At 45.4% G+C, this 55,349-nt stretch carries 74 protein-coding genes (2 of these 74 only partly in view); 14 read left to right on the top strand and 60 right to left on the bottom strand.

The annotated features are described in order from the left end of the window. Positions 1-117, top strand: partial view of a DUF3021 family protein gene (locus GQ671_RS11070; RefSeq protein ID WP_160657032.1) — the 3' portion only. It extends 246 nt beyond the left edge of the window; the window shows 117 of its 363 coding nt (coding positions 247-363); its start codon lies off the left edge, out of view; it ends in the stop codon at positions 115-117. A 97-nt stretch (positions 118-214) separates the two neighbouring features. Here the strand turns inward: GQ671_RS11070 and GQ671_RS11065 are convergent, their stop codons facing one another. The 41 genes from GQ671_RS11065 to GQ671_RS10865 all read right to left on the bottom strand — a co-directional run bounded on the left by GQ671_RS11065 (position 215) and on the right by GQ671_RS10865 (position 24,253). Further along, positions 215-985 (bottom strand): DUF817 domain-containing protein, encoded by a 771-nt coding sequence (locus GQ671_RS11065; RefSeq protein ID WP_160657030.1) that lies wholly within the window; start codon positions 983-985, stop codon positions 215-217. Positions 986-1,006: 21 nt separating this feature from the next. Further along, a complete protein-coding gene (locus GQ671_RS11060) occupies positions 1,007-1,759 on the bottom strand; it encodes an isoprenyl transferase (RefSeq protein ID WP_380645462.1) in 753 nt (250 codons plus the stop codon). Positions 1,760-1,942: 183 nt separating this feature from the next. Beyond that, a complete protein-coding gene (locus GQ671_RS11055) occupies positions 1,943-2,389 on the bottom strand; it encodes a DUF4385 domain-containing protein (RefSeq protein ID WP_160657024.1) in 447 nt (148 codons plus the stop codon). A gap of 148 nt (positions 2,390-2,537) precedes the next feature. Beyond that, complete coding sequence (locus GQ671_RS11050; RefSeq protein WP_322789477.1) at positions 2,538-3,344, bottom strand: SDR family NAD(P)-dependent oxidoreductase; 807 nt, start codon at positions 3,342-3,344, stop codon at positions 2,538-2,540. A gap of 229 nt (positions 3,345-3,573) precedes the next feature. Beyond that, the gene (gene rpsI, locus GQ671_RS11045; protein ID WP_160657022.1) at positions 3,574-3,966 is read right to left on the bottom strand and encodes a 30S ribosomal protein S9; all 393 of its coding nucleotides are present in this window, start codon (positions 3,964-3,966) and stop codon (positions 3,574-3,576) included. A gap of 18 nt (positions 3,967-3,984) precedes the next feature. Next, the gene (gene rplM, locus GQ671_RS11040; RefSeq protein ID WP_160657019.1) at positions 3,985-4,422 is read right to left on the bottom strand and encodes a 50S ribosomal protein L13; all 438 of its coding nucleotides are present in this window, start codon (positions 4,420-4,422) and stop codon (positions 3,985-3,987) included. 170 nt (positions 4,423-4,592) lie between these two features. Then, positions 4,593-5,372: a tRNA pseudouridine(38-40) synthase TruA gene (gene truA, locus GQ671_RS11035; protein WP_160657014.1), complete on the bottom strand. Its 780-nt coding sequence runs from the start codon at positions 5,370-5,372 to the stop codon at positions 4,593-4,595. A gap of 10 nt (positions 5,373-5,382) precedes the next feature. Then, positions 5,383-6,180, bottom strand: a complete 798-nt coding sequence (locus GQ671_RS11030; protein ID WP_160657011.1) for an energy-coupling factor transporter transmembrane component T family protein — start codon at positions 6,178-6,180, stop codon at positions 5,383-5,385. Continuing rightward, positions 6,170-7,033 carry an energy-coupling factor transporter ATPase gene (locus tag GQ671_RS11025; RefSeq protein ID WP_160657008.1) on the bottom strand — a complete coding sequence of 288 codons (864 nt, stop codon included), beginning with the start codon at positions 7,031-7,033 and terminating at the stop codon, positions 6,170-6,172. Before GQ671_RS11025 ends, GQ671_RS11030 begins: the two co-directional genes overlap by 11 nt. Beyond that, positions 7,030-7,818, bottom strand: coding sequence for an energy-coupling factor transporter ATPase (locus GQ671_RS11020; RefSeq protein WP_160657005.1), 789 nt, complete (start codon positions 7,816-7,818; stop codon positions 7,030-7,032). Before GQ671_RS11020 ends, GQ671_RS11025 begins: the two co-directional genes overlap by 4 nt. Before the next feature lie 149 nt (positions 7,819-7,967). Continuing rightward, positions 7,968-8,363: a 50S ribosomal protein L17 gene (gene rplQ / locus GQ671_RS11015; RefSeq protein ID WP_160657000.1), complete on the bottom strand. Its 396-nt coding sequence runs from the start codon at positions 8,361-8,363 to the stop codon at positions 7,968-7,970. Positions 8,364-8,381: 18 nt separating this feature from the next. Next, positions 8,382-9,326: a DNA-directed RNA polymerase subunit alpha gene (locus GQ671_RS11010; RefSeq protein WP_160656997.1), complete on the bottom strand. Its 945-nt coding sequence runs from the start codon at positions 9,324-9,326 to the stop codon at positions 8,382-8,384. Between the two features lie 87 nt (positions 9,327-9,413). Then, a complete protein-coding gene (gene rpsK, locus GQ671_RS11005; protein ID WP_160656995.1) occupies positions 9,414-9,803 on the bottom strand; it encodes a 30S ribosomal protein S11 in 390 nt (129 codons plus the stop codon). Between the two features lie 22 nt (positions 9,804-9,825). Further along, positions 9,826-10,191 (bottom strand): 30S ribosomal protein S13, encoded by a 366-nt coding sequence (rpsM, locus tag GQ671_RS11000; protein WP_145288012.1) that lies wholly within the window; start codon positions 10,189-10,191, stop codon positions 9,826-9,828. A gap of 25 nt (positions 10,192-10,216) precedes the next feature. Further along, positions 10,217-10,330 carry a 50S ribosomal protein L36 gene (gene rpmJ / locus GQ671_RS10995; protein ID WP_003156543.1) on the bottom strand — a complete coding sequence of 38 codons (114 nt, stop codon included), beginning with the start codon at positions 10,328-10,330 and terminating at the stop codon, positions 10,217-10,219. Positions 10,331-10,360: 30 nt separating this feature from the next. Then, positions 10,361-10,579: a translation initiation factor IF-1 gene (gene infA / locus GQ671_RS10990; RefSeq protein WP_017547668.1), complete on the bottom strand. Its 219-nt coding sequence runs from the start codon at positions 10,577-10,579 to the stop codon at positions 10,361-10,363. Positions 10,580-10,731: 152 nt separating this feature from the next. Next, positions 10,732-11,379 carry an adenylate kinase gene (locus tag GQ671_RS10985; protein ID WP_160656992.1) on the bottom strand — a complete coding sequence of 216 codons (648 nt, stop codon included), beginning with the start codon at positions 11,377-11,379 and terminating at the stop codon, positions 10,732-10,734. A 12-nt stretch (positions 11,380-11,391) separates the two neighbouring features. Beyond that, on the bottom strand, positions 11,392-12,690 hold the full coding sequence (secY, locus tag GQ671_RS10980; RefSeq protein ID WP_160656989.1) for a preprotein translocase subunit SecY: 1,299 nt from the start codon (positions 12,688-12,690) through the stop codon (positions 11,392-11,394). Further along, positions 12,690-13,130 (bottom strand): 50S ribosomal protein L15, encoded by a 441-nt coding sequence (gene rplO / locus GQ671_RS10975; RefSeq protein ID WP_160656986.1) that lies wholly within the window; start codon positions 13,128-13,130, stop codon positions 12,690-12,692. The genes secY and rplO overlap by 1 nt, the downstream gene beginning before the upstream one ends. Before the next feature lie 27 nt (positions 13,131-13,157). Further along, the gene (rpmD, locus tag GQ671_RS10970; protein WP_160656983.1) at positions 13,158-13,337 is read right to left on the bottom strand and encodes a 50S ribosomal protein L30; all 180 of its coding nucleotides are present in this window, start codon (positions 13,335-13,337) and stop codon (positions 13,158-13,160) included. Between the two features lie 16 nt (positions 13,338-13,353). Then, on the bottom strand, positions 13,354-13,854 hold the full coding sequence (gene rpsE / locus GQ671_RS10965; protein WP_031547067.1) for a 30S ribosomal protein S5: 501 nt from the start codon (positions 13,852-13,854) through the stop codon (positions 13,354-13,356). Between the two features lie 21 nt (positions 13,855-13,875). Next, positions 13,876-14,238, bottom strand: coding sequence for a 50S ribosomal protein L18 (gene rplR / locus GQ671_RS10960; RefSeq protein ID WP_160656980.1), 363 nt, complete (start codon positions 14,236-14,238; stop codon positions 13,876-13,878). Between the two features lie 25 nt (positions 14,239-14,263). Beyond that, the gene (gene rplF, locus GQ671_RS10955) at positions 14,264-14,800 is read right to left on the bottom strand and encodes a 50S ribosomal protein L6 (RefSeq protein WP_160656978.1); all 537 of its coding nucleotides are present in this window, start codon (positions 14,798-14,800) and stop codon (positions 14,264-14,266) included. Between the two features lie 24 nt (positions 14,801-14,824). After that, positions 14,825-15,223 (bottom strand): 30S ribosomal protein S8, encoded by a 399-nt coding sequence (gene rpsH, locus GQ671_RS10950; protein WP_160656976.1) that lies wholly within the window; start codon positions 15,221-15,223, stop codon positions 14,825-14,827. 30 nt (positions 15,224-15,253) lie between these two features. Further along, entirely contained in the window at positions 15,254-15,439 is a 186-nt protein-coding gene (locus GQ671_RS10945) for a type Z 30S ribosomal protein S14 (RefSeq protein WP_160656973.1), read from the bottom strand. Positions 15,440-15,458: 19 nt separating this feature from the next. Then, positions 15,459-15,998, bottom strand: a complete 540-nt coding sequence (gene rplE, locus GQ671_RS10940; RefSeq protein WP_160656970.1) for a 50S ribosomal protein L5 — start codon at positions 15,996-15,998, stop codon at positions 15,459-15,461. Positions 15,999-16,023: 25 nt separating this feature from the next. Then, a complete protein-coding gene (rplX, locus tag GQ671_RS10935) occupies positions 16,024-16,356 on the bottom strand; it encodes a 50S ribosomal protein L24 (RefSeq protein ID WP_160656967.1) in 333 nt (110 codons plus the stop codon). A gap of 30 nt (positions 16,357-16,386) precedes the next feature. Further along, on the bottom strand, positions 16,387-16,755 hold the full coding sequence (gene rplN / locus GQ671_RS10930) for a 50S ribosomal protein L14 (protein WP_145287975.1): 369 nt from the start codon (positions 16,753-16,755) through the stop codon (positions 16,387-16,389). Positions 16,756-16,784: 29 nt separating this feature from the next. After that, the gene (rpsQ, locus tag GQ671_RS10925; protein WP_160656964.1) at positions 16,785-17,048 is read right to left on the bottom strand and encodes a 30S ribosomal protein S17; all 264 of its coding nucleotides are present in this window, start codon (positions 17,046-17,048) and stop codon (positions 16,785-16,787) included. Between the two features lie 21 nt (positions 17,049-17,069). Then, complete coding sequence (rpmC, locus tag GQ671_RS10920; protein WP_145287970.1) at positions 17,070-17,279, bottom strand: 50S ribosomal protein L29; 210 nt, start codon at positions 17,277-17,279, stop codon at positions 17,070-17,072. After that, a complete protein-coding gene (gene rplP / locus GQ671_RS10915; RefSeq protein ID WP_160656961.1) occupies positions 17,269-17,703 on the bottom strand; it encodes a 50S ribosomal protein L16 in 435 nt (144 codons plus the stop codon). The genes rpmC and rplP overlap by 11 nt, the downstream gene beginning before the upstream one ends. 15 nt (positions 17,704-17,718) lie before the next feature. Next, positions 17,719-18,363, bottom strand: coding sequence for a 30S ribosomal protein S3 (gene rpsC / locus GQ671_RS10910; RefSeq protein ID WP_160656958.1), 645 nt, complete (start codon positions 18,361-18,363; stop codon positions 17,719-17,721). Positions 18,364-18,385: 22 nt separating this feature from the next. Continuing rightward, a complete protein-coding gene (gene rplV, locus GQ671_RS10905) occupies positions 18,386-18,769 on the bottom strand; it encodes a 50S ribosomal protein L22 (protein WP_160656955.1) in 384 nt (127 codons plus the stop codon). A 31-nt stretch (positions 18,770-18,800) separates the two neighbouring features. Beyond that, positions 18,801-19,079, bottom strand: coding sequence for a 30S ribosomal protein S19 (rpsS, locus tag GQ671_RS10900; RefSeq protein ID WP_040105344.1), 279 nt, complete (start codon positions 19,077-19,079; stop codon positions 18,801-18,803). Between the two features lie 60 nt (positions 19,080-19,139). After that, positions 19,140-19,979 (bottom strand): 50S ribosomal protein L2, encoded by an 840-nt coding sequence (rplB, locus tag GQ671_RS10895; protein ID WP_160656952.1) that lies wholly within the window; start codon positions 19,977-19,979, stop codon positions 19,140-19,142. A gap of 31 nt (positions 19,980-20,010) precedes the next feature. Further along, complete coding sequence (gene rplW / locus GQ671_RS10890; protein WP_160656949.1) at positions 20,011-20,283, bottom strand: 50S ribosomal protein L23; 273 nt, start codon at positions 20,281-20,283, stop codon at positions 20,011-20,013. After that, a complete protein-coding gene (gene rplD, locus GQ671_RS10885) occupies positions 20,283-20,906 on the bottom strand; it encodes a 50S ribosomal protein L4 (RefSeq protein ID WP_160656946.1) in 624 nt (207 codons plus the stop codon). Before rplD ends, rplW begins: the two co-directional genes overlap by 1 nt. A gap of 30 nt (positions 20,907-20,936) precedes the next feature. Continuing rightward, positions 20,937-21,599, bottom strand: a complete 663-nt coding sequence (gene rplC / locus GQ671_RS10880; RefSeq protein WP_160656943.1) for a 50S ribosomal protein L3 — start codon at positions 21,597-21,599, stop codon at positions 20,937-20,939. Between the two features lie 25 nt (positions 21,600-21,624). Beyond that, complete coding sequence (rpsJ, locus tag GQ671_RS10875; protein ID WP_145287947.1) at positions 21,625-21,933, bottom strand: 30S ribosomal protein S10; 309 nt, start codon at positions 21,931-21,933, stop codon at positions 21,625-21,627. Between the two features lie 312 nt (positions 21,934-22,245). Then, on the bottom strand, positions 22,246-23,580 hold the full coding sequence (locus GQ671_RS10870) for an NCS2 family permease (RefSeq protein WP_160656940.1): 1,335 nt from the start codon (positions 23,578-23,580) through the stop codon (positions 22,246-22,248). A 34-nt stretch (positions 23,581-23,614) separates the two neighbouring features. Continuing rightward, a complete protein-coding gene (locus GQ671_RS10865) occupies positions 23,615-24,253 on the bottom strand; it encodes a YczE/YyaS/YitT family protein (RefSeq protein ID WP_160656937.1) in 639 nt (212 codons plus the stop codon). A 149-nt stretch (positions 24,254-24,402) separates the two neighbouring features. Between GQ671_RS10865 and GQ671_RS10860 the strand changes: the two genes are divergently transcribed. Then, positions 24,403-25,203, top strand: coding sequence for a PepSY domain-containing protein (locus GQ671_RS10860; RefSeq protein ID WP_160656934.1), 801 nt, complete (start codon positions 24,403-24,405; stop codon positions 25,201-25,203). Between the two features lie 38 nt (positions 25,204-25,241). Here GQ671_RS10860 and GQ671_RS10855 read toward each other — a convergent pair whose 3' ends face one another. Next, on the bottom strand, positions 25,242-25,919 hold the full coding sequence (locus tag GQ671_RS10855) for a phosphotransferase (RefSeq protein ID WP_160656931.1): 678 nt from the start codon (positions 25,917-25,919) through the stop codon (positions 25,242-25,244). A 119-nt stretch (positions 25,920-26,038) separates the two neighbouring features. Between GQ671_RS10855 and GQ671_RS12905 the strand changes: the two genes are divergently transcribed. From GQ671_RS12905 to GQ671_RS10840, 4 genes are read left to right on the top strand one after another with little or no spacing between them, the layout of a single operon-like run. After that, the gene (locus tag GQ671_RS12905; RefSeq protein ID WP_170288695.1) at positions 26,039-26,209 is read left to right on the top strand and encodes an SE1832 family protein; all 171 of its coding nucleotides are present in this window, start codon (positions 26,039-26,041) and stop codon (positions 26,207-26,209) included. 12 nt (positions 26,210-26,221) lie between these two features. Beyond that, positions 26,222-27,373, top strand: coding sequence for an MFS transporter (locus tag GQ671_RS10850; protein ID WP_160656928.1), 1,152 nt, complete (start codon positions 26,222-26,224; stop codon positions 27,371-27,373). After that, on the top strand, positions 27,370-27,684 hold the full coding sequence (mspA, locus tag GQ671_RS10845; protein ID WP_160656925.1) for a membrane stabilizing protein MspA: 315 nt from the start codon (positions 27,370-27,372) through the stop codon (positions 27,682-27,684). Before GQ671_RS10850 ends, mspA begins: the two co-directional genes overlap by 4 nt. Before the next feature lie 19 nt (positions 27,685-27,703). Further along, positions 27,704-27,979 (top strand): hypothetical protein, encoded by a 276-nt coding sequence (locus GQ671_RS10840; RefSeq protein WP_160656922.1) that lies wholly within the window; start codon positions 27,704-27,706, stop codon positions 27,977-27,979. A gap of 55 nt (positions 27,980-28,034) precedes the next feature. Here the strand turns inward: GQ671_RS10840 and GQ671_RS10835 are convergent, their stop codons facing one another. Further along, the gene (locus GQ671_RS10835) at positions 28,035-29,303 is read right to left on the bottom strand and encodes a lipid II:glycine glycyltransferase FemX (RefSeq protein ID WP_160656919.1); all 1,269 of its coding nucleotides are present in this window, start codon (positions 29,301-29,303) and stop codon (positions 28,035-28,037) included. Between the two features lie 57 nt (positions 29,304-29,360). Between GQ671_RS10835 and GQ671_RS10830 the strand changes: the two genes are divergently transcribed. Next, positions 29,361-29,606: a hypothetical protein gene (locus tag GQ671_RS10830; RefSeq protein WP_160656915.1), complete on the top strand. Its 246-nt coding sequence runs from the start codon at positions 29,361-29,363 to the stop codon at positions 29,604-29,606. Here GQ671_RS10830 and GQ671_RS10825 read toward each other — a convergent pair. From GQ671_RS10825 to GQ671_RS10770, 12 genes are all read right to left on the bottom strand, one after another. Next, complete coding sequence (locus GQ671_RS10825; RefSeq protein ID WP_160656913.1) at positions 29,591-30,277, bottom strand: VOC family protein; 687 nt, start codon at positions 30,275-30,277, stop codon at positions 29,591-29,593. The two genes, GQ671_RS10830 and GQ671_RS10825, sit on opposite strands and share 16 nt — an antisense overlap. Before the next feature lie 96 nt (positions 30,278-30,373). Continuing rightward, the gene (locus GQ671_RS10820; RefSeq protein WP_160656910.1) at positions 30,374-31,537 is read right to left on the bottom strand and encodes an ABC transporter ATP-binding protein; all 1,164 of its coding nucleotides are present in this window, start codon (positions 31,535-31,537) and stop codon (positions 30,374-30,376) included. Positions 31,538-31,551: 14 nt separating this feature from the next. Further along, on the bottom strand, positions 31,552-32,520 hold the full coding sequence (locus GQ671_RS10815; RefSeq protein WP_160656907.1) for a sugar phosphate isomerase/epimerase family protein: 969 nt from the start codon (positions 32,518-32,520) through the stop codon (positions 31,552-31,554). An 11-nt stretch (positions 32,521-32,531) separates the two neighbouring features. After that, positions 32,532-33,563 carry a Gfo/Idh/MocA family protein gene (locus GQ671_RS10810; protein WP_160656904.1) on the bottom strand — a complete coding sequence of 344 codons (1,032 nt, stop codon included), beginning with the start codon at positions 33,561-33,563 and terminating at the stop codon, positions 32,532-32,534. 9 nt (positions 33,564-33,572) lie between these two features. Next, positions 33,573-34,604 carry a Gfo/Idh/MocA family protein gene (locus GQ671_RS10805; RefSeq protein WP_160657269.1) on the bottom strand — a complete coding sequence of 344 codons (1,032 nt, stop codon included), beginning with the start codon at positions 34,602-34,604 and terminating at the stop codon, positions 33,573-33,575. After that, positions 34,598-35,314: a ThuA domain-containing protein gene (locus GQ671_RS10800; RefSeq protein ID WP_160656900.1), complete on the bottom strand. Its 717-nt coding sequence runs from the start codon at positions 35,312-35,314 to the stop codon at positions 34,598-34,600. The genes GQ671_RS10805 and GQ671_RS10800 overlap by 7 nt, the downstream gene beginning before the upstream one ends. After that, positions 35,311-36,330, bottom strand: coding sequence for a LacI family DNA-binding transcriptional regulator (locus tag GQ671_RS10795; protein WP_160656897.1), 1,020 nt, complete (start codon positions 36,328-36,330; stop codon positions 35,311-35,313). The genes GQ671_RS10800 and GQ671_RS10795 overlap by 4 nt, the downstream gene beginning before the upstream one ends. 19 nt (positions 36,331-36,349) lie before the next feature. After that, on the bottom strand, positions 36,350-37,171 hold the full coding sequence (locus tag GQ671_RS10790) for a carbohydrate ABC transporter permease (RefSeq protein ID WP_160656893.1): 822 nt from the start codon (positions 37,169-37,171) through the stop codon (positions 36,350-36,352). Next, the gene (locus tag GQ671_RS10785; RefSeq protein ID WP_160656888.1) at positions 37,171-38,037 is read right to left on the bottom strand and encodes a carbohydrate ABC transporter permease; all 867 of its coding nucleotides are present in this window, start codon (positions 38,035-38,037) and stop codon (positions 37,171-37,173) included. Before GQ671_RS10785 ends, GQ671_RS10790 begins: the two co-directional genes overlap by 1 nt. A 57-nt stretch (positions 38,038-38,094) precedes the next feature. Beyond that, positions 38,095-39,399: an ABC transporter substrate-binding protein gene (locus tag GQ671_RS10780; RefSeq protein ID WP_160656885.1), complete on the bottom strand. Its 1,305-nt coding sequence runs from the start codon at positions 39,397-39,399 to the stop codon at positions 38,095-38,097. A 212-nt stretch (positions 39,400-39,611) separates the two neighbouring features. Continuing rightward, complete coding sequence (locus tag GQ671_RS10775) at positions 39,612-40,643, bottom strand: GTPase domain-containing protein (RefSeq protein WP_160656882.1); 1,032 nt, start codon at positions 40,641-40,643, stop codon at positions 39,612-39,614. Between the two features lie 14 nt (positions 40,644-40,657). Continuing rightward, complete coding sequence (locus tag GQ671_RS10770) at positions 40,658-41,500, bottom strand: DUF368 domain-containing protein (protein ID WP_246153243.1); 843 nt, start codon at positions 41,498-41,500, stop codon at positions 40,658-40,660. A gap of 149 nt (positions 41,501-41,649) precedes the next feature. On the opposite strand from GQ671_RS10770, the gene GQ671_RS13125 reads away from it, so the two are divergent. The 3 genes from GQ671_RS13125 to serA all read left to right on the top strand — a co-directional run bounded on the left by GQ671_RS13125 (position 41,650) and on the right by serA (position 45,571). Continuing rightward, a complete protein-coding gene (locus tag GQ671_RS13125) occupies positions 41,650-42,726 on the top strand; it encodes an AAA family ATPase (RefSeq protein ID WP_160656879.1) in 1,077 nt (358 codons plus the stop codon). A gap of 117 nt (positions 42,727-42,843) precedes the next feature. Continuing rightward, positions 42,844-43,986: a pyridoxal-phosphate-dependent aminotransferase family protein gene (locus tag GQ671_RS10760; RefSeq protein ID WP_160656876.1), complete on the top strand. Its 1,143-nt coding sequence runs from the start codon at positions 42,844-42,846 to the stop codon at positions 43,984-43,986. Beyond that, the gene (serA, locus tag GQ671_RS10755) at positions 43,979-45,571 is read left to right on the top strand and encodes a phosphoglycerate dehydrogenase (RefSeq protein ID WP_160656873.1); all 1,593 of its coding nucleotides are present in this window, start codon (positions 43,979-43,981) and stop codon (positions 45,569-45,571) included. The genes GQ671_RS10760 and serA overlap by 8 nt, the downstream gene beginning before the upstream one ends. Positions 45,572-45,592: 21 nt before the next feature. On the opposite strand, the gene GQ671_RS10750 is transcribed toward serA, so the two are convergent. Further along, positions 45,593-46,702: an HAD family hydrolase gene (locus GQ671_RS10750; protein ID WP_160656868.1), complete on the bottom strand. Its 1,110-nt coding sequence runs from the start codon at positions 46,700-46,702 to the stop codon at positions 45,593-45,595. Between the two features lie 359 nt (positions 46,703-47,061). Here GQ671_RS10750 and GQ671_RS10745 point away from each other — a divergent pair, with 359 nt between their 5' ends. Then, a complete protein-coding gene (locus tag GQ671_RS10745; RefSeq protein ID WP_160656865.1) occupies positions 47,062-48,729 on the top strand; it encodes a Na/Pi cotransporter family protein in 1,668 nt (555 codons plus the stop codon). Between the two features lie 30 nt (positions 48,730-48,759). On the opposite strand, the gene GQ671_RS10740 is transcribed toward GQ671_RS10745, so the two are convergent. Next, positions 48,760-49,944: an NAD(P)/FAD-dependent oxidoreductase gene (locus GQ671_RS10740; protein ID WP_160656862.1), complete on the bottom strand. Its 1,185-nt coding sequence runs from the start codon at positions 49,942-49,944 to the stop codon at positions 48,760-48,762. Between the two features lie 138 nt (positions 49,945-50,082). Here GQ671_RS10740 and GQ671_RS10735 point away from each other — a divergent pair, with 138 nt between their 5' ends. From GQ671_RS10735 to GQ671_RS10725, 3 genes are all read left to right on the top strand, one after another. Beyond that, the gene (locus GQ671_RS10735) at positions 50,083-51,024 is read left to right on the top strand and encodes an AAA family ATPase (RefSeq protein ID WP_246153242.1); all 942 of its coding nucleotides are present in this window, start codon (positions 50,083-50,085) and stop codon (positions 51,022-51,024) included. A 64-nt stretch (positions 51,025-51,088) separates the two neighbouring features. Continuing rightward, positions 51,089-52,222 carry a DUF58 domain-containing protein gene (locus GQ671_RS10730; protein WP_160656856.1) on the top strand — a complete coding sequence of 378 codons (1,134 nt, stop codon included), beginning with the start codon at positions 51,089-51,091 and terminating at the stop codon, positions 52,220-52,222. Beyond that, a complete protein-coding gene (locus tag GQ671_RS10725) occupies positions 52,209-53,405 on the top strand; it encodes a hypothetical protein (RefSeq protein ID WP_211364916.1) in 1,197 nt (398 codons plus the stop codon). Before GQ671_RS10730 ends, GQ671_RS10725 begins: the two co-directional genes overlap by 14 nt. 31 nt (positions 53,406-53,436) lie before the next feature. Here GQ671_RS10725 and glnA read toward each other — a convergent pair whose 3' ends face one another. The 3 genes from glnA to GQ671_RS10710 form a co-directional block, all read right to left on the bottom strand. After that, positions 53,437-54,771, bottom strand: a complete 1,335-nt coding sequence (gene glnA / locus GQ671_RS10720; protein WP_160656851.1) for a type I glutamate--ammonia ligase — start codon at positions 54,769-54,771, stop codon at positions 53,437-53,439. A gap of 18 nt (positions 54,772-54,789) precedes the next feature. After that, the gene (locus GQ671_RS10715) at positions 54,790-55,107 is read right to left on the bottom strand and encodes a MerR family transcriptional regulator (protein ID WP_170288691.1); all 318 of its coding nucleotides are present in this window, start codon (positions 55,105-55,107) and stop codon (positions 54,790-54,792) included. A gap of 239 nt (positions 55,108-55,346) precedes the next feature. Next, positions 55,347-55,349, bottom strand: the final stretch of a protein-coding gene (locus tag GQ671_RS10710; protein WP_160656848.1) for a sodium-dependent transporter. Its footprint extends 1,338 nt past the window's final position; 3 of the gene's 1,341 nt are visible here — the last part of the coding sequence; its start codon lies beyond the right edge, outside the window — the gene reads right to left on this strand; it ends in the stop codon at positions 55,347-55,349.

The raw sequence follows: 55,349 nt of genomic DNA, 5'->3' as shown, positions 1-55,349 counted from the left end.
GGCTGGTTTAGTGTCTCATCTATGTCCGATGCTTTATGGATATTGCTTCTCGTGCTGTTGGTTGGTGCTGTTTTATGGTCGATTTTCATGGTACTGGCGAAAATATTTTCGTGGTAACCATTGAAGCGGTATAGAGACGTATGTGTTAAAGACAAAAGGCCCTTTCTACCGACTTATATAGAAAAGAGAGTCATATATATGGAGAAGGGCACCACTACTTTCCTGGTCCATTTTTCTTCATCTGTTTCAATGTTGCCACAATAAGAAAACTGACAATCACCAGCAGCATCCAGGAACTCACCTTCCCCAGATGGATGACACTCCATGCATCCGCCTGGTTCGGGTATTCCCACGCGCTGAAGTAGGTCGCAATATTTTCAGCAATCCAGATAAAGAAACCGATGAGCATAAAAGAGAATACAAGAGGCATCCTATAGCGCGTGTTGCCAACTTCGTAGGCAACTCCGGAACGCCAGAAGACGACGATGACAGCACCACAAAGCCACCAGCGAATGTCCACCCAGTAGTGATGGGTGAAGAAGTTCAGATAGATCGCAGCAGCTATCGGTACAACGACCACAAACGGCGGCCACCGGATCAGCTCGACTCCGAGACGTCTCCAAGCCTGACAGAGATAGCTCGCAACACTTGCATACATGAACCCACTATAGAGCGGCACTCCAAAAAGCTTGAAGTACCCCGTCTCCGGATAGGACCAGGATCCCATATGTACTTTGAAAATTTCTAAAGCGAGGCCGATAATATGGAACACGCTGATCACTTTCAATTCATCCATCGTTTCAAGTCCTGAACGTATCATCCACCCCTGCATCAGCAGACAGATGATGAGCAGCCAGTCGTAGCGTGGCAGAAAGGGAAGCGGTATGAACTCCGTCAATGCCAGGGAGGCGAAGATGACGACGGGAAATATACAAGATAGCGCCTGCGCCCAGCCAAAACGTACGAGCTGTTCCAGTGCTCTCATGATCCATCGCCTCCTTGACCATCAGACCCCTCCGTACCTTCTCTTTCTTTGACCGTAAGCCTCCAATGCATCCAGAAAGTTCTGCTCTGTAAAATCCGGCCATAGTACATCGCTGAACCAGAATTCCGTATAGGCAAGCTGCCAGAGCAGGAAGTTGCTGAGCCGCTTCTCACCACCCGTACGAATAAGCAGGTCCGGTTCTGTCGTATCCGCTGTATACAGGTATTTGGAAAACTGCTGTTCATCCAGGTCGTCTAATGATAGTTTCTGCTGATTCAGATCTTCAAATACCGCCTTCATGGCCACCAGCATCTCCTGCCTGCTGCCATAGTTGAGCGCAAAATTCAGCTGAAGCCCGTTATTATGACGTGTGCGATCCATCGCGTATTGTATGGCTTTACGTGTTGCAACCGGCAGTTTCCCCATATCACCGATCACCTCGATGCGTACGTTGTTGGCCATGAGTTCAGGCAGATGCACACCGAGAAATTCCTTCGGCAGCTTCAAAATAAATTCGATCTCAGCCTTCGGACGTTTCCAATTCTCTGTAGAAAACGTGTAGAGCGTCAGAACCTCCACGCTACGGTCGACTGCCGCCTTCACCACTTTAACGACAGTCGCAACACCTTCCTTATGGCCTGCAAATCTCGGCATACCACGTTCCTTCGCCCAACGTCCACTCCCGTCCATAATGACCGCAACATGCTTTGAAACGTCTGCTTCAGGACCACCAGTCAATACTGTACGTTCCTCCTCATACAAAGGATCTCTCATTGACATCCACTCGCCACCAATCTTATATGATCATCTCTTCTTTATTATAAGACTATATTAGCATATATTTATTGATAATCAATAAATATATATTAATTATCAACATTTTATTATTGTATGCGAGTCTTATTCCTACAAAAAACACCTCCCATCAAGTGCGGGAGGTGTCTATATACCATTCAGTTATCCATATGCCTTCTGGTGCGCTTTCTTCAACTTCAGGTAGTCTTCATCTTCCCGGACGGTTTTCCACTTCTCTTCGAAAATGGAAGCCGATTCCGCCTTTTCCGGATCGATGTCTCTCTCATTCACTTCCCCGTTCTTGTCGTACTTCTTTCCGCCTTTATAATTTGCATAGCGACGGGACCTTGTATATCCCATCTGGAGAAACTTCCTCGCCATATCCATGCCGACAAAATCGTCATCTTTCTTATAGTCCAGATACATTTGATATATCTTATCGGAGGATTCTTTTGCGATCTCAGGGGTCTTGAACCGCCAGTGCTGGAGAATTTCGCTCTTATAGGGCTCTACCATCAGCACACCCTGTTCGCCTCTCCCTACTCTATATAGCTCAGGCTGTTCGCGGAAATTGATGTTGTCGAAATCCAAGTCGTAATCAAAAGCCATTCGTTTGCCTCCTCGTTTACTTTTCTATTTCTGTACCCACTATTAATGGCTAATATGTTAATGACATAGTTATTGAAGATTCATTTATCCATGGGGTAGATTCATTTAGAATAAAAACTAAGAAGGCTTTTCGAATAAAGTAAATTCGTTATTTGAATTTTGAAGGTCGAGTCACTCTCTCTGCTACAACAGCCATCGCTTTTCTCGTCATGAAGCGGCTCGCCTGGGCAACCCAATAATTATTGGCACCATCTACAATATAACTCTTATTTTTTGCGATACCTTTAAAGCCCGATTTAACGACGGACTCCGGTGTGCCTTTGATCCCCCCTGGCATGTCGGTTGTTCCCATAACATCAAAAAATGATGTTTTCGTAGTTCCAGGACAAAGTGCCAGAATCCTTACTCCAAGGTGTCGGTTCTCTGCATAGAGCGCCTCAGAGAACGATAGAACAAATGCTTTCGTGGCTGCATATGTCGCCATGTAGGCAAGCGGCTGAAATGAAGCGACGGAGGCTAAATTCACAATAACCCCATCTCTCTGTTGCTGCATGTACGGCAAGAATTGGTGTGCCAGCCCTACAAGTGTAGATATATTGAGCCGGATCATTTCCTGTTCCCGGTCAATCGAAATCGTTTCAAAACGACCATGGGTGCCAAAACCTGCATTGTTGATCAGGATATCTACGTTCAGTCCGAGTTTTTTGATCCGTTCCGCCAGCTCATCTACTGAACCCGCTTCAGACAAATCCAGCGGAATGATATATGTGTCTACTTTGTGCTTCAACGATAGTTCGTCTGCCAATGCATTAAGTTTCCCATCAGAGCGTGCAACCAGAATAACATGGCTTCCTCTGGAAGCCAGTTCCTTCGCATATGCCTTCCCTATGCCGCCTGAAGCTCCTGTTACAAGTGCTGTCTTACCTTTGTAGTTCACCATCTTTATAACCTCCACTTTACTTGTATAATAAATGGGCTCCCAAACTTTTAGAACCTCTATTTATACTTGCTTTCGTAACTTTCTGCAGGTAGATTCACTTCAATTAAATCTATAAGTAACTTTCCCTAATATATTAAATATAATATGTACTATTTATGAATAAACTTAAGAATTTTTCCAAGTAAAATAAAAAAAGCACTTCCCAAGTAAGTTTGGGAAGTGCTTTGAAACGATAATACCTCGATTAACGTTTTGAGAACTGTGGAGAACGACGGGCTTTCTTGAGTCCGTATTTCTTACGTTCTTTCATACGTGGGTCACGTGTAAGGAGTCCTGCTCTCTTAAGCACGCCACGGTTCTCTGGATCTGCTTCAAGAAGTGCTCTAGCAATACCATGACGGATTGCTTGTGCTTGTCCTGTGAAGCCACCACCATGAACGTTTACCAGTACATCATAGTTACCTTGTGTTTCTGTAACTGAGAATGGCTGATTCAAGTCAAGAATGAGACTTTCGAATGGAAGGTATTCTCTCATGTCACGTCCGTTCACTGTGACGTTACCTTCACCTGGTACGAGACGTACTCTAGCAACTGCGTTTTTACGACGACCTGTTCCTTTGTATTCTACTTTAGCCAATGAATTAACCTCCTATTCCTAACCGCGAAGTTCGTAGTTTTCTGGTTTTTGTGCTTCATGTGGATGCTCGCTTGCAGCGTATACATGAAGTTTCTTGCTTTGTGCGCGTCCAAGTCTGTTTTTCGGCAGCATGCCTTTGATGGAGTTTTCCAGCAGGCGTACAGGATTCTTTTCTCTCAGTTCACCAGCAGAGATGGATCTGATTCCACCTGGATGTCCAGTGTGTCTGTAATAGATTTTATCCTTAGCTTTGTTACCAGTCATTTCGATCTTTCCAGCATTGATGATGATGACGTTGTCACCTGTATCAACATGCGGCGTGTATGTCGGTTTGTTCTTACCGCGCAGTATGGATGCAACTTCAGAAGATAGACGACCAAGTGTCTGTCCTTCTGCATCGATAACATACCATTTACGTTCAATGTTGGCTTCGTTTGCCATAAATGTTTGACGCATTTCCAGTCCTCCTAAATATATCAGTGGTTCTCTCGTTTATGCTCTCTAAAATAAAAAAAAGCTTCGTTTGCTTTATATCTTATTCACAATAAGTTTCCGGGGCTCATCGTGGGTGATATAAAATTATACCGTTGTCTATGATAACCTTAATAGGGTATTTTGTCAATGTCTCAGCAGGTTCTTTTTAATTTTTCCAGTGCAGCTTCACGTTCTTCATCGTTGAGGAACACACGCTCGAGGTATAGGCCTTCGGGTGGAGCTGTTTTCGGTACCATCGTTCTGTCTTTGGCAGCGATCACCTCTGGTGTTCTTGCACCGTCCCAGCGTCCCTGGCCCACTTCAAGTACGTAGGCGACCAGAATGCGCACCATGTTGTATAGGAAGCCTGAGCCGATGATCAAAAAGTCATAGCCATTCTCTGTTCTGATCAGATCGAAACGGTAGATGTGCCGCACTTTATTTTCTATCGGTGACTTGGCACTGGTAAAGCTCGTGAAATCATGGGTGCCGACAAAGTGCTGCATCGCCTCACGCATCTTCGTCTCATCCAGGTCATACGTGTAGTGGACTTTGAGTCCCTTCTCGAAAGGATCACGCACGCTGCCCTGATAGATGCGGTAGCGGTATGCCTTTCCTTTCGAGTGATGACGGATGTGATAGTCGGGGCTGATGCTGGTCACTTCGTGGATGGCGATATCATCCGGCATTGCACTGTTCAGGGCATGCTGCCACCTGGAGACCGGGATGCTCAGTTCGGAATCGAAATGGAAGTACTGTTCAATCGCATGTACGCCGCTGTCTGTGCGGCCGGCAGGCTGTATTCTGACAAATGCCTTATGCATACGCTGGAGAATCTTTTCTATCTCTCCTTGCACAGTGCGACCTTCCATCTGATATTGGAAGCCGTTGAATCCGGCCCCATTGTAACTAATTTTAACTAGATAGCGCATATGCTGCTCCTTACTGTCTGATCATCCACAGGATGATACCGAATATGATCATCATAATCAAAGCTGCCGTGTCCCGAAACTGCCAATTGAGCACCCGGTAATATGTCCGTCCTTCTTCCCCCTGATAGCCTCTGACTTCCATGGCGATGGCGAGCTCCTCAGCACGCTTGAAAGAAGAGATGAACAGCGGAATGAAGATCGGAGTCAGTGCCTGCAACCTCGATTTCAGACTGCCTGTCATGAATGTGGATCCACGGGCGCTCTGTGCTTTGATGATCTTCTCCGTCTCATCCATCAGTGTAGGGATGAAACGAAGGCTGATGGACATCATCAGAGCAATCTCGTGCACAGGCACCCTTATGGCCTTCAGCGGCCTACAGATGCGTTCTATGGCGTCTGTCAGCTGCAATGGACTCGTTGTCAGGGTCATGATTGTCGTGATCAGAACAAGCATTGCAAGACGTATGGTGATGTATATACCATTGATGACACCTTCAGATTCGATGGTGAAGAAGCCGCCGTCTATAAGCACCGTCCCGCCTTTTGTGAAAAAGAGGTGCATGAAGAAAGTGAACAGCAGAAGAATCAGTATCAGTTTCAATCCGTTGAAGAGAAATCTGAGTGACAGACCTGCCATTTTCGTCAGTGTAATGATGAAGAGGATGAGCAGTCCGTAACCGGTCCAATGGTTGGCAAAGAAAACGATGGCCATGAACATTACCACGGCCAGTATTTTAGCGCGGGGATCGAGCTGGTGAATGATACTGGAACCCGGGATATATCTGCCAAGCAGCATTTTACTGAGCATGGTTCGCCCCCCACTCTTCATAGAGTCGAACAAATGCTTCAGCGTCCTTTGGCATCTGGTCAAAATGGATACCTTTTTCCTCCAGGTCATGAATCAGCCTGACGATATCGGGTGGTTCAAGTGAAAATTTTTCAAGCAGCACTTCATTAGTGAGCAGATCAGCCGTCCTGCCTTCTTTCACAAGATGTCCTTCATTCAATATCTTAACCTTATCAGTATACTGGAACACATCGTTCATATCGTGGGTGACAAGAATGACAGTGATGCCCATGTCCTGATGGATTCTTTTGAAAAGTTCCATGGTCTCTATATGGCTCTTCGGATCGAGGCCTGCAGTCGGTTCATCCAGGATAAGTACTTCCGGTTCCATTGCAAGAATTCCGGCAATGGCCACCTTCCGCATCTGTCCTCCCGAAAGATCGAACGGGGAGGCATCGAATAGTGACGCATCGATATTAAGAAGCTGCAGATAATGCTTCGCCTTCTCCTCGGCAGTCGCTCGGTCCATGCCCATGTTCTTCGGTCCGAACATGACGTCTTTAAGTACTGTCTCTTCAAACAGCTGATGTTCCGGAAACTGGAACACCATGCCGACATGCTTTTTTACCTGATGGATATCCTTCTGTCTCGACTTCCTTCTGAGCACGATGTTTCCGACACGCACCTCTCCCCGACTTGGCAGAAGCAGCCCATTCAAAGTCTGGATCATCGTCGATTTGCCACTGCCCGTATGTCCGATGATACCGTAGTATACGCCTTCTTCGAACGTAGTCGTGATATCATCCAGAGCCAGATGCTCGAAAGGTGTATTCTGGTGATAGATGCTCGTCAGATTTTTAAAATTGATGTTCATAGGCGTTTCACCAGCTCATCATATGACATATATTCTCCACCAAGCAGCCTTTTGGAAACTTTCATATGAAAAGGCAGTACAAGCCGGCTTGCTATGAGAGCGTCGGTATCCTGGTAGATTTCCTCTACTGTGCCCTTGCTGATGATTCGACCTTCCCGCATGACCACAGCGTGATCACTCTGTTCAATCTCTGAGAGGTCGTGTGTAATATATATCAGGGTGGTTCGACCTTCACCATGGATTTTCTGCAGAATATCAAGCACCTCACGCCGGCCTTCCGGATCAATCATGGAAGTCGCTTCATCCAGAATCAGAACATCTGGTGCCATTGCCAATGCACTGGCAATCGCCACACGCTGCTTCTGTCCACCGGATAGTCTTGACGGTTCATGGTTTCTGTAGGAAAGCATATTGACCGCCTCAAGGGCTGCCTCTGTTCTTCTGACCATTTCTTCTCTTGGGACGCCATTATTCTCAAGGCCGAATGCCACATCATCCTCGACAGTCGCACCGACAAACTGGTTGTCGGGATTCTGAAAGACAATGGCAAACCGTTTTCTCAGTTCAGCACGGTTTTCATCATTCAGTACTTCGCCACCCACTCTGATGGTACCTTCGTAGTCCTCGAGTATACCCATCAGAATCTTCACCAGTGTACTTTTCCCAGAACCGTTATGACCGATTATGGAAACCCAGTCCCCTTGGCGGATGGTTAGGGAGATATGATCCAATGCTTTATATTCACCTGATCTATAGCTATAGGCCAAATTATCAAATTCAATCATATCTCCACCGCCATTTTTATGTAATAAAAAAGCGCGTACCCTGCACTTGGGAGTCGCGCGTTTATTCTGTATAGCCTGCAGGGTACGTTGAGCTAGACAATATGGCCCGTGGACCATATTATCGTAACACTCATTCTGCTTTTATATGATTACGCTTCTTCAGTCGCTACTGCGCCCTGAACGAACTCGATTACTACGAGTTCTGCGCCGTCGCCACGACGTTCACCAAGTTTCTTGATGCTTGTGTAGCCACCTTGACGATCTTCAAAACGTGGTGCGATATCTTCAAAAAGCTTTTGAAGTGCGTACTGTGTTGTACCATCTTCATTTGCGATTTCAACATTACGTACTGTCTGACCTGCACGACGCTTCGCTGAAAGATCTCCACGCTTGCCGAGAGTAACAAGTTTGTCTACGACTCTACGTAGTTCCTTCGCTCTCTGTTCAGTTGTTGTAATGCGTTCGCTTACGATAAGGGATGTTGCCAGATCACGAAGCATTGCTTTTCTTTGGTCGGATGTACGTCCTAGTTTTCTGTAGCCCATTGCAATTTACCTCCTTTATCAGTCTTCTTTACGGAGCCCCAGACCGAGGTCCTCGAGTTTGAATTTGACTTCTTCAAGAGACTTACGTCCCAGATTTCTTACTTTCATCATATCTGCTTCACTCTTATCAGTGAGTTCCTGTACAGAATTGATTCCTGCACGTTTCAAACAGTTGTAGGAACGTACTGACAGATCGAGTTCTTCGATGGACATTTCAAGAACTTTCTCTTTCTGGTCCTCTTCCTTCTCGATCATGATTTCAGCATTTTGTGCTTCATCAGTGAGTCCAACAAATATATTCAGGTGTTCTGTCATGATTTTAGCAGCAAGAGATACACCTTCCTGCGGTGTAATAGAACCATCTGTCCAGACATCCAAAGTAAGCTTGTCGAAGTTTGTCCTCTGACCTACACGCGTGTTTTCAACCGTGTAGTTGACACGTTCAACTGGCGTATAGATGGAGTCTACCGGAATGACACCGATTGACATTTCACTTTTGTTATTACCATCAGCAAGTGTATAGCCTCTGCCACGATTTGCGATCATACGTACTTTGAACTGTCCACCATTGGATACTGTTGCAATCTTCAGGTCGCGGTTCAAGATTTCGACGTCACTGTCGTGGGTAATATCTCCAGCTGTAACGACACCTTCTCCATTAAAGTCGATTTCGAGAACTTTTTCTTCGTCGGAATAGACTTTAAGTGCGAGCTTCTTGATGTTGGTGACGATTGTTGTAACATCTTCCACAACACTTTCAATTGTAGAAAATTCATGCAGTACATTTTCTATTTCTATCGTTTTGACTGCCGCACCAGGTAATGATGATAAAAGAATGCGACGTAAGGAGTTCCCAAGTGTTGTTCCATATCCTCTTTCAAGAGGTTCAACAACAAACTTACCAAACTTAGAATCTTCCGATACTTCGACTGTTTCAATTCTAGGTTTTTCGATTTCTATCATTTGTCTACTTATCCTCCCTTTAAACGTCGGAAATATTATGCAGCCATGTGTTTTACATTACACTCGGAATTGTCCTGTGACCAGTAATTATACACGGCGACGTTTAGGTGGACGGCAGCCATTGTGTGGTACAGGAGTGACATCTTTGATTGCTGTAATTTCCAGACCTGCAGATTGGAGTGCGCGGATCGCTGATTCACGACCTGACCCAGGACCTTTTACTGTAACTTCAACAGATTTGAGTCCATGTTCCATAGCTGCTTTGGAAGCAGTCTCAGAAGCCATCTGTGCAGCGAATGGTGTTGATTTCTTTGAACCTCTGAAACCAAGTGCACCTGCTGATGACCATGACAGCGCGTTACCAAAATCGTCAGTGATTGTGACAATTGTGTTATTGAAAGTTGAACGGATATGAGCAATACCAGTTTCAATATTCTTTTTCACTTTACGTTTACGTGTTTGTTGTCTACGAGCCATATTTTCTCCTCCTTTTCCCTAATTATTTCTTCTTGTTCGCAACTGTTTTAACTGGACCTTTACGTGTGCGGGCATTATTTTTAGTATGCTGTCCACGCACTGGAAGTCCACGGCGGTGACGGATACCTCTGTAAGATGCAATTTCCATCAAACGTTTGATGTTGAGGTTCTGTTCACGACGAAGGTCACCTTCGATTTTATAAGTGTCAACGACTTCACGAATAGTGTTGAGTTCGTCTTCAGTAAGGTCTCTCACACGTGTACTTTCGGATACATTAGCTTTTTCAAGAATTTCTTTCGCTCTTGTGTTGCCGATACCGTAAATATAAGTGAGGGAGATTACAACACGTTTTTCACGTGGTACGTCTACTCCTGCAATACGAGCCATATGTTACACCTCCGATATTATATTATTAACCTTGCTTCTGTTTGTGCTTAGGGTTCTCACAGATTACCATAACTTTGCCTTTTCTGCGGATGACTTTGCATTTTTCACAGATAGGCTTGACTGATGGTCTTACTTTCATGTGTTTTACCTCCTTAGAATGTGGAGTCCATTACTTAAAACGATAAGTGATTCTGCCACGCGTAAGATCATAAGGTGACATTTCAACTGTTACTTTATCGCCAGGAAGAATACGTATATAGTTCATACGGATTTTACCTGAAACATGAGCGAGAATCTCATGTCCATTTTCAAGTTCCACTTTGAACATGGCATTCGGCAACGTATCCAATACAGTGCCTTCCAACTCGATAACATCTTGTTTACTCATTTCGAATTCCCCCTTTACAGCTCTCTAATCTCTATTAGAAATTCACTTCAGGTGAAGATTGGACTACACTTAACGCCAAAATATGAACTTGGATATTTTTCGTTATCATACAAGTAACATTCACCTAGAAGTGTCTGAAAAGGTGAATATCCTTATATACTTTGCAGAATCGCATCAACATCGTTGAATACTTCATCGATGTCACGGGAGCCATCCACTTTGACAAGTACACCCTGATCTTCATAGAAGTCGAGCATAGGTGCTGTCTGTTGAATGTTCACTTCCAGACGATTTGCAACTGTTTCAGGGTTGTCATCTTCTCTCTGATACAATTTGCCACCATCAAGATCACAAACGCCTTCCTGCTTTGGCGGATTGAACACAAGATGGTAGGTCTTGCCGCAGACTTCACAGATACGTCTGCCGGTCAATCGGTTCATCAGTTCTTCTTCAGTCACTTCAACGTAGATTGTTCTATCAATCTTCGTGCCGAGCTCCTGCATGATGCTGTTCAAAGCTTCAGCCTGCTCCACAGTACGTGGAAAACCGTCCAGCAGGAAGCCGTCCTTGGCGTCACTCTGGCTCAGGCGCTCTTTGACAATGCCGATTGTTACTTCATCCGGAACAAGTTCGCCTTTATCCATGAAGGATTTGGCTTCCTTGCCGAGTTCTGTACCGTTCTTGATTGCAAGGCGGAACATATCCCCTGTTGATATATGAGGGATCGGGTATTTCTTTATAATCTTGGACGCCTGAGTTCCTTTACCGGCACCAGGGAGTCCCATCAATATAATATTCATACGCTTTTCCTCCTACCTACGCTTTCTGAAGCCGCGGTATTCCTTTTGGTTTGCTTGAGCTTCCAGCTGCTTCATGGTTTCAAGAGCGACACCAATAACAATCAGAAGACTCGTACCTCCAATTTGAATCGCCTGGGGAAGATCCATGAACTTGGTAATAAGCAGTGGCAGTATTGATATGCCGGCCAGGAAAAGTGCACCTACGAACACAAGTCTATATAGTACAGATGTGATGTAGTCCTGCGTGTTTTGACCCGGACGGATGCCAGGTACATAACTTCCCTGTTTCTTGAGGTTGTCTGCCATTTTTTCTGGATTGACCTGAACAAACGAATAGAAGTACGTAAATGCAATGATCAGAGCGACATAAAAAATCATGCCTATCCAATCTGACGGATCAGCGAGTCTCGCTACTGTCTGAGCCCAGTTCTGGTCAGGGAAGAATAGTGTCAGCGTCTGCGGCAGCATGAAAAATGCCATCGCAAAGATGACCGGTATTACCCCTGCCGGATTGACTTTAAGCGGCAAGAAAGTCGACTGTGGTGCCAATTGCGATGATTTTCTCTGACGTTTGGCATACTGTACCGGTATTTTACGGACAGCCTGCAGAATAAAGACTGCGAACGCCGTGATCAATATCAACATGATGAAGAGACCGACCATTTTAAGTACTGCCATCGTCGTATCATCAGCACCGACAAAGTTCTGCTGGTACAACTGTACGATTGCATTTGGAAGCACACCGAGTATACCTGCAAAGATAATGATCGAGATGCCGTTGCCGACACCATGGGTCGTTATCAGTTCGCCGAGCCACATCAGGAAAGCTGTTCCTGTAGTAAGCACGAGTGCGATGAGCAGGTAGGAGCCGACATTTGTGCTGTCCAGCAGCATACCGCTGAACATCCTATTGAAAGCGAAGGACATTCCAAGCGATTGGATAAACGCAAGTACGATGGTGAAATAGCGCGTAAACTGTGTGAGTTTACGTCTTCCGACTTCACCCTGCTTGGCCCATTCAGCAAATTTCGGTACAACGTCCATCTGAAGGAGCTGCACGACGATTGATGCTGTAATGTAGGGCATGATACCCATGGCCAATATGGAGAAGTTCATCAGTGCGCCACCACCGAAAGTGTTCATTAGATCGAGCACGCCCTGTTGACCTGCTCCCATATCGAACACACTCGGATCCACTCCTGGAACCGGTATATATGTGCCGATCTTGAAAATTACGAGCATTGCCAAAGTAAATAGAATTTTACTTCTGATTTCTTTAATCTTAAAGAAATTGGATAACGTGCCGATCATTAGATCACCTCGTAGCTTCCGCCCTGTTCCTCAATTGCTTTGACAGCTGAACTTGAAAACTTATGAGCTTTGATTGTTAATTTCTTCTCAAGAGTACCATTGCCTAATACTTTGATACCAGATTTTTCATTCTTAACAATACCATTTTCTTTCAGCATTTCAGGTGTAACTTCAGTACCATCTTCGAAACGATTCAAATCGCTCAGGTTAAGCACTGCATATTCTTTACGGTTAATGTTCGTAAATCCACGTTTTGGAATACGACGGAATAGTGGGAGCTGTCCACCTTCAAAAGTTGGTCTCACTCCACCACCGGAACGTGAATTCTGACCATTATGACCGCGTGCAGAAGTCTTACCATTACCAGAAGACATACCACGACCTACACGATTACGGTTTTTGCGAGCACCTTCTACTGGTTTCATCTCATGTAATTTCATCTTCGCACCTCCTATATCATAATATCATTAATTTTCTTCAACTGAAACTAAGTGGCTGATTTTAGCAACCTGACCTCTGAGCTGAGGTGTGTCTTCAAGCTCAACACTGTGCTGAAGCTTTCTCAGTCCTAGAGAAGCAACTGTTCTTCTTTGAGTTTCAGGCTTCCCGATCAAGCTTTTTTTGAGGGTTATTTTAATTTTAGCCATGTCTGTAAATCCCTCCTTAATTTTGTAGCTCTTCTACTGATTTGCCACGCAATTTAGCGACTTCTTCTGCGCTCTTGAGCTCAGTAAGACCTGTCATTGTTGCACGTACCACGTTGATAGGTGTGTTTGCACCCAGTGACTTACTCAGGATGTCGGAAACACCGGCAAGCTCCAATACGGCACGAACGGGTCCACCAGCAATAACTCCTGTACCAGGCGCTGCTGGTTTCATGAATACTCTACCAGAACTGAAACGTCCAATGATTTCATGTGGAATAGTACCGTCTACCAATGGTACTTCGATAAGATCTTTCTTGGCAGCTTCGATAGCTTTTTTGATTGCTTCAGGCACCTCTTGGGCTTTACCTGTACCAAAGCCGACACGTCCTTTTTTGTCTCCTACTACAACAAGTGCAGAGAAACGGAAACGACGTCCACCTTTTACAACTTTAGCGATACGGTTGATTGTAACAACGCGCTCTTCGAATTCCTGTACTTTCTCTTCTCTACGAGCCATAAATGTTATTCCCTCCTTCGATTAGAATTGCAGACCGTTTTCGCGAGCAGCCTCTGCGAGTGCTTTCACGCGTCCGTGGTATAGATATCCACCGCGGTCGAATACTACGCTTTCAATATCTTTGTCTTTAGCACGTTTTGCGATCAGTGCGCCTACTTCAGCAGCTGCGTCTACGTTGGATCCGATATTGCTGTTGAAATCGGAATCTTGTGTAGAAGCACTTGCCAGTGTTACTTTTTGGCTGTCATCAATCAACTGAGCATAGATATGCTTGTTAGAGCGATAGACATTAAGACGTGGTCTTTCTGATGTGCCAGAAAGTCTACTGCGTACACGCTGATGTCTTTTTTGACGCACTTTATTTTTATCAATCTTAGCGATCATTGATGTTCACTCCTCACTTTATAAATTATTTACCAGTTTTTCCTTCTTTGCGGCGTACAAGTTCGCCTTTGTAACGGATCCCTTTTCCTTTATAAGGTTCAGGTGGACGTACGGCACGGATTTTGGAAGCAAGAGCGCCAACGCTTTCTTTGTTGATGCCTTCAACCTTGACGTTCGTATTGCCATCCACAGAAATCGAGAGATCCTCGGAAGGTTCGAATTCAACCGGGTGAGAAAGTCCAACACTGAGTACCAGTTTGCTACCTTGCATCTGCGCACGGTAACCGACACCGACAAGCTCAAGTTCTTTGAAGAATCCTTCGGATACACCAACAACCATGTTGTTGATCAGGGCACGTGTTGTACCATGATTTGTACGGTGTTCTTTGGAATCACTTGGTCTTACGACCTGTAGTGTATTGTCTTCCATTTCGTAAGTCATCTGTTCGTTAAATGTGTTTACAAGTTCACCTTTGGGACCTTTAACAGTAACAGTAGATCCATTGATGTCAACTGTAACATCATTCGGTATTTCAATAATACGTTTACCTACACGGCTCATTTATTTGCACCTCCTGTTAATTGATTACCAAACGTATGCGAGAACTTCCCCGCCGATATTTCTTTTGCGTGCTTCTCTATCTGTAAGCACACCTTCGGATGTTGAGATCAGTGCAACGCCAAGACCATTAAGGACTTTTGGAAGCTCTTCTCTTTGAGCGTATACTCTAAGACCAGGCTTTGAGATACGTTTCAATCCAGTGATAACTCTTTCATTCTTGCTACCATATTTGAGGAATACACGGATGACTCCTTGCTTGTCGTCTTCGATATATTCTACGTTTTTGATAAAACCTTCTGATTTAAGAATCTCTGCAATTTCCTTTTTGATGTTGGATGCAGGGATTTCAAGTTTTTCATGTCTCACGATATTCGCATTTCTGATGCGAGTCAGCATATCTGCAATTGGATCTGAGATTGTCATTACTAATTGCCTCCTTTCAATTTATGGCGATTACCAGCTTGCTTTTTTAACACCAGGAATCTGACCTTTGTAAGCAAGTTCACGGAAACATATACGGCAGAGCTTGAATTTGCGAAGGACTGAGTGTGGTCTTCCGCAACGTTCGCAGCGTGTGTATTCTCTAACTTCAAACTTCTGTTTCTTTTGCTGTTTAGCAATCATTGATTTTTTAGCCACAATTTCGCCTCCTTATAGCTTACTTTTGAAATGGCATACCGAACTGTGTAAGCAGCTCACGTGCTTCTTCGTCTGTGTTTGCAGTCGTTACGACAACAATATCCATGCCTCTTACTTTGGATACTTTATCATAATCGATCTCAGGGAAGATAAGCTGTTCTTTAACACCTAGTGTATAGTTGCCGCGTCCATCAAACGCTTTTTTGGAAATACCTCTGAAGTCTCTTACACGTGGGAGGGACACTGAAATCAGTTTGTCCAGGAAATCATACATTCTCTCTCCACGAAGTGTAACTTTAGCTCCGATTGGCATACCTTCACGTAGTCGGAAAGTTGCGATGGATTTTTTAGCTTTAGTAATTACCGGCTTCTGACCTGTAATTGCCTGTAGTTCTTCTACTGCTGTATCGAGAACTTTAGAGTTCTGAACTGCATCACCAACACCCATGTTTACAACAATCTTTTCGATTCTTGGTACTTCCATTACAGAAGAATAGTTGAATTTGCCAACAAGTTCGTTTTTGATCTGTTCATTGTATTTTTCTTTCAAACGTGCCATTGGATGGACCTCCTTCCATTACTAATTAATTTTTTTCGTATTTTACAGTTGGAATTTCTTTTCCTGATTTTACAGCTACTCTCACTTTAGTTCCGTCTTCTTTAAGTTCCTGACGGATGCGAGTGCGCTCGCCTGATTCAGGGTCAACGTGCATAACGTTGGATACGTGGATAGCCGCCTCTGTTTCGAGGATGCCGCCTTCTGGGTTCATCTGTGAAGGCTTAAGATGTTTCTTCATCATATTGACGCCTTCGACGATGACACGGTTTTTAGCAGGGATTGCTTTGAGTACAGTACCCTCTTTGCCTTTATCTTTACCGCTGATTACAACGACTTTGTCTCCAGATCTTACGTGCATGGGGATCGCACCTCCTTGTTTAAATGTCGATTAAAGTACTTCTGGTGCAAGTGAAACAATCTTCATGAAGTTTCCTTCACGGAGTTCACGTGCAACTGGACCGAAGATACGAGTACCTCTTGGACCTTTATCATCACGGATGATCACGCATGCGTTCTCATCGAATTTGATATAGGAACCATCTTCACGGCGTACACCAGATTTAGTTCTAACTATAACAGCTCTTACTACTTCACCTTTTTTAACAACGCCACCTGGTGTTGCATTTTTTACGGTTGCAACAATGACATCGCCAATGTTTGCAGTTTTACGACCTGTTCCACCCAAGACTTTGATAGTCAGCACTTCACGTGCACCTGAGTTATCTGCCACTTTTAAGCGGGTTTCCTGTTGGATCATGCGAATAGACCTCCTTTATCCTCGATAGTTTAGATGACTACTGCTTCTACAACGATTTCCACGAGACGGAAACGTTTCGTTGCTGATAGTGGACGTGTTTCTTCAATTCTTACTACGTCACCAGTCTTTGCAGTATTATGCTCATCATGCGCTTTATATTTTTTAGAGTATTTGACACGTTTGCCAATGATCGGATGTCTTTTTTGTGTTTCAACGACTACTGTGATCGTTTTATCCATCTTGTCGGACACTACGCGACCCTGGTAAACTTTACGTTCGTTTTTACCTTCCACTGTATGAGCCTCCCTTTAATATTATTGGCTTGCTTTCGCTTCGTCGAGCTCTCTCGCACGGATAGTTGTTTTCATTCTCGCGATAGTTTTTCTAACCTCTTTGATACGAGCAGTGTTCTCTAGCTGACCAGTAGCTAGTTGAAAGCGTAGGTTGAAGAGCTCTTCCTTCAGTTCTTTGACGTTATTTTCAATTTCAGAAGTTGTCAGATCACGTATTTCATTAGCTTTCATTCGTATCACCACCTAATTCTTCACGTTTAACAATTTTAGTTTTTACTGGAAGTTTGTGGCTCGCGAGACGAAGTGCTTCTCTAGCTACCTCTTCTGGGACACCCGAAACTTCGAACATAATACGGCCTGGTTTCACTACTGACATCCAGCCTTCTACTGCGCCTTTACCGGAACCCATACGTACTTCCAATGGTTTCTTAGTGTAAGGTGTGTGTGGGAAAATACTGATCCATACTTTACCGCCACGCTTCATATAACGAGTCATTGCGATACGTGCAGCTTCAATCTGTCTGGAAGTGACCCAGGCTGTAGTTGTTGCCTGCAGTCCGTATTCACCGAAACTTACTTCAGTTCCGCCTTTTGCGCGTCCTTTAGTATCTGGACGGTGTTGACGACGGTATTTTACTCTTTTAGGTAATAGCATTGTTATTTTCCTCCTTTACTTTTTGTCATTCTTGACAGGAAGAACTTCTCCACGGTAGATCCATACTTTAACACCGAGTTTACCGTATGTTGTATCTGCCTCTTCATGTGCATAATCTATGTCTGCACGAAGAGTATGCAGTGGAACTGTTCCTTCGCTGTATCCTTCAGAACGTGCGATATCTGCGCCACCGAGACGACCTGAAACTTGTGTTTTAATACCTTTAGCTCCAGCTTTCATCGCTCTTTGTAGTACTTGTTTTTGTGCTCTACGGAAAGATACACGGTTTTCAAGTTGGCGTGCAATATTTTCAGCAACAAGCTTTGCATCCATATCAACTTTCTTAACTTCTACAACATTAATGTGGATTTTCTTGCCTGTGATATTTGTCAGTGCAGTACGCAGCTTGTCAATCTCGCTACCGCCTTTACCGATGACCATACCAGGCTTGCCAGTGTGAAGCGCAAGATTTACACGGTTTGCAGCGCGTTCGATTTCAACTTTTGAAACAGCTGCATCTTTAAGATTTTTTTCGATATATTCACGAATTTTGAGGTCTTCGTGCAGCAGGTCTGCAAAGTCTTTCTCTGCGTACCACTTAGCCTCCCAATCACGGATGATACCAGTACGAAGTCCAATAGGATTTATCTTCTGACCCAAATTAATTCCCTCCTTGTGGTTGTTATGCGTTCTCTTCTACTTTTGTTTCTTCTGTTTCCTGAACGTCTTCAGTTGAAGGTTCTGAAACAACAATAGTGATATGACTTGTACGTTTGTTGATCTTAGTCGCACGGCCTTGTGCACGTGGACGGAAACGTTTCAATGTTGGACCTTCATTGGCATATGCTTCAGAAACATATAGGCTTTCGATGTCCATGTCGTAGTTGTGCTCAGCATTCGCTACTGCTGATTTGAGCAGCTTTTCAACTACTGGCGAAGTTCTTTTGTTTGTTAGTTTAAGAATTGCAATCGCTTCACCGACTTCTTTGCCGCGAATGAGGTCAAGAACCATTCTCGCTTTGCGGGGAGCAATTCTAACTGTTTTTGCAACTGCTTTCGCTTGCATCTTTCGTTCCTCCTTTATTCCGTCTTATACCTTATCGTCTTGTTTTCTTGTCGTCGTTTCCGTGGCCTTTGAACGTTCTAGTTGGAGCGAATTCTCCAAGCTTGTGGCCGACCATATCTTCAGTGACATATACCGGTACATGTTTGCGTCCATCATATACAGCGATTGTATGACCGATGAAGTTAGGGAAGATTGTAGAGCGACGTGACCATGTTTTGATTACACTTTTTTTGTTATCTTCGTTGAGTTTTTCCACCTTGTTCATGAGGTGATCGTCAACAAAAGGTCCTTTTTTAAGACTGCGAGCCATTTTGGCGCCTCCTTCCAATAATGCGTGCGGATGAATTATCCGCACACTACTTTGGTTTCATTATTTCTTCTTCTTCTTACGTCCTCTTACGATGAGCTTATCAGAACGGTTCTTGCCTTTACGTGTCTTCTTACCAAGGGTTGGTTTACCCCAAGGAGACATTGGTGATGGACGTCCGATTGGTGCACGGCCTTCACCACCACCGTGTGGGTGGTCGTTAGGGTTCATAACAGAACCACGGACTGTAGGGCGTTGTCTCTTCCATCTTGAACGACCAGCCTTACCAATATTGATAAGTTCGTGCTGTTCGTTACCGACGGAACCGACTGTTGCGCGGCAAGTTGCAAGGATCATACGTACTTCGCCGGAACGTAGTCTGACAAGAACATATTTACCTTCTTTACCGAGAACCTGGGCGCTTGCTCCTGCTGATCTTACCAGCTGGCCGCCTTTACCTGGTTTAAGTTCAATATTGTGGATTGTTGTACCTACAGGAATATCAGTAAGTGCCAGTGCATTACCAACTTTGATATCTGCTTCTGGGCCACTCATAATTTCGTGCCCTACTGTTACACCTTTAGGTGCAATGATGTAACTTTTCACACCGTCTGCATATACAACCAGCGCGATGTTCGCTGAACGGTTTGGATCATATTCAATCTGAGTGACACGACCTGGTACACCATCTTTAATACGCTTGAAGTCGATTACTCTGTATTGACGTTTGTGTCCGCCACCTTTGTGACGTACTGTGATTCTACCTTGGTTGTTACGCCCCGCTTTTTTCGGAAGCGGCTGTAATAGTGACCGTTCTGGCGTCGTTGATGTGATCTCGGAGAAGTCAGAGCCAGTCATATTACGACGAGCATTGGTGGTCGGCTTATATTTTTTAATCGCCATCTCGTTTTACCTCCTTATTGGTAATTATTGATTAGAATATTTCAATAGTGCCTTCTTTAAGCGTCACTATTGCTTTTCTTCTCTTTCTTGTATAGCCGCTATAACGTCCCATACGTTTTTTCTTCGGCTTGTAGTTCATTATGTTCACTTTATCGACTTTAACATCAAAGATCTTTTCAACTGCATATTTAACTTGTGTTTTGTTTGCTTTTACATCCACGTCAAAAGTGTATTTGTCCATGGACATCAAGTCAGCAGAACGCTCAGTGATTACCGGGCGTTTAATGATATCGCGTGCATCCATTACAGAAGCACCTCCTCTGCTTTATTGATTGCACCTTCAGTGAAAATAACACGGTTCGCAGAAAGGATATCGAGTACGTTGAGCTGCTCTGGCGTCAATACTGTAACGCCTTGCAGATTGCGGGATGAAAGTTCGACGTTTACATCTTCGCCTTCAAGTACAAGAAGTACTTTTCTGTTTGCATCCAGATTTTCAAGAATTGCCAAGAAGTCTTTTGTCTTCGGTGTATCAAGTGACAGGTTGTCGACAACAGTCAATGCTTCTTCATTAACTTTTGCGGACAGCGCTGAGCGAAGAGCCAGACGGCGCATTTTTCTAGGCATTTTGTAAGAGTAGCTTCTTGGCGTAGGGCCGAATACTACTCCACCCCCACGGTAGTGAGGCGCACGGATTGTACCTTGACGTGCATTACCTGTTCCTTTTTGTCTGAATGGTTTCTTACCACCACCGCTGACTGCGGAACGGTTCTTGACTGAGTGAGTGCCGCGGCGAAGTGACGCGCGTTGCAGATTCACTGCTTCAAACAGCACATGCTGGTTTGGTTCAATACCGAAAATCTCCTGGTTAAGTTCTATAGAATTAACTTTGCTTCCTTCTTTAGTTAATACATCTATACTTGCCATTGTGTTAAATCCTCCCTTCCTAAATTACTATTATTTAACACCTTTTTTGATTGCTGTTGCGATTTTTACATATCCTTTACGTGGACCAGGCACGTTGCCTTTTACGAGAATAACGTTGCGTTCTGCGTCCACTTTGACGATTTCAAGATTCTGCAGTGTAACAGTTTCTCCGCCCATGCGTCCTGGCAATGCTTTGCCTTTGAATACGCGTGATGGGTCAGCACCCTGTCCCATTGAACCAGGTCTTCTGTGGTAACGGGAACCGTGGGACATAGGTCCGCGGCTCTGGTTGTGACGCTTGATCGCACCCTGGAAACCTTTACCTTTGGATGTTGCTGTCACGTCTACCAAGTCGCCTGCTTCAAATGTATCTACAGTGACTTCTTGACCGACTTCGAATTCATCTGCTGTGAGATTTTTGAATTCGCGTACGAAGCGCTTAGGAGCTTTACCGGATGCTTTAGCATGTCCAGTTTCAGCCTTGTTTGCATATTTGTTTGTTCTCGCACCTGCGAAGAACTCACGCTTGTCGTCGAAACCGATTTGTACTGCACTGTATCCATCAGTTTCTTCCGTTTTCTTCTGCAGCACTACGTTACCTGCTGCTTCAACTACAGTTACTGGAATAAGCTCGCCGTTTTCTCCGAAAACTTGAGTCATTCCCACTTTTCTACCTAAGATTCCTTTGGTCATCGAAAGTCGCACCTCCTGCTATAATTTATAATTTGATTTCGATGTCCACACCTGATGGCAGGTTGAGTCCCATTAGGGCATCTACCGTTTTCGGTGTAGGGTTTGCAATGTCGATAAGACGTTTGTGTGTACGTTGTTCAAACTGCTCACGAGAGTCTTTGTACTTGTGTACCGCACGGATGATTGTGTATACCGTCTTCTCAGTCGGAAGTGGAATCGGTCCGGAAACATCTGCACCAGAACGTTTTGCTGTTTCAACAATCTTCTCTGCTGACTGATCCAGCACTCTGTGATCGTACGCTTTCAAACGAATACGAATTTTTTGTTTTGCCATTATTTAACCTCCTTTTGGTCGTCATCATTGATTGATAGACTTCTCCACGAAAATTCTCTTGCACGCTGCCATGGCAAAGCGGCCGGGCGTGTCAGTAACCTCTCGCTTCATCGATTCAGAAAACGCGCGCCCTCTATGGAAGGCGGTGTGTTCTTTAACATGGACATATCACGTCCATTTCAGTCCAACGTTAGATATATTACACGAAAAGAGCGAAAAAATCAATAGATAACGCAAGATTTTTTCACTCTTTTCGGCTGGACTGCCAATACGCTGTCCAATTATATAGTATTCAGTTACAAATTACAATATTTATTCGGTCATAAATACAAAATACAGTATGAAAATGACGAAGAGCCCGTACATTATCGGATGAATCTCTTTTCTTCTGCCGGCCATGATCATTGTAATCGGATAGAATACAAAACCGATGGCGATCCCTGTAGCGATACTATAGGTCAACGGCATCATGAACATCGTCAGGAATGCAGGTACTGCAACTTCAAACTGATCCCATTTCACCTTTGCCAGATTTGAAACCATGAGAGTTCCGACGATGATCAGTGCAGGTGCCGTCACTTCAGATGTGAAAGTGACAATGAGTGGTGACAGGAATATGGCCAAAAGGAACAGCACACCGGTTACAACACTTGCAAACCCTGTTCTTGCCCCTGCTGCCACACCCGCTGTCGATTCGACATAGGACGTCGTGGTCGACGTACCGAAGATGGCACCGGCGATCGTTGCAATCGAGTCGGACAGCAACGCACGTCCGCCTCTTGGAAGCTTGTTATCCTTGATCATATTCGCCTGGCTCGCTACACCGACAAGTGTACCTGCAGTATCGAAGAAATCGACAAACAGGAAAGTCAGTACAACAATCAGAAACTGTATATTGAATATTTCAGCCGGATTCGAAAACGCTTCGAATGCTGCCCCGAAGGTCGGTTCCATGCTCGGCACTGAACCGATGAAGCTTTCGGGAAGCGGCACAAGCCCGAACATGAGACCGATGATGGCTGTAATGATCATTCCGAAGAATATGGCACCCGGCACCTTTCTTGCCATTAATATGACTGTAATGACCAGACCTGCCACTGCAAGGAGTACAGTAGGATCGTGCAGAACTCCGAGACCAACCAGCGTCGATTCGTCCGTCACTATGATGCCTGCTCCCTGCAGTCCAACGAAAGTGATGAAGAAGCCGATACCGGCGCTGACTGCCATCTTCATTTCCATTGGAATGGAGTTGATGATGTATTCCCTGACTCCGCTGATGGTGAGCAATGCGAAAATCACTCCGGAAAATAGAACACCTGTCAATGCGGTCTGCCAAGGTATGCCCATTGTCAGTACGACTGTGAAAGCAAAGAATGCGTTCAGACCCATTCCTGGGGCGAGGGCAATTGGATATTTTGCGTACAGTCCCATTACAAGACAACCGATGAATGCTGCAAGTGCTGTAGCGACAAACACCGCACCCATGTCCATGCGCATGGACTCCGGTATGCCTTCAACACCCTGGAGGGATAGTATGGATGGATTGACAGCGAGTATGTATGCCATGGATAGGAAAGTCGTCAACCCTCCGAGTATTTCACGCCGGTAGTTTGTGCCATTTCCTTCGAAGTCAAAAAACTTTTTCATAACCTACTCCATTCTTTGATCAGATTGTTTACAACTATATTATCTTGATGATTTCCTTATCTTCCCCGCCCAGAAAGCTGACGAGCAGACGGCGTGTGAAGGGAAGCCATACTTCGATAAGCTTGCCCAGAGACAAAATGATGATGAGTGTACCGATGAATACTGGACCACCAAGTAGAAAACCTGCCACAGCAGCGCCAAGCTCCATAATATTCCTTGCCATCGATAATTTCAATCCGAATTTTTCAACCAGCAGCAACATCAATGTATCGCGCGGGCCCGCCCCAAGGTTCGGAGTAATATAGAAAGCCACGCCAAAAGCCATGACAATGAGACCGATTGCGAAAATGATGATGTGTTGGGTCCATCCTTCAAATTCCGGGATGAGCCAGTTGAACACATCAATGAATAGCCCAACAGCTACCATATTGATATAGACACCTATTTTAGGAAGGCGGCGGGTTACTATGGCAGTGAATAGGACGATGGAAGCACCCGCAATAATTGCCCAGCTGCCGATTGTCAGACCGAAAGTCTGCCATAGACCATAGTGCAGGACGTCCCATGATCCCAGCCCGAGAAGCCGACCTTTTATGGTCATGGATATGCCGAGTGCGAGAATGACCAGCCCGACTACGTAGAAAAGCCACCGTTTTGCTATATTGCTGAACATATGAACCTCCCCGACTTTATTATCTAGACCAGTTTACGCCCATGTAATGAAAAACGCAATATCATTTGACGATACTCTCGAAACGTTTGAAGCGTTCAGTGCGGGGGAAAATTATAATAATTGACCAAGGAACGGGAGGAAAGACCATGATGAATAAATATAGAATTGCAGGTGGAATTCTGACAGCTTCTCTTGTAATGTCGGCTTGTGGAGGAAACAGCGCGAGCGAGGATACGTCCGAGTCTGAAGATGTCAATGAGCTGGTAGAAGAGAATGCAAGCAGTAATGAGGAGGATTCCACTGAAGTAACAAATGAGGATGAAAGCACTGATACTGCAGATGGAGGCGGAGACACCGATACTCCGGAAGTGGATGAAATAGTAGAAGAGAGTTCAGACAACACTCCAGAGGAAGATACGGCCGAAGCAACAAATGAGGATGAAAGCACTGATACTTCAGATGGGGGCGGAGACACCGATACCCCAGATGTGGACGAAATCGTAGAGGAGAACCCGGGAAGTACTTCAGATACCATCATGCCTGACGATCTTGAACATAAGGCTTCAGAAGCTGTCACAGCCGCTTCCGAGAAATTCGATGGAGCACTTAAGACGCTCGAACTGGACAATGAAGATGACCAATGGGTCTATCAGGTGGAGATGGAAAGTGAAACTGAAGAATATGAAGCGACTCTGTCAGCAGAAGACTTATCCTTTATTAATGAGGAAAGAGAAAATGATGACGGCTTCGATACAGAAGAACACTTCAATTATGATAATGCTGTTGCAGCAGAAGAAGCTGCGCAGACAGCCATAGACGAAACCGGTGAAGGACTGGAAGGATGGACATTGAGCATCGAAGATGGACAGCTCGAATATGAAATGGATATGGCTGACACTGATATGACAATCAATGCCGAGACCGGAGAAGTAACAGAAATGGACGACTGAATTGAATAAAAGGCGTAACCTGACGGGTTACGCCTTTTTCATGCTTCCACAACGCGAACGAACTGCTCCATCTTCTGTGCGTCAAAGTGATCTTTAATACGGTATCCTTCATAAAAATATTGTACATACTCGCTACCCAGAGTCTTCCTGATATCAAGTGTCATGACTGCAAGATCGAAGTACCGGTCTCTTACCCCTACACTCCCCATATCGACACTGCCTGTTATATAATTCTCATTCACAATGACATTGGAAAGATTGAAATCACCATGGGTGAAGGCCAGATCAGTATGGATGGAATCCTCAGAATAGATGAAAGGACACTCATCAATGTTCTGCTTGTGCAGAAAGCTCAAATATCTTCCGATCTGCCGCAGGGTGGAGATGATCGTTCCGGGCTGCTGCCGCTTCAGAAATGCTCCTGCATCGATACCTGGAAGCGCCAGGTAGAACATGTACGCACCATCCTCTTCGTATAGCGTAACCGGCTTTGGCACACCATTCACTTTATTCATTTCCATCCAGAGCAGCCTCTTATACTCCCTCCGGGTGCTTTTCACGTCATCCGGATAGGACTTTGCCACCAGTGGTTCTTTCGGCTGGTATACGTTGGGTGGGTCTTCGCCTCCATATTCAAGCAGGTGGACCCGCGCGTCGGAAGTGCTGGAGAGCGGCGTCCAATCATAGTATTCCTCGTATATCTCAAAAGTGTGCATTCAAAGTCCCTCCATTCACTATCATTCTACTTCAATTATCGTTAGAATGTCATCAGTGTTTCCCCTAATATCAATTGCATTATGATATGATACAACTATAATTCAAGGTGGTGAAAGTAATGGATTTGAACTATAGACTCATGGAACTTAAAAATGAGTATATACGCATTCAGGGCGATCTGGAAAAGCTGGAATCCACAGGCAATAGTACATCAAAAATGGAAGAGCGCCTTGTTCAGATAGAGACGGAAATTGCACAGACAAAAAAGGAAATCAGAAATAATCAATAGGAAGTGCCAACCATGAAAAAAATGATCCTTTTCATCATGATCATACAATTTCTCATATATTTCGGGTTCAGCATGATCATACCCGTCATCCCGGAACTGGTGACCGAGCTCGGAGTATCCACCCTACACATGGGATGGCTGCTTGCCGTCTACTCCATCGCGAGCTTTCTCTCTGCACCTTTCTTCGGGAAACTCAGCGACCGTTATGGACGTCGCCTGATCCTGCTGTATGGACTGTTGGCCTTCAGCTTCAGCTTCCTGCTGTTCGGCATGTTCATCGATGTGCTGTGGGTACTTTACTTGAGCCGTCTGATCGGAGGCGCCGCTTCCGGTGCGCTCTACACAGCAACCACCAGCATGGTGGCTGATCTGACGACCCGGGAAGAGCGGACAAGATACATGGGACTGATTGGCATGTCCATTGGTCTCGGATTCATTTTCGGACCAGGCATCGGTGGTCTGCTCGCCCAGATCAGCCTGAGCTTCGCCTACTACATGACTACTCTGGTCATCATCGGTGCATTGCTGTTCAGCATGTTCAAAGTCAAAGAAACCTATCGCCCCGGGAACAGGACCGGCAAAGAAATCACACTGCCAGGCGAGTATTTCCTGAAACCCGTCGGCATCCTTCTTATATGTACATTCTTTGTCATGTTCACCATGAGTGGCATGGAAAGTACGTTCCAGCTGCTCGGCATCGACCGCATTGATATTACACCAGCCCAGATGGGCGCCTTGTTTGTAGTCGGTGGTATTTTCAACGCTGCAGTGCAGGGTGGGTTCATCGGCCGGCTCAAGGATGGCCAGGAATATCCCGTGATGATTGCCGGCCAGATTCTGACACTGGTTGCTTTCATCCTATTGCCATTCATGTCGAGTCTGCTATATGCAGGTGTGTGCATCGTTCTTCTGATGACAGGGAATGCACTGGTCAAAACGCTGCTTACTTCTCAGATTACCAAAGAGGCACACAGTGATGAAATGGGACGCATGACCGCCACTACATACTCCCTTGACAGTCTGGGCAGAATTTTCGGACCGATCGTCTTCAATATACTGTTCGTCCTGACTTCAGGACTGCCCTTCCTGTTCGGGGCCGCCGCAACACTGCTATCCACTTACTTCATTTTCCAATACTTCAGGAAAAGGAGGAATTTCGCATGATTCTGACCATACTCATGATGCTTCTGTATCTGGTCGTCAGCGCAGCAACCATACTTTTTGAAAGAAGTCGGATACTTGATATTCTAAGGCTCATCGCCGGTATCGCCTTTATGCTGATAATGACAGCTACTGCCCTCAACACTCCGAACCCTGATGGCACACTCATTTTTGCACTCGCTGCCTGTCTGCTCATATCAGTTGAAATCACCGGCTTCAAGGAAGCCAAAGGGGACCGTGCGCGTCTATTCATGGTACATGCCTTTACACTCATGATTTCCGCCGTCCTCATCATCATGCTGCTGACGCAGTAACAGGAAAAGAGGTGGAAACTTGAGACGTGTCATACTGATTCTGCTCATACTCATGCAAGTCATGTTTTTCATAAACTATATCATCAATGACGGTGTCATATTCTTTAATATATATGTGTGGGCGCTACTGAGCCTTATTTCACTCACAGCGGGATGGAAGGCAACAAATTCTGAACCGAACCTTTATGAAAACAGCAATATCCATCTTGCGCTATCCATCACGCTGCTGCTGATGTCGGTAATGTCTCTGATTTTCATACTGCTCATCATCATTACCCGCCCCTATTTCCTGTAGCCGACTAAAAAACCTGCTTCCATAAGGAAGCAGGTTTTTCTGATGATATATAAGTTCAACGTCGGTCTTTGATGGCTTTCAATGTCTGATTAAGCTTCACCTTGCCTTTTTGGAACATCGGCACACCCACTTCGGCCAATGTATATAACGGCCGGTGGATGATATAGTCGAATTCGCCAACTTTTTCGCTCACTTCTGTTCCCCAGATCTTCTTGAACTGCCACAGTCCGAAATGTGGTGAATCTTTCGGTGGTGCCACACTGACACCGCCGAAGTCATACGTTTTTGCACCATTATCACGCGCATACTTCATCATTTCATACTGCATGTGATGATTCGGAAGATATTCCCTGTACAGATTGGATGACGCGCCATACAGATAATAGGACTTATGCCCCGACTGGGCAAGCAGTGCACCTGACAGTACAATACCGTCAGGATGTTCCTGCTGCAACTGCTCGATTTCATGCTGCTGCTCCCTCAGCTTCTCTCTCCGATTATCAAGATCTTTGAGCTGATTCTCCTTCTTGCTGCCATCCTTCTTCTTTTCAGCCTTCTTAAACTCTTTTTCCACTTTAGTCATGTCTTCTTCGAGTGAAGCCGCAACTTTCTCCGGTATCAGCTTGACGAGGAATAATTCCATATGTCCTTTGTCATGGAGGTTTTCATAAAGCGATTCAAAATAGGTGATATCCCGCGTGAGGAAACCATCCCGCTGCCCGGTCTCCTTCATAAGCCTGACAAATATCGGCAGATCATCCTGTGTTGCCTTGTACACTTCTGTGCCACGGCGGAGGGCATTACGAACTCTCGTCCGGTTATTACGCTCATAGCTCTGCAGAAGGTCTTCATCGCTTTTGTCGATGGCAGCCACCATTGTCTGGCGCGGCTGTATATTGTCCTTGCTCATGCCATCTTTCAGTCCCCGGTGTCTGAAGCCGATTGACTCGAGGTACTCGATTGTCTGCCGGTGGTTTTCAAGGGGCAGGTCAGGGTCTATTTTGATGGCATATGCCTTTTCATCCCTGGCAATCTTCAACGCTTCATCCAGCATGAAATCCACCAGTTCCCTGTTTTGATAGTCACAGACGAAGCCTCTCGATATGTAGCATAGCGTCCTTTTAAGTCTCGGCACCCTTTTAAAGAGCAGAAGCGCAACTCCAAGCACTCCTTCATCATCATTACCGACCGCCAGGCGCCTTGCGTACCAGCCGGTAAGACGCTTGGATCCCGCCCAGTCGGTCAACTGCAGCAGATCCCCGTGCGGATGGGTCTCTACAAATTGATCATGTTCATCTTCTGTCAGGTTCAACAATTTAAGCATATTGGTCTCCATTCAAATAAAATCTGATATAATTATCTCATGAAAGGTGGTCCTATCATGAGACAAGGTATTTTGATCCTTCTTCTGCTCATTAATGTCATCAGCATGATACAGCTCGGTCAATATGATAGCGGTGAGCTCATCGCTCTGATGAGCGTCAGAATCATTCTGGGCGTCATCACCATCATGCTAAGCATAGCGTATATACTCGTCAGAGGTTCAAAGTCTCTGATCATCCTCAGTGCCGTTACAGCACTTTCAGCTTTTGTGCACCTCGCTCTGATCGTCTATATAAATTTATAGACAGCACCTTTGTATATGACCGGTTCTCCGTCCATCTCCACTTCCAGAGTGATGGATGGATTTTTATTTTCCGAGAGAGTGATGGTGGTATGTGGATCAATCTCCCCTTCCCATACACCGATGACATCAAAAAAGGCTTCCCATGCCTTCTTGCTCCGAACTGCATGGTGGATGTTCATCTTGGGGCTCAAAAGGTTGCCGCGCAATTGGCTGATCCGATCCAACCGTTGCGCCTTCGACTCTTCCCACTGGATGAAGAACGGGAATATCTCCGATTCATCTTCAATGTACAAAAGCTTCCAGCGGATGGTCTCCGTCCCAGTCCTGCGCTCCATATCGACCGGGCCAACCGGTGTAAAGCCCTGTGCACGGTATCGATCCGCCAATTGGTGAATTTCATCCGTACTGAGGGCATATCGAATAAATCCTTCTTCATAGCCCATACTGTCAATCGTTGTGGCAAATGAATCTTTCGACTCTTCCAGATGCTGCTTGAAAACCGCCTCGTCATCAATCCCCAGATACTCGACATATCTCTGATCAAAATACGACAGCAGATTCTTTGTACCCAGACGTTCGTGTTTTCCTCCCGAATGGATGGGCAGTATACCTTCGGTCTCAACTGTACTGAGCTCTTTTACATAATGGATGATATGATCGAATTCTACCATGCCGTTCACCTCTTTTTTTTACTATATCATAATATCACGCATCAATACCGAAAACCAAAAAATGCAGCCTGTCCCAATACGGACAGGCTGCTTGTTCTATGACTTGATGATGTCTGGTGCATCCTGTTCAAGACTTTCCTTTTCACGCATGCGCTCTTCCCTCGTAACAATGCGCTTTTCTGTTTCGTTGTCGAAGAAGTGGCCTTTGTTCATGTCGAATGCAAATTTGATGACGTCTCCTGGCTCAAGCTCATTCCGTGCATCCACTCGTGAAATGAACTCCTGTCCTTCAAGCTCGGAATACAGCATGATTTCGGAACCCAGCAGTTCACTTACTTTTACTTCTGCATTGAATGCCGAAGCAAGCTCCGACTCCACAAAGACGGCTTCCTCTCGAATATCCTCAGGACGGATGCCGAATTTGATCGGCTGATTGTCATAGCCCTGGTTGACCAGCATCCGGCGTTTCGCTTCGGGAATTTTTATCGTGGAATCGCCGATGACCAGTTCGCCATTTCTGATTTCTCCATCAAAAACGTTCATGGCAGGCGAACCGATGAACTGGGCGACGAAGACATTCTCCGGAAAATCATAGACTTCCTTGGGGCTTCCGACCTGCATGATGTCACCCTTGTCGAGTATGACAATGCGTGTGGCCATGGTCAGTGCTTCTGTCTGATCGTGGGTAACATAGACCGTCGTCGTTTTCAGCCGTTTATGCAATTTGGTGATTTCTGCACGCATCTGGACTCTTAATTTTGCATCAAGGTTCGAGAGGGGTTCATCCATCAGGAAAACACCCGCATCCCTGACAATTGCGCGACCAAGTGCCACACGCTGACGCTGTCCACCGGATAATGCTTTCGGTTTACGGTTCAGGAAGTCTGTCAGCCCAAGAATTTCTGCTGCGTTCTCGACACGCTTTTTTATTTCCTCTTTAGGTGTTTTGCGCAGCTTCAGACCAAATGCCATATTGTCATATACACTCATATGTGGATAGAGCGCATAGTTCTGGAATACCATGGCGATGTCCCTGTTTTTCGGCTCCACATCATTCATCTTCTTCTCATCGATGTAGAAAGTACCATCAGTTATCTCTTCAAGTCCTGCAATCATCCGCAACGTAGTCGACTTGCCACATCCCGAGGGACCGACAAGTACGATGAATTCCCCATCATGAATTTCAAGGTTGAAGTCATGTACGACTGTCGGGCCGTTATCATACGTCTTTTTTATATTTTCAAGTTTTAGTTCCGCCATCCCCAATCACTCCTTTAAGCCCACCACATATCAGTCGGCGTTTCTCTTATTATAACATTCTGCAAATTCTTTACAGCAGTCTGAAAGCCCTCTTCAATGGACATCAGTCCATCTTCATGTTCGATTGATACAACGTAGTCGTAATCATAGGTCCTGAGCGCACTCATCATGTTCGTCCATTCCTCAATACCATGACCAAGACCCACACTTCTGAAAGTCCAGCTCCTGTCTCTGATATCGCCGTATGGATTCATGTCCAGATATCCATACATATTCAGGTTATCTGTATCAATATAAGTATCTTTGGCATGGAAATGATGAATCGCATTTTCACGCCCGAGTATTTTTATTGCTGCTACGGGATCAATGCCCTGCCACCACATGTGACTCGGATCGAGGTTTGCTCCGATGTATTCATTTGTCGCTTTTCTCAACTCCAGCATTGTATGTGGAGAGTGTACAAGGAAACCGCCATGAAGTTCCAGTCCGATTTTGACATCATGTGCTTTCGCCACATCCGCTATATCCCGCCAGTATGGAATGAGCCTATGTTCCCACTGCCATTCCTTGATCTGCGAATATTCCTCAGGCCATGGTGTGACCGGCCAGTTGACAGCCGTATCCGTTTCATTACCTGCCGGTGTACCACTGAATGTATTGACTACCGGTACATCCAGAAGATCAGCAAGTTCGATCGATTTACGCAAAACTGTGTCTGATTCCTCACGTAAGGAGGATTCCGGGGAAATCGGGTTGCCATGGCAGCTGAAGGCACTGATGATCAGGCCGCGTGATTCGAACTTATCGATATAGGCCTTTCTTGCCGATTCCGATTCAAGCAATTCATCAAGATTGCAGTGCTTGCTGCCGGGGTAGCCGCCGGTTCCAATTTCGACTGCATCCAGACCGGATGCTTTGACATAATCCAGCATTTCTTCGAGTTCCATGTTCTGGAATAATGGATTGAACACTCCGAGTTTCATCTATTTGCCTCCTATAGTCTGATACTGCGCTGTTCCTTTGAGCTCAAGTAGATTGCTTCGATGATCTTCGATACTTCCTTCGCCTCTGTGGACTTCACTGTCAGTGGTGTGTTGTACTTGATTGCGGAAATGAAGTTCTCCGCCTGCAGTCTGCTGAAGGTCTCATCCACTTTTATATAGTCGATGCGCATTGTCGTCATAAGGTCCTCATCCGCCTGGTTGACTTTCATATCAAAAACATCCAGTCCCGCTTTTGCACCTGAAATACTGACATGGTTTTCATCTTCGGGAATGTTTGCCGCCCAACTTGTTTCAAACAGCATCGATGCCCCATTATTGAAACGGATGAATGCACTGACATGGTCCTCCACTTCAAAGGAATCGCGATTGAACTGTCCCCATTCATTGACTGTATTCGAACGGCTGAGATGGTTATATGTCGAACTCGACACTTCTATCGGTTTCACATCACCCATCAGATACATTGCCAGGTCGAGCAGGTGGCAGCCATAGTCGATCAATGCCCCTCCGCCTTGGAGCTCCTGGTTGGTGAATACACCCCAGCCAGGCACTTTGCGGCGTCTGAGTCCTTTTACGCGAACGACCAATGGCTCACCGATCGTGCCACGCTCGATAATTTTTTTGGCAGCAATCGCTTCTTTCATGAAGCGGTAGTGATAGGCGATATGCAGTTTCACATCGTTCTTCTCCTCCGCTTCAATCATTGCATTGCATTCCTCTGTAGTCATCGCCATTGGTTTTTCACAGAGTACATGCTTACCGTTATTCATGGCATCTATGGCAATCGGGGCGTGATATTTGTTCGGCGTAGAAATGACCACCGCATCCACGTAGGGATACATATCTTCGATTTTGGAAAATACCTCAGGAATACCAAGTTCGTTGGCCACCTTCATCGCACGCTCCTGATTGATATCCTGGACCGCCATGATCTCCACATCATCGAACGTTCTGAAAGTGGGTATATGACGGCCCGTCGCTATTCCTCCGACGCCTATGAAACCCAGTCTGATTTTGGACATTTACAACACCTATTCTTCAGTTATAATCTTATTTGTTCTATCTGATTCGAAAGCATCCAGTATGATTTCGACGGATTTCTTTGCATCCTCTGCCGTTACAGGGACACGTTCTTCTTTAGCAAGTGCATTGATGAATGCTTCCATGACAAAAGATTTCTTGCTTTGTCCTTCATCGTCATTCGTCTGGATGCCGCCGTAGTTCTCGCGGACCACTTCTCCTGTACTGCTTGTGAAAATGAAGGAATGCTCAGGGTCATCCAGAAGATTGAGCACGCCCTTGTCGCCGTAAATGACCGTCGAATTGTCCTCTTCTCCATAGAATGCCCAGCTCGCCTGCAGCGTACCGATCGCATTCGATTCTGTCCGCAGTATGCATACGGCATTATCATCCACATCAGAGAACTCTTTTGCTTCTCTTGAAATGAAGCCACCGACATCGACAACCTCTTCATCAAGAATGTAGCGGATCAGATCCGCCTTATGCACGCCAAGGTCGCCCATGGCACCCATCGCCGCCTGGTCCTTTTTGAAGAACCAGCTGTTCTTGCCGTCCACACTCCAGCCCTCCGGCCCGCCATGGCCGAAAGTGGTGCGGAAAGAATAGACCTTGCCGAGCTTGCCCCGAGCGATATAGTCGCGCGCCACCTGGTGTTCTTTGATCAGCCGCTGGTTATGGCCGATCATCAGCTGCATGCCGGACTTTCTTTCGGCTTCAATCATGTGATCCATCTCGGTCATAGTGATACCCATCGGTTTCTCGCACAATACATGCTTGCCCGCCTCAAGAGCAGCAATTGATATTTCTGCATGCCTATAGTTCGGCGTACACACACTGACAGCCTCGACAGACTCATCAGCCAATAGCTCCTTGTAGTCCTTATAGACTTTTCCGCCGTAGATCTCCTGCTGCGCTTCGGCCCGTTCTATGACCGGATCGCAGAATGCAACCAGTCGTGCATTTTCAATATCGGTATATTCTGCAATATGACGTTTGACTCCAATGCTGCCGCATCCAATAATACCAACGTTGATCATTATGATTTCTCCTTTATCTGTTCCAATGGTTCATGGTTCCCGTAGAAATGCTTTTTGCCGTGGCCACTGCCTACCCAGTCCACACCATTTCTGATGACTGTCTGGACGTTTGCATCGTAGTATGTCGGGTGTGTTTCATGACCGGGACGGAAGTAGAATATTTTACCGTTCCCACGTTTGAAGGTGCACGCGCTTCTGAACACTTCTCCGCCTTCGAACCAGCTGAGCATGATCAGTTCATCCGGAACAGGTATGTCGAAGTGTTCTCCATACATCTCTTCCTGCGGCAGCTCGAAGTACTCTCCGAGCCCATCCACAATCGGATGCGTCGGATCAACCACCCATAGGCGCTCCTTCTCCTGCGCTTCGCGCCATTTAAGGTCACACGATGTTCCCATGAGCAGTTTGAATGGTTTTGAGAAGTGTGCGGAATGGAGAACGACCAGTCCCATGCCGTCCCATACGCGCTGCTGCACCTTCTCGGCGATTTCATCAGATACTTCATCGTGGGCCTTGTGTCCCCACCATATGAGCACATCCGTATCATTCAGCACTTCGTCGGTCAGACCATGCTCAGGTTCATCGAGCGTTGCTGTTGTCACTTCATGCCCTTCGAGGAAACTTGCAATCTGGGCATGGATGCCTTCAGGGTAGATATTGTCTACCACTTCATTTTCCTTCTCGTGTCTGTATTCATTCCAAACCGTCACTTTCATTCAACTTCCTCCTTGTGTGTGGATTGCCGCTCTATAATACGCGTCGGCACTGTGATGTTCTTTTTCAACCTGTCGGGATCCCGTATCAGCATGATGATTTCCTTGCCTGCCTCCCTGCCCAGCTCCTGTGGAAAAATATCCACTGTCGTCTGAGGCGGTGAAGCAAGCTTCGTCAGTAGTGAATCACTGAAAGTTGCGGTCGCGACATCCCGTGGAATGCGTATTCCCAACCGGTAGAGGTGGGAGACAATCCGGGAATTCAGCACACCATCCAAAGTCAGCAGAGCATGCGGCTGATTTGTGCTGAAAAGGGATTCCAGCATATGATGGATCGATCCGTCTTCGTTTTCACATTTGATCACTCTGCCATTCTCAGACAGAGCAGATGCTTCCATAGCCATTTCAAACCCCTTTATCCTGTCCTTCGCAACTGCGAAAATGTCATTGTCGACAATCATTACAATTTCACTATACCCTTTTTGGATCAATAATTCAGTGATTGCATATGCTGCCTGTACATTATCATTATCCACATAGGCTGCTTCGCAGTTTTTAAATATATTTTTCCCGATGACGACATAGGGGAAACCTGCTGCAGTAAGGAAATCTGCTATGGGATCGTCTGTTCTGGAATATAGAAGAATGAATCCATCGACCTGTCTGGAGCTGATCAGCTCTTTCACTTCCGCCAGAAGACTCACATCATTCGATGCAGAAGTGGTGAGGGTCGAAAAGCCATTCTCTCTGCATGCCTCGGAAACTCCGAGATTCACTTCGGAATAGAACGGATTCAGGTTGACCTCGTGAATGCCGCTTTTGATGACCAGGCCGATTGTATTCGCCTGATTCGTCACAAGATTCCGCGCCGCGATATTTGGCGCATATCCGATCTCTTCCATTATTTTTCTGACTCTCTTTTTTGTAGTGCTGCTGATGCCGTCATGATCTTTGATCACTCTGGAAACAGTGGAGGGGGACACCCCCGCAATTTTCGCTACATCTTTTATCGTCACCATTTCACACTAACCCTTCTGGCTACTTCACTGCGCCATCCGATACCCCTTTGATGATATGCTTCTGGGCAATGAAATATCCGATGATGACAGGAATGATGGAAATCGTCAGACCTGCAAGTGCCAGCGTCCACTGTTTTGTGTACTGTCCAAAGAACAGGAACAGCTTGAGCGGGATTGTTTCATCTCCTTGTCCGAGCACCAGGCTTGGAAGTAGAAAGTCATTCCATATCCATATTACATTCAGAATGGCTACTGTAATACCGATCGGTCTCAGAAGAGGGAAAATGACATGCCAGAAAGTCTGCCATTTAGTCGCGCCGTCAATTTTCGCCGCTTCATCGAGAGATATGGGTATATTCTTCAGGGCTCCGTGATAAAGGAAAAGCGAGAGTCCAGAACCGAAACCGATGTACATGAAAATCAGTCCCCATTTATTAAGGCTCTGCAACTCACTGAACATCTTGACCAGTGGAATCATCACCGATTGGAACGGTATGAGCATGCTCGCCACAAACAGAAAGAATATGATGCCGCTGACCTTGCTTTTATTCCTTGACAGCGCATAGGCTGCCATGGCCGAGAAGAATACGATACATACGATACTGAGTGAAGTGATCAAGAAAGAGTTGAAGAACGTTCTGAGAAAATCCAGTTCCTGGAACGCCTGGATAAAGTTCTGAAATACCGGTTCACTGGGTGGCGCAAGGGTGTTCTCAAACATTTCCCGCTTTGTCTTGAATGCATTGACGAGCATGATATAGAAAGGTGAAAGCCAAAGAAGTGCAAGCAGTATGCCGATGACTTCCAGAACAATACGGCCGGTGGTCTTTTTCTTCTTCATTACAGCTCCACCTCTTTTTTCTTATTATAGTAGACTTGCGTGAGGCTCAGAATTGCAACGATAATGAAAAACACTACGGCTTTGGCCTGGGCCAGCCCCATCGTATTCATGGCAAATGCCGTATCTACAATGTCCATTGCGATCATTTTCGTGGAACCACCAGGTCCCCCGCCAGTAAGCGACAAGTTCTGGTCGTATATTTTGAATGCACCAGATAAGGTGAGGAACATGCTTACTGTAAATGCAGGTGCCACAAGTGGCATGATTACATTTTTAAGCTTCTGTGCATAGCTTGCACCATCCATATCTGCTGCCTCGAGAAGTTCATCAGGTATGCTCTGCAGATAGGCAATATAGATGATCATGATATATCCCGCCATCTGCCAGACATGAAGGATCACCAGGCCCCAGAATCCAGTTGCAGGAGTTGCCAGCCATCCCTGAAGCATTTCAACTCCAAGAGCATCGCCCAGGGCATTGAAGATATTTGTGAATATGAACTGCCAGACGAACCCGAGTATCAGACCGCCGATCAGATTCGGCATGAAGAAGATCGTTCTTAGGAAGTCCTTGGATTTTATGTAGCTTGTCACGATAAGAGCCAGTGAAAAGCCGACAACATTGATGATAATGACTGTCACTATCGCATATTTGAAAGTAAACCACAGCGCATTTAGAAAGGTCGGGTCGGATAGTAGACTCTGATAGTTCTGGAATCCGGTGAACACAGGCGTCTGTGCCATGTCTCCTGACCACTCAGTCAGAGAGTAGTAGATTCCCCATACGAATGGAACCACAACAACAATCAGAAGGGCCGCCAGAACAGGAGCAATAAACACCCAGTACATGATATTTTTGGTCTTCACATTAACACCTCATTTAAGAAATAATGGAGCAATGCAATTGCTCCATTATCATCTCTATTATCTATTCTCTTCCCAGTATGCTTTGGAGTTTTCTACAACTTCTTCCCACGTGATATCTTCGGAAATGTACTGCTGAACGTTGTCACCGAATGTTTCTTCCGAGAAACCAGTCGGATAGCCGAGGAATACCCAGCCGCTTGTATTTCCTTCTTCGGAATACTCATAGATCTCCTGGGATAACGGGTCGGAAATCTGACTTGTATCATAATCTTCATAGGCTGGAATGAAGTTGAAATCATTGAGGACGACTTCCTTGCCTGCGTCAGAAGTATACATCCAGTCGAGGAAATCGACTGCCGCTTCCTGAACATTGTCTTCAGCACCGGAGTTCACAACCCAGTACTGTGGTACACCTACTGGCATTTTGGCCTCTCCTGCCACTGGAATAGGAATGATTCCGGAATTCTCAGCCACTTCCGGTGCAATCTGCTCGATGGAAGGATACGCCCAGTTGCCCTGCTGGATCATTGCAACTTTTTCCATGGAGTAGAGTGCTTCAACCTGCTGAGAGTAGTCAAGACTCAGTACAGGCTGTTCCGAGTAATCCACCTGCATGTCAATGTAGTTCTTAAGTTCATCGGAAAGTTCGAATTCTACCGTATCCGATTCGAATGCTTCCAGGACACTATCATTAAATTCAGGTGCCAGGAAGGAACTGCTGGAATGATTTCCGTATACCCATCTCTCTTTGCCCGGGAATGCAAAGACAGCATCCAGACCAAGCTCTTCTTTCATACCATCGAGTGTGTCGACAGCACCTTGCAGATCCTCCATTGTTGTCAGATCGTCAGGGTTGATTCCTGCTTCCTCAAAGATGGCTTTGTTATAGATCAGGCCATAGCCTTCGAGATTGTACGGCAGCCCATAAATCTGGTCATCTACAGTAACAGAATCGAGTGTACCTTCAAGCGCTGCATCTGCCGCTTCCGAATCTTCTATCGGTGCAATACGATCTTTATGATCCTCATAGTCCTGAGGGCCTCCGATGTTGAAGATGTCCGGCTCATTACCAGAAGCGATCTTCGATTTCAGAGTTGCACCATAGTCATTACCGCCACCTACTGTTTCAACATTAATGGTAACGTTCGGATTTTCTTCCTCATATTGTGCAACGAGACTTTCGAACTGTTCCTTGAATTCAACTTTGAACTGGTAAAGGTCTATCGTCACGCTTTCTCCTTCAGTGCCGCCTCCTTCAGTTTCCTCGGAAACTGAACCGCCTGCATCTCCACTGTTTCCGCAAGCTCCAAGCATCAATATCATTGCGAAAAGAAAAGCATAGTTCCACTTGAACTTCTCCATCTGTACATCCCCCTTTATATGTAAGCGCTGTCATTCGCTTATAAATATGATTTTATATTTGAAATAATCTGAAGTCAATACTTTTTTGCAAACGATTGCATAAAACTTTCGCCACGTACATCTGACATATGAAAATAATATCCATCATCTCACTGCAAACGATTGCTCCCCTGAATAAAAAAGAGCGCTCCAGCATAGCTGGAACGCTCTTGTCATCGATGATACTTGATGACCTCGCGGGCAAAATCATTCATATCCCCGACATATTCAAATGTTCCTTTCATCACAGGATAGATGTTCTTTATCCCGATTTCACCAAGTGAAGAGACAATGAAAGTGACCACATTCAGTTTACGCATTTTGAAGATGGCACTGAATACCGTGGCCAGATGATTGATGTAGTCTCTTGGCTTCTTCATATCCTTATCCGTATTCTTCGCACGGTTGATATAGGTCACGGCTCTAGGCATTTCCCGTCCGATTGCTGCACAGTCCTGTTCCGCCACATGGTAGTGCGATTCCGTCATCTCCTCGATGGACCTGTAGGACCGACTCAGAATGATGTCTTTGAATCCCGGCGAGAGCAGTCTGGTGGCAAGCCCATTCATTTTTCTGGTTAGAAAACTTTCAAGATACTGTGCATTTTGTACCCTTTCATCAAAAAGCGCATCCTTCTTTTCAAAGATTCGATCAAGTTGTTCTTTCAGTTCGGCAACGCCCTTTTCATCTTTGATACTTGTGAAGTGGTAGCGCAGTGGCTGGTCAAGCTGCTTTTTGAATGTTACATGCAGTTCGGTATCCTTGTCATTCATCAGCGTTTCCTGTGACCTTCTACCTGAAACATCGACAAGGGTATCACTCTTGTTATAGACGAAGGTAATATGAATCCCCTTCTTGGACAGGTACCTGATGGTTGCCTCATCCGCATCCCGAATCTTTGAGGAGAACACATACAGTACATGTTTGATGGCCGTTTTCGAAATCAGCTTCCTGTACTGCTTTGGTGAATATTCTGTCGTTCCGACACCGGGGAAATCCAAGATCTTCCCCCGATTGCCGTAGGGGTGTTCTGTGATTGTACGGGTTGCATCGGTCTGGGTGGATATATGGGAATCCGCATCCGCCAGCTTATTCACGAGCGCACTCTTCCCCGCATCCACCTGCCCGAGGACCGCGACACGGTAATCGATGGTCGCTTCTATATATTCATGATAGGCCATGATCAATGGGTGGTGCTGTTCCATATACTCACCTCGATTCATATTGTCTCTTTATTGCGTGTACCCATGAACCAGCTGATGGTAAACCCTGCGATGGCAGCCATTACTGTCATTATCCAGGACAGAGCTGTTTCCGGGAGGCCTGGATAGATGGCAAATACGGAGCCCATGACGAGTCCCAATATGAGCGCATAGGTCAAATACGTATAGTGACTGAGCATATACTGGATGACCCGGCTGGCCAGGAGCAGACCGAGAACAATACCGGAACCGACAGCAATCAGTACAGGCAGTATTTCCAGATTGAAAGCTTTGAGCTGGTTTATAGAGTAGATGACGATACTGTAGGAACCGAGGATCAGCAGGACGAGAGATCCTGATATGCCAGGGAGCAGCATGGTCATCGAAGCGAGAATACCGCTGAAAAACATCTTGATGAGAAGCGGCATTGTCACCACCAAGTTTTCAGGCGGCGTTTCATCCCCTCTGATCAGTCCGATTGAAAATAACAGTGCGACAGCCAGAAAAACCAGTATGTAGTGGGAGCTTCTGAATTTCACCCTGTAGTTGGAAATTCTGAGCATCATGGGGACAACGCCAAGTACCAGTCCGATGAAGAACCAGTGTGTAGGCACCATATGGCGATCCAGAAGATATTCTATCAGCGAAGTGAGGGTCAGGACAGCAATGCCCATACCGACAACCAGCGGCAGCAGGAAGAGGATTGCTTTTTTGTAGTCTTTTGTCACGATTCTGCTGATGGCTCCAATAAATTCGTCATAGATGCCAAGCAGCAGCGCCATCGTCCCACTGCTCACTCCAGGAATCAGTTCACAGATGCCCATCAGAAAACCTTTGAATATATTTACCCATCTAATCATTCGATATGTACCTCGACTTTTCATTTTATACCATCTGATTGTAGCATATCTGCATCCTCTAGTTGTTGCTTGAAATGCAAGTCTATTTGATAAACCGCTTCTATATTGATATAACTGGTTTAACACTTAAATCGTTAGGAGATTGGACTGTGAGAGATCTAGGTATTTACTTCGGCACATTCGCCCCTTGCCATGTTGGTCATTTTGAACAGGTCATCCGTGCAAAACGGGAAAACAGGCATGCATTCGTAATCGTCAGCGGCTACGCGGGGGATCGCGGAGATAACTACGGCATGATACTGGATAATCGGGTCAAGGCAATGCGGCAGCTGCTTGGTCCGGATGATAACGTTACAGTACTGAAGCTCGATGAAACATATATTCCAAGATACCCACACGGCTGGGAACCATGGCTCAGCATGCTTTCAGAAACAATCATAAATGAAAAGGATGCACTCCCCTTCGATGTGGGGAAAATGACTTTCTATGTCGGGGAAGAGGAATACATTGAACCATTGAAGCATTTCTTCTCCAGGAAGTATCCGGATATTGATGCAATGATCACCATGGTGGACCGTAAAATACTGGGTATCAGCGGTACGAACATCAGGGAATCGCCCATTCTCAACTGGGATTATGTCATGCGTCCATTCAGAAAGTTCTTCGTACAGAACGTTCTAGTCATCGGGGCCCCGGGTACAGGGCGGACTTCGATGGTACAGGATCTGGCCAGACGCTATTCCACCAGCTATTCTACGGAGTATGCCAAAACCTATTGCAAGGAACAGCGTATCGCAGGCGATGAACTGGATGTAAGGGACTTCCACGCCATAGGAATCGGCCAGTTTGAAAACAACCGGCGTCATATCCATTCACCAGGTACACGAAAAGTCTTCTTCGCCGACACGGATGTCATGACCACCAAGGTCAACATGAAGATGTATGCAGATGGAGAAGAATTCAACCGGCTGAAATCGGTCTTCGACTATTATATCCACCTGCAGAACTGGTCGCTGATCCTGTTACTGCCTCCGGAAGCACCAGAGGATGAAGTAAAGGGAAATACAGACTACAAAAATGAAGTTCACAAGATGATCATGCTGGAGCTTGAACAGCAGAACCTGCTTCACATCACCCATACTCTGGATGGTACTTCCTATAGGGACCGTTATCAGGAGGCGCATGGTCTTGTTGATGAAATCCTGATGGAGGGCAAAGATAATTGATGTAAACGTTTTAGGTTGTAATATTACAATTTATAAAAAGTTTTTTCACTGTGTTTATGGAAAATACAGAAAAAACTGATATTATAGTGTACATCTATTCTATGGAGGACGATACAAATGCAACCTAATCTGCTGCTTACACCTGGACCTACGCCCATCCCCCCGCAAGTAACACACGCCATGTCTGCCGGGATGATCGGGCATCGCTCTTCCGATTTCACTTCCCTGATGGAAAATGTACAGTCGAATATCAGAACCCTGTTCGGAACGGACCATTCCGTTGCCATCCTCACCTCCAGTGGAACCAGTGCGCTGGAAGCTTCAATGGTCAATCTGGTTGAACCGGAAGATGCCATCGTCATCATAGTCAGTGGTGCATTTGGTGACCGCTTCAGAAGCATCGCCAAAACATATCCATATGAGGTACATACTTATGAAGTACCATGGGGCGAAGGGTTGGACCTTGAAGACTTCAAAACTTTCCTCAACGGCAAGCAGAATATCAGAGCAGTATTCTCCCAAGCCTGTGAAACTTCTACAGCCGTAGTCCATCCGATAAATGCACTGGGCCAGCTGGTAAAGGGCTATAGCCCGGATACACTGTTTGTAGTGGATGGTGTGAGTGCGGTCGGTGGCATGAAGTTCGATATGAAGGCGGACGCCATAGACTGTCTGGTGACAGGCAGCCAGAAGGCACTGATGCTCCCACCCGGCATCGCGTTTGTGGCTATGAACGACACCGCAAGGGAGCGTGCCTCAAAGAATACGCTGTCCAGATTCTATCTCGACATCAACAAGTACTTCGATGCACTCGAAGGGAACTCCACACCCTTCACCCCGGCTGTTTCACTCATACAGGGGCTGGCGCAAGTGCTGTCACTCTACAAGGAAGAAGGGGTGGAGAAGGTGTTTGAACGCCACTTGGCTATGCGCAATATGCTGAGAGCCGGACTCAAGGCACTGGATCTTGAGCTTCTGGTGGAGGATGCATACGCCTCTCCGACTGTTACGGCTTTTAAATCCGATGAAGCGGAACTCTCACATATCAAAGACGAACTCAAGAAAAAGCATGGCATCACCATCGCCGGCGGACAGAAGCATCTTAAAGGACAGATACTCCGCATCGGACACATGGGCTACATGTTCCCGAAAGACATGCTGACCGTCCTTGCAGCACTTGAAGCAATTCTAAGCGATTATCGTAACGCGCAGTACTATGGCAAAGCATTGGCTGCTGCACAGGAGGCATACTATGAATAAATTCAAAGTACTCGTACTGGACCCGATCAGTGAAGACGGCATCAGAGAACTGCTCAATCATCCAAATTATGAAGTGGATATCAATACAGGACTGACAGAAGCGGAAGTTCTGGAAATTGTGGGAGACTACCATGCACTGATTGTCAGAAGCCAGACCACCATTACAGAGGAGATCATCCAGCGTGCACGGCCACTCAAGGTGATTGCACGTGCAGGTGTCGGTGTCGACAACATCGATATCGATGCTGCGACAAAATATGGCGTCATCGTCATCAACGCACCGGACGGCAATACGATCTCTGCCACCGAGCATACGCTGGCAATGATGCTGGCACTCACGCGTCAGATACCGGCGGCCCACAAGCAACTTTCGGACGGCGTATGGAATCGAAAAGCATACAAAGGGACAGAAATGTACGGAAAGACACTTGGCATCATAGGTGTCGGTAAAATCGGTTTCGGTGTCGCACGCCGGGCCAGGAGTTTCGGTATGAAAATTGTCGCTTTCGATCCATACCTATCCGACGAAAAAGCTAAAGAAGCGGATATAGTAAAAATGGAAATCGATGAAATTGCCAAAAATGCGGATTTTGTAACCGTGCATACGCCGCTGACTCCACAAACAAAAGGTATAGTGGGCAGGGAATTTTTTGATATGGCAAAATCGGGACTCAAGATTGTCAATGTAGCACGTGGCGGCATCATCGATGAAACGGCACTGCTCGAAGCACTCGACGCAGGCAAAATCAGTGGCGCTGCGCTCGATGTTTTTGAAAACGAGCCTCCGACCAATCACGAGCTTCTCGGCCACCCGCAGATTGTTGTCACCCCCCACCTTGGCGCATCGACCATCGAAGCACAGGAAAAAGTGGCTGTCAGCGTTTCCCGGGAAATAATCGACATACTCGAAAACAATGTAATCATTCATGCTGTAAATGCGCCCAGAATGAATGAAAATATCAACGAAGAGCTTAAGCCCTATATCAATATTGCGACCCACATGGGCAAAGTGGCGATCCAGCTGATGGATAGGCCACCTTCCGAAATCAAACTCAAATATCATGGAGATCTTGCGCTTGACGATACCAGTATTCTGACACGCTCGTTCGTGGCAAACATGCTGAAGCCGCACCTTGGAGAAAATGTGAATATCATCAATGCCCTGTACCTTCTGCAGGAACAAGGGGTAACGTACAAGGTGGAAAAACAGGGCCAGACACACGGCTACAACAACTATCTGGAAGCGGAGCTGATCAACAATGATGAGACATTGACGCTTGGTGCAAGCGTACTGAACGGTTACGGTGAGCGTATTGTTAAAATAAACGGTTTCCAGGTTGACGTCAAACCGACGAAGCACCTGCTTTTCATCAATCATGTCGACCGTCCGGGAATCATTGGGGAAATGGGTTATACACTGGGTAAATACAGCATCAACATCGCGACCATGCAGCTCGGGCGAAGAGATGAAGGCGGGGAAGCGATGCTTTCCCTGAGACTCGATCAGACTGTAGGTACAGAAGCATTGGAAGAACTTATAAAAATCGAGGGCTTCCACCAAGTTAAACAGGTTGATCTTTCCTGACATGAAAAGCCATCACGTCAATCAAGAGTGATGGCTTTTTAGTATGATCTCTTCCACTCCGAGTACGGTATCGACCATGTGGTCTACGCCCAGAGCTTCGAATCTTGGAATGATCGAATGTCCTGTCAGTCCTGTCAGTGTTGCGATGAACTCCGATCCGATTGCTTCAGCACAGTAATAGTCGGCTACTGAATCCCCTATGATGTATATCAGGTCGTCTGATATGTTGTTCTGATCCACTGCATCCTTGAACCGATTGGCATCATGAGCATACAGACTCCATAGATAGCTGTATGGATGCGGCTTTGCAAGCGAGACATCCACTTCATCAACCGCTTCGGCAGCAAGTACTTCGGAAGCAGTCGATATCCGGTTATCACGGAATATATCCGTCAATCTTTCCTGCTGGAAAGGAATAAGAGTCTCCTGCCTCGGCCGGCCGGTAGCAACACCAATCTCTACACCCGCATCAAGCAGACGGTTCAGCATACCTCTAATATCCTCAGGATCCACAATCCACTCTTCATCATGGATGAAACCCTGCTTTTCCGTCTCTTCAGGTTCAATACCGGTGGATGTCTTCACATCTCTGCTGCCCAAGTACCATTCCTGATATTTGTACTGCCCTGTTCTCCATATCGGTCCTGACATCTCGAATGCTTCGGCATCATGAATGCCGAGGTTCAATCTGGCATACTCCATGAGTGCATCATAGATGGTGTCTTTAGTATAATCGTCTGCTTTCAGAAAATCGACGACTTTGCCATAGTCCACCTTCTGCAGACCGAGCATTTCGCCAATGCTGTGAATATCAGTGATATCCAAGTTTTCAACATTGAGTTTTGCATTTTTCATCAATTCGATATAGACGATGGAGAATGTAACAAAAAGCATATCCCAGTTTGAATTCAGCCCCATCTGTTTGAACCGGTCAAGCACCTCGTCATTGCTGAATGTCTCAGTTCTTATATCCTTTATTTCCTGATCAGTGTAGTCAGTACGGAACTGATATGTATCCAGATTCAAATATCTCGGACTATATAGAAGTTCATGTACTGCCAGAGCAGATACATCAAAACATCTTTCCTCACTCAAAAAAACACCATCTACGTCAAATAGTACGACCGTCACTGTCTTGTCCTCCCCATCCACGTTAAATTGTAATCTCAATTTTCTCATATCATTTGATGAATGTCGATATTACTTTATATAATTGAAAAATGATGGAAATATCACAACCAAAAAGAGTAATTACATCCCAATATAGTGAGGGATAACGCGAGCCAGAAGATGGAATGCGGTAATAACGAGAATTTATCGAGAAAACGTTTTACCTCAAACATATAATATTAACTCAGGTTAATTTTTTTATTCTGGTGCATTTTAATAAGTTTAACACTATAATGTAAGTCGTAATATAAACGGTAAATATTACGTAAAGATCATTAATATAATGTTAAGGTATCCGATACCTGGGTGGAGGAATATTTATGGAACTCAGTCCGATGGAAGTCATCTTTCTATTTCTCGGAGGACTTGGTATTTTTCTTTATGGCTTAAAACAGATGGGGGACGGGTTACAGGCAGCAGCAGGAGATCGCCTGCGTGAAGTACTGAACCGTATGACTTCCAACCCCATCAAAGGAATATTGGCAGGGATCATTGTCACTATCCTCATTCAAAGCAGCACTGGCACAACAGTGATCACAATCGGTCTCGTGTCAGCAGGATTCATGACCTTACGCCAATCAATCGGAGTCATCATGGGTGCGAACATCGGTACGACCGTCACAGCATTCATCATCGGCCTGAAGATCGGCGACTATGCACTACCGATACTGGCACTGGGTGCCTTCATGATTTTCTTTATGAACAGAAGTCCAAAATTCAATAATATAGGCCGTGTGCTCTTCGGATTCGGAGCACTCTTCTACGGTCTCGATCTGATGGGCCAGGGCGTCAAACCACTAGCCGACCTGTCAAGCTTTGCCGATCTGATGCTCAGCATGTCAAACAATTCGTTCCTTGGGCTCGCAGTTGGTACTCTACTGACCGTAATTGTCCAAAGTTCCAGTGCAACAATTGCCATACTGCAAGGGTTCTATTCCAATGATCTTCTGGATTTGAGTGCGGCACTTCCGATTCTTCTGGGAGATAATCTGGGTACTACCATTACAGCTGTTCTCGCAGCACTCGTCGGCTCGATTGCCGCAAAAAGAGCTGCTGCTGTACATGTCATCTTCAACGTAATTGGTGCAGTCATCTTCATGATCATCATGCCGTTTTTCGTCCAGCTCATCACATACTTGAGAGAACTTCTGGAACTCAATCCCGAGATGACAATCGCCTTTGCCCATGGGTTCTTCAACGTTTCCAATACACTCATCCAACTGCCGTTCATTGCGGTTCTCGCATGGATTGTGACACGGATTGTACCCGGCAAGGATTTTTCCGAAGACTACAAACCGAATCATCTCGACCCTTTGCTTCTCAGACAATCTCCTGGCCTTGCACTGCAGGGTGCGCAGAAGGAAGTCATAAACCTCGGTAACCTTACATTGAGCATTCTTGATGATACGAAAAAGTTCAGTGAAACAAATAACCCGAAACTGTACAAACAGATCAAGGAAAAAATAAATGTTGTCGATACACTGCAGGACAGTTTAAGGTCCTATATAATCGATGCATCCAAATATGATATCTCTCCGGAGGATGCAGAAAGGCAGTCTACACTGCTTGAGGTATCACGTATCTTCTACAAAGTCAGTGGACAGATTGATGAATTTGCAGATCTTTATAATCGCAAGCATCGTGAAAACATCGACTTGTCAGAACCTGCTCAGGAAGGACTTGAGGATCTGTTCGACCATGTATACAAATCCTTTAAGAAATCTATAGATTCTCTTGATATATATAGTCCTCAAGATCTGGAAGAAGTCATCAGACTGAGCCAGAAATCATATAAAATAGAAAATAAGCTGAGAAAACAGCATGTGAAACGTCTGAATAAAGGCATCTGTTCCACCGATGGCGGCCTGCTCTATGTGGATCTCATCAGTACTCTGGAGCGTATCGGCTATAATGCCAGAAACATCTCCGAAACGAACTTGAGCGATGAAGTTGAGGATCTTGCTGAAGACTTTACAATATATGAATAAATACTAAAGCTGGGCCAATTGGCCCAGCTTTTATACTTTCCCTTTCAGTAACGCATGCCAGTACATGAGAGGCAGCATATTTTTCTTGAACTGATAGAACAGCCATTTGTCATCCGACTGGTTCAGAAACGTCGATTCTTCAGGAATATGGTTGTAATCGAACTCAGCCAATATCAGGTGGCCATACTCTGTTGCTATCGGACACGCTGTCTTACCATCATATTTATGTGATGGCGACTGATCATTCATCCGTTCCAGCAGATTTTTGACCAGGATAGGCATCTGCGACTTAACCGAACTTCCCATCTTGAAAGTCGGCAGACTCGATGCATCACCAAGAGAGAATACAGTCGTGTAGGTGTTGTGCATCATGGTGTGCTGATCGACGCTTACCCACCCTTCCGGATCAAGCAGTCCGGAACCTTCAAGTACTGAAGGGCCTCGCATCGGTGGTGTGATGACCAGCATTTCAAAAGGAACCACTTGACGCTCTCCAGTCTCAAGGTCTTTGAATACTGCCTCCTTATGCTCTCCTCTGACTTCAACAAGCTCCTGTTCCAATTTGTAGTCTATCCCTTTTTCATCCAGCTGAGCCACCAGATTGTCACTGTAGCGCTTTACGGGAAAAACCTCATGACTGCCGCTTCTAAAGACGATATTGATATCCAGATCATGGTCCCTCACGTATTCATCCATTGTAAAAAGCGAATTTTCGGCTGAAACACCGCCTTTAATTTTGGACTGCGGTTTCGTCACAACAATATTGCCTGTCTTCACATTCTGCAGTGTCTTATAAGTGTAGTCTACCAGGTCATATATATAGTTGGTACAGACACCATTCTTTCCTAATGATTCACTCGCCCCTTCAATGGCATCGTAATCGAGTTCAATCCCCAGAGCCACTACCAGATAGTCGTACTTGATGGTCCGACTTCCCGCTTTTACTTCCCTTTTGACAGGATCGACATTCCTGACTGATTCATGAAGCCATCCGGCCCCTTTCGGCATCACTTTGCTCATCGGTTTACGCGTAGATTCTAGCTTCATTTCACCACTTCCAACAAGTGGCCAGCCTGGCTGGAAATAGTGGTCATCCCGGGGTTCTATTATCAAAATATCATTTGTCAGATTCTTGTCTTCACTCAGCATACGGTTTGCTGTGGAAATTCCTGCTGTGCCACCGCCCAGTATGATCAGCCGATAGTGCTGTTTCATTCTTTCCGCCTCCTCCGTTTTAGTTATCTTTCCCTTTAATCACATGTTTATTCAATAAACCTATGGCACTCACTCCCTTTTTTGATTAATATGTAATTAAATGCAAAGGTGGGGAAAGTTTTGAATATTGAAAACCATTTGGAGAATTTTAAAAGTGAAATAGGAAAAGTGATTGTCGGACAGGATGAAGTACTGGACCTGATTTTCATCAGCATCCTTCAGAAAGGACACATACTTTTTGAGAGTGTCCCTGGTACAGGCAAGACCACGCTGTCAAAAGCACTGGCTAAAACCATCGGAGGTTCTTTCAGAAGAATCCAGTTTACACCGGATCTGCTTCCAACCGATATTACCGGATTGAACATGTATAATCCAAAAACACATGACTTTGAGTTACAGGTCGGTCCCATAGATACCAACGTACTGCTGGCAGACGAAATAAACCGGGCGACACCACGTACCCAGTCAGCACTGCTCGAAGTCATGGAGGAGCGGCAGATTACGATAGATGGAAAAAGAATCGAAATTGCCGATCCATTCATTGTTCTCGCGACCCAAAATCCCATAGAATCGGCCCAGGGAACTTTCAGTCTGCCTGAAGCCCAGATGGATCGCTTTCTGATGCGGATCGACCTTGGATATCCCTCCCGTAAAGAAGAACTGAATATGATGAGCTTGCGCAATGATTCCAATGTTTCGGAAGCCGTACAGACTGTCTTCAGCGAAGAGATGATCACAGAACTGCAAGACAGGATTACTAATATCACAGTCGACCCGTCCATTATGGAATACATGCTCGATATCATTCATCAGACAAGACAGCACAAATATGTAGGGACAGGTGTATCGCCCCGCGGTACATTGGCTCTGATGCACGCTGTTCAAGGGGTTGCGATGATTCGCGGAAGAGATTATGTAACGCCTGACGATATAAAATATATCGCTCCCTATGTCCTGTCCCATCGTCTCGTACTGAATCTTGAAGGATTGACCCTCTCGAATCAGGATACAGTGCTCAAAGCCATTATTGACGATGTTGAAGTGCCCGTTGAATATGGGGTATCACCAGATGCATTATAAGACTGAATACCGCCCTTCAAAATCAATGTCATTCTTTATAGGCGCCGTACTTATTCTTCTTATAATGAATATTTTGTACAGTATCGATCTGAACCCGCTGCTGGTGTTTGCTCTCGGTCTTTTCACGTCCTTCTTCACACTTGATTATTTTTATGAGAAAACTGTGCCTGGAAAGCTGAGGGCTTCCATAAGCAATAAGGACATCAGATTATTCAAAGACCAGGAGGGCATGCTGGAAATAGAGGTCAGGAATGAAGGATGGATGCCCATTCTCAATGCCGCTTTCAGACTGACGGCAGGAGATGATATACAGTTTGAAAAGGATATTTCTTTGAAAACAAGATACCAGACCGAAACAATCTCTTTTTTTACCGTCATGCCAAAAAGCAGTACCATCCTGAAAGTGCCATTCAGAGCCAGAAAGCGGGGTGTCAGTAAAATCATCCGAACAGATATTGAAGTACCTAGAATTTTCGGATTCGGTTCTCTTTTCCTCGTCCAGTCGAACAGATCCTCAGATGAATTACTGGTCTATCCTGAGCAGCTGCATACACCACCATTCGACATGAGAAATAAAATGATTCAAGGTCTTTTCATTCAGAAAAAAGCATTGTTCAATGACCCGATGCTCACAGTCGGTACGAGGGACTACCATCAGAGGGACAGCATGAGGGATGTTCATTGGAAATCCAGTGCTAAAACCGGAGAACTTCAAACCCGGATCTATGAAAAAACAACGCACCTTTCCTGGATGGTTGCAATAAACCTGAGGTCTGAAAAGAATTATGCGCCTCCAGCAAATATTGAAGAGATTATTGAAAATATCGCCTATCTTACCAGCCGGGCTGCTGAAGCCCAGATACCCTATAGTGTGTTCACCAACTTATCCTCCTTCGACTCCCACACCTTCCTGAGCCGTGATGAAGGTAGTGGTGGACTGCACTATAGAAGTACGTTGGAGACACTCGCACGTATCAATACCCTGTCTTTTACACTGAGCTTCGATCGTCTTCTAAAACACATATATCTACACAAGGCAATGCCTTCCCACCTGCTGTTCACAGGCAGGACAGACCCGGCAATCGATGAAATGCTTCTTTCGTTCCAGGCTAGAGGTGTGGAAATTTTTCAGATAGATGAATCAGGTGTGTTGCCCTATGATGCATACAAAAGGAGTGGCAGTCGTGTCCCAAGCTAAATACTATTTCTCCTTTTTCCATACATATGGAACGAATATGTTTCTACTGTATTTCATAGTCCTATTTATCAATACACATAATGGCAAGGCACCTTCTACCCTGCCTTTCATACTGCTCGTTATTACCATGATGCTCGGCGCCTGGTACATCGTCCACTATTTCAAGCTGTGCTATATTTATATATTGCTGCCGGTCATACTTATAACTGCCATACTGCTCGACCTCCATTGGCTATCAGCCTTATTGATCAGCTACTTGCCGATACTGCGCATGGAATATCTGTTTGATGATCCGGAAGCGACCATGACCGAACCTTCAATCATCATTTCTTTCCTTCTGCTTATTGCTGTATCGCTGTTTCAGACGGAGACGACCTCACAGTTTATAATGATGTATCACATTCTATTTATCGCTCAGATACTGTTCTATTTTGCAGGAAGGATATTCTATCTGCTGTTTGGTAACGTCTACTCTTTTGTAAGAAGGACAGCCATATTCTTCACCTGCTTTTCAGCGTTTATAACGCTGGGCGTTATACTGTATTTCGCCTACAGGTATACTGTTTATGCAGCCCAGTATATCGTCTATATACTGCTTGGCATTGTTGTATTTCTGCTGAGGCCATTCTTCAGTTTTCTAGAAAATGTCGAACTTGAAATGCCTGATTTTCCGGATAGTGAAACAACTGACCGCCAAGGAGAGGATCAGACGGAAATGATTCAGGAAGAATCACTATCTTCCCGGCTTCCTCTCGATTCCATTATAACGATTGTGCTGGTCATACTGATCGGTGCAGGGATCTATTACTACTATAAAAAAAGAGAGCAGCCTTCTGACCATCATAAAAGAGAAGAAAGCACCTCTCGGTCCAATAGCGTAAACTCGATCCTAAAGGAAAAGGGCAGAAAGGGAGAAGTACCTCACAACAAGGTCCGAAAACTCTATTTTGAATTTGAAAAATGGCTCGCTTCAAAGAAAATGGGCAGATATCGAAATGAAACAATAGACGAATGGATTGTCCGTTGCCAGTTGCAGGATATCATCGACTCGGATACTCTTGAAACATATCGCAGAACCCGCTATATGAGCAGTGAAGTTTCAGACCAGGAGTATAAACAATATAGACAAACGATTGAAACAATGAAAAAGAATATCAGCACCCATATAAAAAGGCGACGATGAGATTATAACCTCATCGCCGCCTGCTTTAATATTAGTAGTGGTTCAAGTACTGCTTAAGCTCCCAGTCGGAAACTTGTGAACGATACATGTCCCATTCGACACTCTTGTTTCCGTTGAACTGCTTGTAGATGTGCTCGCCAATAGCATCTCTGACGACTCTATCTTCCCGAAGTGCTTTAAGTGCTGTGTACAGTGTTGAAGGCAGATCTTCAACGCCGACAGCTTCTCTTTCTTCTCTGGACATTTCGTAGATATTTTCATTTACAGGTTCAGGCAGATCCGTTTTATTCTTGATGCCTTCAAGACCTGCTTTAAGAATTACAGCAAGCGCCAGATAAGGGTTTGCTGAAGGATCGACAGACCTTACTTCTGCACGTGTAGACAAGCCACGGGAAGAAGGTATACGCATCAATGGTGAACGGTTCTTACCACTCCAGGCAATGTAGCTTGGTGCTTCATAACCAGGTACAAGGCGTTTATAGGAGTTGACCAGCGGGTTACATATTGCTGTGAATCCACGAGCGTGCTTAAGTATACCAGCCATGAAATATCTCATATCCTGACTCAGACCGAAATCGTCATTTTCATCATAGAATGCATTTTCACTGCCGTTGAACAGGGAAACGTTGAAGTGCATACCGTTGCCGTTCAGACCGAACAGTGGCTTTGGCATGAATGTCGCATGCAGGTTGTGCTTGCGCGCCACAGTTTTTACAACCAGTTTGAATGTCTGGATGTTGTCACACGCAGTAATCGCATCCGCATACTTGAAGTCGATCTCATGCTGTCCTGGAGCAACTTCGTGGTGGGAAGCTTCGATTTCAAAGCCCATGTCCTCAAGCTCGAGTACGATATCTCTACGACAGTTTTCACCGAGGTCCGTCGGTGCAAGGTCGAAGTAGCCACCCTGGTCATTCAGTTCAGTTGTCGGTTGTCCTTTTTCGTCCAGTTTGAAGAGGAAGAATTCCGGCTCAGGCCCAAGATTGAATGCAGAGTAGCCCATGTCTTCCATCTCTTTAAGCACACGCTTCAGATTCGTTCTCGGGTCACCTTCAAACGGCTCTCCATCGACATTGTAGATATCACAGATCAGTCTTGCCACTTTACCTTTACCGGCTGTCCATGGGAAGATTGACCATGTATTCATATCCGGAACCAGATACATGTCAGATTCTTCGATGCGGACAAATCCTTCAATTGAAGAACCATCGAACATCATTTCCCCATCCAATGCTTTATCCAATTGGCTGATTGGTACTTCAACATTCTTGATTGTTCCAAGGATGTCAGTGAACTGCAGGCGCAGATACCTTACATTTTCTTCTTCTGCAATACGGACAATATCTTCTCTAGTAAATTCGCTCATTATACACGCTCCTGTAAATTATTGAAAAAATCTAGATAGGTCACCACGATTGATAAGTGGCTTCCGGTACTCGCTATGCTTCAGCACTTCAGGTGTATCGACTTTTTTAGGCTCATTAAGGATTTCCCCTATACGCTTCATCGTAAACCCTTTTTCCATATAATCCTGGATAGTCAGAAGAAGATCCAGATCGTTCATGGAAAAAATTCGATGGTTTCCTGGCGTTCTTTCGGGTGTAACGAGAGACAGGGATTCATAATATCTTATTTGCCGTGCCGTCAGACCGGTCAGTTTCATCGCCGACGACATCGGAAAAATCGGGAGATTACGCCTCATCTGATCTCTATCCAAAATGATCACCTCTAATCATATTCACAATATTAGCACAAAGTATTCTGAAAATCTAATCAATGTTAGATATTCTAACATATGATTTATGGTATTGAAAAACCCCTTGCCTATGCGTGTTTCAACGCAATTCTTCAAGGGGTTTTCAACTCATGGAAAAATAGTTTCCAAGATTCTTTTAAGATTTTATTTTTAAAGCTTGATGCCGAACACAGATTGAAAGAACATTA

The sequence above is a fragment of the Salinicoccus hispanicus genome (assembly GCF_009831115.1).
GTDB classification, from domain to species: Bacteria; Bacillota; Bacilli; order Staphylococcales; family Salinicoccaceae; genus Salinicoccus; species Salinicoccus hispanicus.
The sequence above is the reverse complement of the archived record's forward strand: the minus strand, read 5'-3'. Positions and strand labels throughout refer to the sequence as shown.

Coding starts and splice junctions, on each gene's coding strand:
- GQ671_RS11020 (WP_160657005.1), bottom strand. CDS start 7,818: ATGATTGAATTTGATAATTTGGCCTATAGCTATAGATCAGGTGAATAT.
- rplC (WP_160656943.1), bottom strand. CDS start 21,599: ATGACCAAAGGAATCTTAGGTAGAAAAGTGGGAATGACTCAAGTTTTC.
- GQ671_RS12905 (WP_170288695.1), top strand. CDS start 26,039: ATGGATTTGAACTATAGACTCATGGAACTTAAAAATGAGTATATACGC.
- rplM (WP_160657019.1), bottom strand. CDS start 4,422: ATGCGTCAAACATTTATGGCAAACGAAGCCAACATTGAACGTAAATGG.
- GQ671_RS10865 (WP_160656937.1), bottom strand. CDS start 24,253: ATGTTCAGCAATATAGCAAAACGGTGGCTTTTCTACGTAGTCGGGCTG.
- rplV (WP_160656955.1), bottom strand. CDS start 18,769: ATGCAAGCGAAAGCAGTTGCAAAAACAGTTAGAATTGCTCCCCGCAAA.
- GQ671_RS10870 (WP_160656940.1), bottom strand. CDS start 23,580: ATGAAAAAGTTTTTTGACTTCGAAGGAAATGGCACAAACTACCGGCGT.
- GQ671_RS10820 (WP_160656910.1), bottom strand. CDS start 31,537: ATGGCGGAACTAAAACTTGAAAATATAAAAAAGACGTATGATAACGGC.
- GQ671_RS10780 (WP_160656885.1), bottom strand. CDS start 39,399: ATGGAGAAGTTCAAGTGGAACTATGCTTTTCTTTTCGCAATGATATTG.
- rpsE (WP_031547067.1), bottom strand. CDS start 13,854: ATGGCTCGTAGAGAAGAGAAAGTACAGGAATTCGAAGAGCGCGTTGTT.
- serA (WP_160656873.1), top strand. CDS start 43,979: ATGAATAAATTCAAAGTACTCGTACTGGACCCGATCAGTGAAGACGGC.
- rpmD (WP_160656983.1), bottom strand. CDS start 13,337: ATGGCTAAAATTAAAATAACCCTCAAAAAAAGCTTGATCGGGAAGCCT.
- GQ671_RS10835 (WP_160656919.1), bottom strand. CDS start 29,303: ATGCTTAAATTGTTGAACCTGACAGAAGATGAACATGATCAATTTGTA.
- GQ671_RS10985 (WP_160656992.1), bottom strand. CDS start 11,379: ATGAATATTATATTGATGGGACTCCCTGGTGCCGGTAAAGGAACTCAG.
- rplF (WP_160656978.1), bottom strand. CDS start 14,800: ATGAGCCGTGTAGGTAAACGTATTATTGAAATACCGAATGATGTTACA.
- rplX (WP_160656967.1), bottom strand. CDS start 16,356: ATGCACGTAAGATCTGGAGACAAAGTCGTTGTAATCAGCGGTAAAGAT.
- mspA (WP_160656925.1), top strand. CDS start 27,370: ATGATTCTGACCATACTCATGATGCTTCTGTATCTGGTCGTCAGCGCA.
- GQ671_RS11055 (WP_160657024.1), bottom strand. CDS start 2,389: ATGGCTTTTGATTACGACTTGGATTTCGACAACATCAATTTCCGCGAA.
- GQ671_RS10800 (WP_160656900.1), bottom strand. CDS start 35,314: ATGAAAGTGACGGTTTGGAATGAATACAGACACGAGAAGGAAAATGAA.
- rplD (WP_160656946.1), bottom strand. CDS start 20,906: ATGGCAAGTATAGATGTATTAACTAAAGAAGGAAGCAAAGTTAATTCT.
- GQ671_RS10855 (WP_160656931.1), bottom strand. CDS start 25,919: ATGCACACTTTTGAGATATACGAGGAATACTATGATTGGACGCCGCTC.
- GQ671_RS11010 (WP_160656997.1), bottom strand. CDS start 9,326: ATGATAGAAATCGAAAAACCTAGAATTGAAACAGTCGAAGTATCGGAA.
- rplO (WP_160656986.1), bottom strand. CDS start 13,130: ATGAAATTACATGAGATGAAACCAGTAGAAGGTGCTCGCAAAAACCGT.
- GQ671_RS10810 (WP_160656904.1), bottom strand. CDS start 33,563: ATGTCCAAAATCAGACTGGGTTTCATAGGCGTCGGAGGAATAGCGACG.
- GQ671_RS10770 (WP_246153243.1), bottom strand. CDS start 41,500: ATGATTAGATGGGTAAATATATTCAAAGGTTTTCTGATGGGCATCTGT.
- GQ671_RS10740 (WP_160656862.1), bottom strand. CDS start 49,944: ATGAAACAGCACTATCGGCTGATCATACTGGGCGGTGGCACAGCAGGA.
- GQ671_RS10830 (WP_160656915.1), top strand. CDS start 29,361: ATGAGACAAGGTATTTTGATCCTTCTTCTGCTCATTAATGTCATCAGC.
- rpmJ (WP_003156543.1), bottom strand. CDS start 10,330: ATGAAAGTAAGACCATCAGTCAAGCCTATCTGTGAAAAATGCAAAGTC.
- infA (WP_017547668.1), bottom strand. CDS start 10,579: ATGAGTAAACAAGATGTTATCGAGTTGGAAGGCACTGTATTGGATACG.
- glnA (WP_160656851.1), bottom strand. CDS start 54,771: ATGAGCGAATTTACTAGAGAAGATATTGTCCGTATTGCAGAAGAAGAA.
- GQ671_RS11060 (WP_380645462.1), bottom strand. CDS start 1,759: ATGAGAGATCCTTTGTATGAGGAGGAACGTACAGTATTGACTGGTGGT.
- GQ671_RS10790 (WP_160656893.1), bottom strand. CDS start 37,171: ATGAAGAAGAAAAAGACCACCGGCCGTATTGTTCTGGAAGTCATCGGC.
- GQ671_RS10860 (WP_160656934.1), top strand. CDS start 24,403: ATGAATAAATATAGAATTGCAGGTGGAATTCTGACAGCTTCTCTTGTA.
- GQ671_RS10715 (WP_170288691.1), bottom strand. CDS start 55,107: ATGAGGCGTAATCTCCCGATTTTTCCGATGTCGTCGGCGATGAAACTG.
- GQ671_RS10730 (WP_160656856.1), top strand. CDS start 51,089: ATGAATATTTTGTACAGTATCGATCTGAACCCGCTGCTGGTGTTTGCT.
- rplP (WP_160656961.1), bottom strand. CDS start 17,703: ATGCTATTACCTAAAAGAGTAAAATACCGTCGTCAACACCGTCCAGAT.
- secY (WP_160656989.1), bottom strand. CDS start 12,690: ATGATCGGCACGTTATCCAATTTCTTTAAGATTAAAGAAATCAGAAGT.
- GQ671_RS10815 (WP_160656907.1), bottom strand. CDS start 32,520: ATGAAACTCGGAGTGTTCAATCCATTATTCCAGAACATGGAACTCGAA.
- rplQ (WP_160657000.1), bottom strand. CDS start 8,363: ATGGGCTACAGAAAACTAGGACGTACATCCGACCAAAGAAAAGCAATG.
- rpsS (WP_040105344.1), bottom strand. CDS start 19,079: ATGGCTCGCAGTCTTAAAAAAGGACCTTTTGTTGACGATCACCTCATG.
- rplR (WP_160656980.1), bottom strand. CDS start 14,238: ATGATCGCTAAGATTGATAAAAATAAAGTGCGTCAAAAAAGACATCAG.
- rpmC (WP_145287970.1), bottom strand. CDS start 17,279: ATGAAAGCTAATGAAATACGTGATCTGACAACTTCTGAAATTGAAAAT.
- GQ671_RS11025 (WP_160657008.1), bottom strand. CDS start 7,033: ATGAACATCAATTTTAAAAATCTGACGAGCATCTATCACCAGAATACA.
- rpsH (WP_160656976.1), bottom strand. CDS start 15,223: ATGACAATCTCAGATCCAATTGCAGATATGCTGACTCGCATCAGAAAT.
- GQ671_RS10795 (WP_160656897.1), bottom strand. CDS start 36,330: ATGGTGACGATAAAAGATGTAGCGAAAATTGCGGGGGTGTCCCCCTCC.
- GQ671_RS11030 (WP_160657011.1), bottom strand. CDS start 6,180: ATGCTCAGTAAAATGCTGCTTGGCAGATATATCCCGGGTTCCAGTATC.
- rpsM (WP_145288012.1), bottom strand. CDS start 10,191: ATGGCTCGTATTGCAGGAGTAGACGTACCACGTGAAAAACGTGTTGTA.
- rplE (WP_160656970.1), bottom strand. CDS start 15,998: ATGGCACGTTTGAAAGAAAAATACAATGAACAGATCAAAAACGAACTT.
- rplB (WP_160656952.1), bottom strand. CDS start 19,979: ATGGCGATTAAAAAATATAAGCCGACCACCAATGCTCGTCGTAATATG.
- rpsJ (WP_145287947.1), bottom strand. CDS start 21,933: ATGGCAAAACAAAAAATTCGTATTCGTTTGAAAGCGTACGATCACAGA.
- GQ671_RS11065 (WP_160657030.1), bottom strand. CDS start 985: ATGAGAGCACTGGAACAGCTCGTACGTTTTGGCTGGGCGCAGGCGCTA.
- GQ671_RS10850 (WP_160656928.1), top strand. CDS start 26,222: ATGAAAAAAATGATCCTTTTCATCATGATCATACAATTTCTCATATAT.
- truA (WP_160657014.1), bottom strand. CDS start 5,372: ATGCGCTATCTAGTTAAAATTAGTTACAATGGGGCCGGATTCAACGGC.
- GQ671_RS10775 (WP_160656882.1), bottom strand. CDS start 40,643: ATGGAACAGCACCACCCATTGATCATGGCCTATCATGAATATATAGAA.
- GQ671_RS10825 (WP_160656913.1), bottom strand. CDS start 30,277: ATGGTAGAATTCGATCATATCATCCATTATGTAAAAGAGCTCAGTACA.
- rpsK (WP_160656995.1), bottom strand. CDS start 9,803: ATGGCTCGTAGACAACAAACACGTAAACGTAAAGTGAAAAAGAATATT.
- GQ671_RS10760 (WP_160656876.1), top strand. CDS start 42,844: ATGCAACCTAATCTGCTGCTTACACCTGGACCTACGCCCATCCCCCCG.
- GQ671_RS10745 (WP_160656865.1), top strand. CDS start 47,062: ATGGAACTCAGTCCGATGGAAGTCATCTTTCTATTTCTCGGAGGACTT.
- rplW (WP_160656949.1), bottom strand. CDS start 20,283: ATGGATGCACGCGATATCATTAAACGCCCGGTAATCACTGAGCGTTCT.
- rplN (WP_145287975.1), bottom strand. CDS start 16,755: ATGATCCAACAGGAAACCCGCTTAAAAGTGGCAGATAACTCAGGTGCA.